Annotated in this window: 36 protein-coding genes and 4 pseudogenes (2 of these 40 cut by a window edge); 3 read left to right on the top strand and 37 right to left on the bottom strand. The window is 52.0% G+C overall.

Annotation, left to right across the window (positions count from 1 at the left end; all coding sequences use genetic code 11):
• The 3 genes from MJA45_RS08845 to MJA45_RS08835 form a co-directional block, all read right to left on the bottom strand.
• On the bottom strand, positions 1–376 hold the 5' portion of the coding sequence (locus tag MJA45_RS08845) for an ABC transporter permease (RefSeq protein ID WP_315606894.1). 581 nt of this gene lie to the left of the window's left edge; the window shows 376 of its 957 coding nt (coding positions 1–376); its start codon is at positions 374–376; the stop codon falls past the left edge of the window.
• Positions 377–695: 319 nt separating this feature from the next.
• A complete protein-coding gene (locus MJA45_RS08840; RefSeq protein ID WP_315606893.1) occupies positions 696–4649 on the bottom strand; it encodes a family 43 glycosylhydrolase in 3954 nt (1317 codons plus the stop codon).
• A 92-nt stretch (positions 4650–4741) separates the two neighbouring features.
• Positions 4742–8602, bottom strand: coding sequence for a CBM35 domain-containing protein (locus MJA45_RS08835; protein WP_315606892.1), 3861 nt, complete (start codon positions 8600–8602; stop codon positions 4742–4744).
• 562 nt (positions 8603–9164) lie between these two features.
• On the opposite strand from MJA45_RS08835, the gene MJA45_RS08830 reads away from it, so the two are divergent.
• Entirely contained in the window at positions 9165–10700 is a 1536-nt protein-coding gene (locus MJA45_RS08830) for a sulfatase family protein (RefSeq protein WP_315606891.1), read from the top strand.
• A gap of 128 nt (positions 10701–10828) precedes the next feature.
• Here MJA45_RS08830 and MJA45_RS08825 read toward each other — a convergent pair whose 3' ends face one another.
• The 12 genes and pseudogenes from MJA45_RS08825 to MJA45_RS08775 form a co-directional block, all read right to left on the bottom strand.
• Positions 10829–14686 carry a carbohydrate-binding protein gene (locus MJA45_RS08825; protein WP_315606890.1) on the bottom strand — a complete coding sequence of 1286 codons (3858 nt, stop codon included), beginning with the start codon at positions 14684–14686 and terminating at the stop codon, positions 10829–10831.
• A 19-nt stretch (positions 14687–14705) separates the two neighbouring features.
• Positions 14706–16469 (bottom strand): glycoside hydrolase family 2 protein, encoded by a 1764-nt coding sequence (locus MJA45_RS08820; RefSeq protein WP_315606889.1) that lies wholly within the window; start codon positions 16467–16469, stop codon positions 14706–14708.
• 25 nt (positions 16470–16494) lie between these two features.
• A complete protein-coding gene (locus MJA45_RS08815; protein WP_315606888.1) occupies positions 16495–18870 on the bottom strand; it encodes a glycoside hydrolase family 43 protein in 2376 nt (791 codons plus the stop codon).
• Positions 18871–18884: 14 nt separating this feature from the next.
• Positions 18885–20900 carry an alpha-L-arabinofuranosidase C-terminal domain-containing protein gene (locus MJA45_RS08810; RefSeq protein WP_315606887.1) on the bottom strand — a complete coding sequence of 672 codons (2016 nt, stop codon included), beginning with the start codon at positions 20898–20900 and terminating at the stop codon, positions 18885–18887.
• Positions 20901–20920: 20 nt separating this feature from the next.
• The gene (locus MJA45_RS08805) at positions 20921–21814 is read right to left on the bottom strand and encodes a carbohydrate ABC transporter permease (RefSeq protein WP_315606886.1); all 894 of its coding nucleotides are present in this window, start codon (positions 21812–21814) and stop codon (positions 20921–20923) included.
• Between the two features lie 14 nt (positions 21815–21828).
• On the bottom strand, positions 21829–22779 hold the full coding sequence (locus MJA45_RS08800) for an ABC transporter permease (RefSeq protein WP_315606885.1): 951 nt from the start codon (positions 22777–22779) through the stop codon (positions 21829–21831).
• Positions 22780–22806: 27 nt separating this feature from the next.
• Entirely contained in the window at positions 22807–24384 is a 1578-nt protein-coding gene (locus tag MJA45_RS08795) for an extracellular solute-binding protein (RefSeq protein ID WP_315606884.1), read from the bottom strand.
• Positions 24385–24498: 114 nt separating this feature from the next.
• Entirely contained in the window at positions 24499–26103 is a 1605-nt protein-coding gene (locus MJA45_RS08790; protein WP_315606883.1) for a response regulator, read from the bottom strand.
• A gap of 3 nt (positions 26104–26106) precedes the next feature.
• Entirely contained in the window at positions 26107–27867 is a 1761-nt protein-coding gene (locus MJA45_RS08785) for a sensor histidine kinase (protein ID WP_315606882.1), read from the bottom strand.
• 176 nt (positions 27868–28043) lie between these two features.
• Positions 28044–28159, bottom strand: a pseudogene (locus tag MJA45_RS28710) (sigma factor-like helix-turn-helix DNA-binding protein); the annotation flags it as partial.
• A 32-nt stretch (positions 28160–28191) separates the two neighbouring features.
• A complete protein-coding gene (locus tag MJA45_RS28705) occupies positions 28192–28404 on the bottom strand; it encodes a hypothetical protein (protein ID WP_455430390.1) in 213 nt (70 codons plus the stop codon).
• Between the two features lie 30 nt (positions 28405–28434).
• Positions 28435–29523 carry a Gfo/Idh/MocA family protein gene (locus MJA45_RS08775; protein WP_315606881.1) on the bottom strand — a complete coding sequence of 363 codons (1089 nt, stop codon included), beginning with the start codon at positions 29521–29523 and terminating at the stop codon, positions 28435–28437.
• 136 nt (positions 29524–29659) lie between these two features.
• Between MJA45_RS08775 and MJA45_RS08770 the strand changes: the two genes are divergently transcribed.
• Positions 29660–30487: an AraC family transcriptional regulator gene (locus tag MJA45_RS08770; RefSeq protein ID WP_315606880.1), complete on the top strand. Its 828-nt coding sequence runs from the start codon at positions 29660–29662 to the stop codon at positions 30485–30487.
• Between the two features lie 196 nt (positions 30488–30683).
• On the opposite strand, the gene MJA45_RS08765 is transcribed toward MJA45_RS08770, so the two are convergent.
• The 11 genes from MJA45_RS08765 to MJA45_RS08715 form a co-directional block, all read right to left on the bottom strand.
• Positions 30684–31886 carry a multidrug effflux MFS transporter gene (locus tag MJA45_RS08765; RefSeq protein WP_315606879.1) on the bottom strand — a complete coding sequence of 401 codons (1203 nt, stop codon included), beginning with the start codon at positions 31884–31886 and terminating at the stop codon, positions 30684–30686.
• Positions 31887–32066: 180 nt separating this feature from the next.
• Positions 32067–33521 (bottom strand): MFS transporter, encoded by a 1455-nt coding sequence (locus MJA45_RS08760; RefSeq protein WP_315606878.1) that lies wholly within the window; start codon positions 33519–33521, stop codon positions 32067–32069.
• Positions 33522–33637: 116 nt separating this feature from the next.
• Positions 33638–34273, bottom strand: coding sequence for a cysteine hydrolase family protein (locus tag MJA45_RS08755; RefSeq protein WP_315606877.1), 636 nt, complete (start codon positions 34271–34273; stop codon positions 33638–33640).
• Between the two features lie 27 nt (positions 34274–34300).
• Positions 34301–35371, bottom strand: coding sequence for an ABC transporter substrate-binding protein (locus tag MJA45_RS08750; protein ID WP_315606876.1), 1071 nt, complete (start codon positions 35369–35371; stop codon positions 34301–34303).
• A 78-nt stretch (positions 35372–35449) separates the two neighbouring features.
• Positions 35450–36319 carry an ABC transporter permease gene (locus tag MJA45_RS08745; protein ID WP_315607970.1) on the bottom strand — a complete coding sequence of 290 codons (870 nt, stop codon included), beginning with the start codon at positions 36317–36319 and terminating at the stop codon, positions 35450–35452.
• Positions 36320–36355: 36 nt separating this feature from the next.
• On the bottom strand, positions 36356–37147 hold the full coding sequence (locus tag MJA45_RS08740; protein WP_315606875.1) for an ABC transporter ATP-binding protein: 792 nt from the start codon (positions 37145–37147) through the stop codon (positions 36356–36358).
• A gap of 126 nt (positions 37148–37273) precedes the next feature.
• Positions 37274–37642, bottom strand: coding sequence for a Na-translocating system protein MpsC family protein (locus tag MJA45_RS08735; protein ID WP_315606874.1), 369 nt, complete (start codon positions 37640–37642; stop codon positions 37274–37276).
• A gap of 229 nt (positions 37643–37871) precedes the next feature.
• Entirely contained in the window at positions 37872–38372 is a 501-nt protein-coding gene (locus MJA45_RS08730; protein WP_315606873.1) for a hypothetical protein, read from the bottom strand.
• Positions 38373–38411: 39 nt separating this feature from the next.
• Positions 38412–39809 carry a DJ-1/PfpI family protein gene (locus MJA45_RS08725; protein ID WP_315606872.1) on the bottom strand — a complete coding sequence of 466 codons (1398 nt, stop codon included), beginning with the start codon at positions 39807–39809 and terminating at the stop codon, positions 38412–38414.
• A gap of 364 nt (positions 39810–40173) precedes the next feature.
• On the bottom strand, positions 40174–40821 hold the full coding sequence (locus tag MJA45_RS08720) for a response regulator transcription factor (protein ID WP_315606871.1): 648 nt from the start codon (positions 40819–40821) through the stop codon (positions 40174–40176).
• Positions 40818–43022: a sensor histidine kinase gene (locus MJA45_RS08715; RefSeq protein ID WP_315606870.1), complete on the bottom strand. Its 2205-nt coding sequence runs from the start codon at positions 43020–43022 to the stop codon at positions 40818–40820. Before MJA45_RS08715 ends, MJA45_RS08720 begins: the two co-directional genes overlap by 4 nt.
• Positions 43023–43152: 130 nt before the next feature.
• Between MJA45_RS08715 and MJA45_RS08710 the strand changes: the two are divergent.
• Positions 43153–43381 (top strand): annotated as a pseudogene (locus tag MJA45_RS08710) (hypothetical protein); the annotation flags it as partial.
• Between the two features lie 117 nt (positions 43382–43498).
• Here the strand turns inward: MJA45_RS08710 and MJA45_RS08705 are convergent.
• The 11 genes and pseudogenes from MJA45_RS08705 to MJA45_RS08655 all read right to left on the bottom strand — a co-directional run.
• Positions 43499–43791: pseudogene (locus MJA45_RS08705) on the bottom strand (sigma factor); the annotation flags it as partial.
• 213 nt (positions 43792–44004) lie between these two features.
• Positions 44005–45462, bottom strand: coding sequence for a glycoside hydrolase domain-containing protein (locus MJA45_RS08700; protein ID WP_315606869.1), 1458 nt, complete (start codon positions 45460–45462; stop codon positions 44005–44007).
• Between the two features lie 33 nt (positions 45463–45495).
• The gene (locus tag MJA45_RS08695) at positions 45496–47607 is read right to left on the bottom strand and encodes an alpha-galactosidase (RefSeq protein ID WP_315606868.1); all 2112 of its coding nucleotides are present in this window, start codon (positions 47605–47607) and stop codon (positions 45496–45498) included.
• A gap of 72 nt (positions 47608–47679) precedes the next feature.
• The gene (locus tag MJA45_RS08690; protein ID WP_315606867.1) at positions 47680–49869 is read right to left on the bottom strand and encodes an alpha-L-rhamnosidase-related protein; all 2190 of its coding nucleotides are present in this window, start codon (positions 49867–49869) and stop codon (positions 47680–47682) included.
• Between the two features lie 122 nt (positions 49870–49991).
• On the bottom strand, positions 49992–51488 hold the full coding sequence (locus tag MJA45_RS08685; RefSeq protein WP_315606866.1) for an ABC transporter substrate-binding protein: 1497 nt from the start codon (positions 51486–51488) through the stop codon (positions 49992–49994).
• Positions 51489–51517: 29 nt separating this feature from the next.
• Positions 51518–52390 carry a carbohydrate ABC transporter permease gene (locus tag MJA45_RS08680; protein WP_315606865.1) on the bottom strand — a complete coding sequence of 291 codons (873 nt, stop codon included), beginning with the start codon at positions 52388–52390 and terminating at the stop codon, positions 51518–51520.
• A gap of 27 nt (positions 52391–52417) precedes the next feature.
• Positions 52418–53356 carry an ABC transporter permease gene (locus tag MJA45_RS08675; protein ID WP_315606864.1) on the bottom strand — a complete coding sequence of 313 codons (939 nt, stop codon included), beginning with the start codon at positions 53354–53356 and terminating at the stop codon, positions 52418–52420.
• A 116-nt stretch (positions 53357–53472) separates the two neighbouring features.
• Entirely contained in the window at positions 53473–54261 is a 789-nt protein-coding gene (locus tag MJA45_RS08670) for a sugar phosphate isomerase/epimerase family protein (protein ID WP_315606863.1), read from the bottom strand.
• Positions 54262–54340: 79 nt separating this feature from the next.
• Complete coding sequence (locus MJA45_RS08665) at positions 54341–55354, bottom strand: LacI family DNA-binding transcriptional regulator (RefSeq protein WP_315606862.1); 1014 nt, start codon at positions 55352–55354, stop codon at positions 54341–54343.
• A 386-nt stretch (positions 55355–55740) separates the two neighbouring features.
• The gene (locus MJA45_RS08660; protein WP_315606861.1) at positions 55741–57300 is read right to left on the bottom strand and encodes a tetratricopeptide repeat protein; all 1560 of its coding nucleotides are present in this window, start codon (positions 57298–57300) and stop codon (positions 55741–55743) included.
• A gap of 160 nt (positions 57301–57460) precedes the next feature.
• Positions 57461–57671 (bottom strand): annotated as a pseudogene (locus tag MJA45_RS08655) (sigma-70 family RNA polymerase sigma factor) (its annotated part continues 94 nt past the right edge of the window); the annotation flags it as partial.

Here is a 57671-nt window from a genome sequence, read left to right as displayed (position 1 = left end):
GCTTCAGCCAGCTCTTCCGGACCTCATTCAAGGCAATGGCAATAATAATCGGCGCAGGGAACCCGAAGATCAGGCTCAGTACGCTCAGGTTAAGGGTATTCCAGATAATTTGCAGCGTGACGTTGGACTGGAATAGAATCTCGAAATACTTCAAGCCGACCCACGGACTTGACCATATGCCATCGCGAAAATTGTAGTTCTTGAAAGCAATCACAAGACCGCCCATAGGCAAGTAGCGGAATATCAGATAATAAAGCACTCCCGGTATAAGCATGACAAATAGCGGAATATTCTGCCGAAACCGCTTTGTCTGGTAAAAAGCCTCTTTCGCTGCCGGTGCTCTATCCGTTCCTACGGCGGCAGGCGTTGTTTTCATGGTTTCCCTTCTTTCCTACTGAAAGTTTTTGTTGGATGTGATGCTTATAATGTACCGCGGTTCGTCCATTCCGGGCCTTAAAAATCTTTAGGTCTTTCTGTGCGATTTTTGTTTCTCCTTCCAATCAGCAGGAGTTTCCCGGATTCATCGGACCATTAAAGCCGGGAGCGTAAAGCAAAAAACAAGGAGCCGGGCGGATGTTCCCGCTTGGCTCCTTGTTTTGCCTGCGTCCGCAAAGCTCCTGCCACTGCTGCTTGCAGCAGTCTGTCCGGCGTAACGGTGCAGAACAGTAATCAGTTGTTCCCGGGTAATGGAAGCTTCAGGGTGTAGTTGGGATAGTGAGATTACTGCCGCCAATTTGGATATCTACGCCGCTTTTACCGCTGTCCTTTAGATATACACCCACACTAACAACACAAGGAGCTGTGTAGCCGCCGTCATTAGTCGTTACAGTAATAACTGCTGTACCTGCGGCATGAACGGTTACATGCCCATGTCCATCCACGGTAGCTACAGCCGGATTGGAACTGCTCCAGGACACCGTCTTGTTGGCTGCGTTAGCGGGTGCCACATTGGCGTTAAGCTGGACTGTCGAAGCCCCATGGTTGGTATATCGTTGGGCGGTGGTCTGCTTAAGGCTTACACCCGTCACATGGACTGGCTGAGTCCCCGGATTTTCCGAATCAGTGTACAAGCTTACGGTTACTGTACATGTATCGCTGTAACCGCTGTCTTCCGTGGTTACCGTAATAACAGCTGTACCTGCGGCATGCACCGTCACAAGCCCATTTCCATCCACGGTAGCTACTGCCGGATTGGAGCTGCTCCAGAACACAGCTTTGTTGGCTGCGTCAGCGGGTTCCACCTTTGCGATAAGCTGGATAGTCGAGTCCCCATGGTTGGTATACCGTTGGGCAGTGGTCTGATTCAGGCTCACCCCGATGACATGCTGAGTATAGACTGCAATGGTCAAACCCACAGGGGGACTAGCTTTATGGGTATCCGTCTCAGAGTAACGAACCCAATAAGTCCCGGGAGAAAGATTGGCGATCGTATCCCCTTCTACCCTCAACCAAGTGCTGCCATTGTCGGAGGACCACTCCATGGAGGGGTTGACCCCGGTGATACGTCCATCGTTGGCCCCAACCGCTGTTTCATCGGTGTGATTGAGCCCCTCGGGCGCAGCCTTCGGTCCTCCGATAACCATCGCTTTGAAATCGTCAAAGTCGATGGAGGCGTTGGCATAGCCATCGATGCCGAACCGCTGGGCTGTCAGCTTGTCGCCGCCTGTGTGTCGGAAGTTGTAGTCCGTGGCCACCTCAACATCGTCTATATAGACGGTATAAGTCTTGGCGTCCCAGTTTGCCACCATTTTGATTTTGTACCATTTATTTAACTGAGAGTCTTTGACCTTGACCTTGGTGGATGGTCCATTCTGGACTATAATTTTCCCCGTATCAAAGGCTGTAACCATGGAATAATTGCCTGTGCCGCTGTCATTTCGCACCATGGCGCTATTGGCGTATTGGAAGCTAGTGTTTAGTCTGGCGCGGTATTCGATGACGATACGCTGATCTGCCTCAGCCTTTACCTCGCCTGCATACGGCAGGAATAGGTTTGCCTTGCCCGATGTAGCGGTTGTGGTCAGCCGTAGGAATTTATTCCCGGCCTCTTCCTGTACCGTGGCGGTAGCGCCATTGGTCAGATCCTCGGTGGTAATGCCATAAGGGTACTTGCCAACCGTATCGCCGGAGAAATCCCGGTAAGCGTTATAGATTACGCCGTTCTGAATGCTGTTCAGCGAACCTAATAAAGCTTCTTCCGCTTGAGCAAGCTTATCCAGCTCCTCGTCAAACTGCTCTTTGCTCAGATCGGCGTTTACAGCCATCTCTTCCGCCTTGTTCACTTCGGCCACGAACGCATCATACTTGGATTGGCTATAGTTGCCAAGCCCGTCGCCCAAAGGATAGGAGAAATTCGCCAGCTTGCTGCGGAGTTGATTCACAATCTCATCGAGGCCCCATCCCGGAATAACATTTACGGCAACGGTGGAAGGAAAATCGTGGCCATCTAGCTTTAGTGTGACAGGCACCTGAACAGTGCCCAGGGAGCTGAAGTCAAGTCCCTCCGGCTCCCAGCTGACAATCTCTGCCTTCTTCGACTGACTGTTGTAGACAACATCAACAACGCCGGGCTGCCTAGGAGCCACTCCGGAAGGAATCTTCTCTACGGAAGCAACCTGAACCGCATCGGAAGCTGCAATAACGGTCAAGCTGAACGCAGCTTTCTTTCCGTTGTATTCGGCTGTAATAAGAGCTGTGCCCGGTTTAATCGCATACACCGATTGGGTCACAGAATCCGATTCCACCCTGGCCACCCCAGGATCGCTGCTGGTATACTGGGCAGCCGCTGTCACATTCTGCATCTCATAATTGTTATAACGTGCGGTTACCTGCAATGGTCCGCTTTTCTGCCCGATAGTCAGGATGCTTGGCAAGCCGCCGATGGCAACGGCCTGCACCGCTTTAAGCTCCGCTGCAACGGTAACCGTGGCTGTAGCCGTTTTCCCGTTATATGTCCCGGTGATTGTGGTACTGCCCGCACTTACAGCCTTAACCCTAACCCCACCGTCAATAACGGCAACCTTCGTATCGGAAGAACTGAAGATGGCTCCTGTGTCAACAGCGGTATAGGTAGTGCCTGTTACGTTATACAGGGGCAAGCTGCGACTTTCACCGAGCCCCAACGTGTACCCCGGGGCATCGAATAACATTTCCGATGCATCCAGCTTAAATAGATCCAGGCTGTCAATTTCGGCAAGGTTGTTCCCCTTTGAGAAGCGGAGAATATTGTTACCTTCCCTTAGATAGACTTTCGCCGTGGAGAGCCCCCAACGATTCGTACCGGAATAGACAATGTTCAAATTGGCGCCGGAGCTCCCGTTGACCGACAAGATATGGGAGGCATCGGCCGCATTGGGTGATCCGTTGGCATTGCGCACGGACAGCATATAAAATCCCGTCTCCGGCACGTTTACGGTAAACTGGGCATAATCTTTGGCGTTCTTGATGTTGGCGATCTTCATTCCGCCGGAAGCGGTGCTTTCCATCCGGACAGCGGGAGAAGTTTCACCGCTCGGATCCTTCACCAGCAGCCCGTTTTCCGCTTCATAGCGCTTCCGCAGCGGCTCGCCCGAAGGCCTTTCAATCGGTGTGTTCGGATCGGCCGGCTCCCCCAGATTCGGCGTATTGTCTGCGTTCCACGTGAACTTCTGCGTGTGGACTTTACGGGTCCATCCCGATCCCGGCCAGCGGGCGGCATGGTAGATGATCCAGTCCTCTGAACCGTCAGGGGACGTGACGATGCTGTGGTGGCCCGGGCCGTAAACGCCATTGGCGCTGGAGAAGATCGGCCTGTCTTTTTTCACCCAGGAGCCGGGATTCATCAAATCGTCGCCGATCTTGGCCGTAATGACCCCAAGACAGTAACTGTCTGTCCAGCTTCCGTTTGCGGAATAGATCAGATTGATCGTGTCGCCCTTGATCGTAACCTCGGGGCCTTCGTTGATTCTGGCCGGGGACGATTCCCAATCATATTCAGACGTCGAGAGCAATACCCGTTCCGAGCTGATGGTTCGCGGATCACTCATCTGCGCAATATATAGATTCTGGAAGCTCCCGTCCGTTTCTTCCCAACCGGACCAGATGAAATAGTGCTTCTCATTTACAGTCAGCACCGTGCCATCGATCGCCCAACGGTCGGTAGAATCGGCAATCTTCCCTTTGAACACCCAGGTGCCGGTCAGCGGATTTTCACTGGCGTTCTCCAGCACGTACATGCGGTGATTTGCGTTGGTTCCGTTGTCAGCCGCAAAGTAAATAAACCATTTGGATTTGCCGTCGGTATCCTTGAGATAATGCATTTCCGGCGCCCACACATTGGAGCTGTACATGGTGCCCTTAACCGGTGTCCAGGCCAGGCTCCTCTCCCCCGCCTCAATGCCGGTGATGGTCTTCGCTCTTCGGATCATGATGCCGCTGGAGTTGGCAAATGCGTTGTAGTAATAGCCGTCCGTGTGCTTGTAAACCCAGGGATCGGCTCCTGTCTGCATGATGACATTGTAGAAATCCGACACATTCTTTCCCTCCTGCTCAGACGCCGAATCCGGCTTAGCTGACATCGGCTCTGCCGCCGCAGCCACTCCGCTCCATTGCGGCAGCATCAGCAGTACTGCGAGACAAAGCAGATAATGTCTGAATTTTTTTTTGACCATGTGCAATCCTCCTTGGAATCATATCATCCTGTTGTCTATGGCGTTCCTGTTCACCTGGAGAAGCCAAAGGATTCCCCCGCGAAACGAACTGTCTAAGCACCGCCATTCAGCCCTGATGAGTTGCCAAATTCGCCCTTCTTATCTGCTGGAACGGCAATCGCCGTATCCTTGACCGCCGATGATACATCGGCGATAGCAGTGCCGTGTCCCTCTGTTGCCGCTGTGATGCTATGGCTGGTCAAAGCAACGCTGTCCACCACATTGACACTGAGCACAGCCGGATTCCCAAGATTAAATAGGATAGAGAAGTCCGCCTTATCACCGCTCTTCACCCCCAGTGCGGCCATAGTTTCGCGCTTGATGGTCAACTTATCTCCGCTGACCGTATAACCATCCGTTCCCAATGTGCCATTGTAAACGACACCTTTTACTGTTGCTGCGTATACCACCCCGGTCACAGACTTGGCTTCATTCCATATGATGCTGGCGCTTACACCCCCGGGAACATAGAGATCATAGGTGGCCTTTTCAGGATTAACATCCGCGTCCTTCTTGGAGACAGTAATTGTGAAGTCCTTGGAGTAGTTCACGCCGTTCTCGCTTCCTTCTTCAATCGTAGCGGTGACAACGACTGTTCCCGCTCTTGTCGCGGACAGCACATTCCCATCTAGGGTGGCTCTTGTTTGCCCGGCATCCTTGATGCTCCAGGTGATGCTCTTGCGCGTAGCCCAATCCGGTGAGACTGTTCCGAAGAGGGTCAGCTTCTGTCCTGCCTGCACTGCCGCCGGGACAGCAGTAATGTCCGACACCGCGTGGAATGTAGTGTCATAAAGGTTGCGCAGCTCAATCTTAAACCGCTGGTTGTCTTTCCCCTCGTCATCAGCCAACCGCAGAACAGCGTTGTTTCCTTTGGATGCTTCATTGACCGTAATCACCTTTCCGTTGCTTTTGTTGATCACTTTGTAATAATCGCCATCCTTTTCCAGACGCCACTGTTCCGTATCGGAGGGAGTGGGGGCAGCTTCAATGGTCTGATTTAGAATAAGTTCTTGACTATCTGAATCAGGCTTGATATCGAGGAAGCGTGCGCCACGCATAACTAGGATCCGGTAATAACCTGTCCCCAGATCCAGGAATCGCACCAATTGACTATTGGTATCGCCATTGGAATATTGGATAACGGCTGCTCCTTGATTGAACTTCTCACCGGCCACACTCAGCGCCTTGCCGCTATGCTTCGGCTGGATTTTCACCATCTTCTCGGGGGTAAGTTCCCTAGCCTTCGTGCTGATGAAGCCTCCGCTGAATTTATCCAGGATCAGGCTGTCTATATTGAGCTGTCCGGTATCCCCTTCCTCACGGCGGAATTCAATACTATTCTTCCCCGCTTCCAAATTGACCGTCTCGGTCGCGTCCGTCCAGGTATCCCAATTCTCTGTCGGCGGCAAGGAAACTTGTTTGATCCGTTTGCCGTTCACATACATGCTCATGGTTCGATTCGACGATTGTACACCCGAATAGCGCAAGGTTGACGTGTAGGCCGCTGTATAGGGGACATTCACCTCAAACCCGATAGAATCCCCTTTTTTCTGGAATAATCCGACATAACCGTTGCCTTCAAACCATAGACGGTCTCTTCCGATGCCCACCGTGCCTGAGAGGGTTGCTGCTTCTGCCTGATATTTCCAGGGTGTGCGCTTATTCAGATGAATATGATCGATATGGATAACACCTGAATCTCCGTCCGCATTCTTATAAGTGATGCTGTTTTTCCCTTTGTTCAGGGGAACGGTTACAATCTGTTCCTTCCACACCTTGACACCTCCGGAGTAGGGAAAGACCATGTCCTGCACAGGCGTGCCATTCACCTCCAGCGACAATGTTTTGCCGCCCTGTTCTGTGGCGTACCGCAGCTTGAGATCGTAGGAAGCCGCATACTCGATATCCACAGAGAATTCCACGGACGAGTTCAATTGGGAAAGACCACTCACATAACCGATTCCCGTATTTCCATGCTGAGCCTGAACGACCCTGGCATCCGCTCCACCTGTCGTTTTGGCGGATTCCGCCTCATACGTCCAGGTCGCCGCTTCGGTAACGGAGATATAGTCCAGATTGACATTCGCCGGATCGCCTCCGTCACGCTTATAGGTGATGACATTGCTTCCTTCCTTCAGGAATACATTGTCATATCTATCGGCCCACTTGTCCCATTTCTTCAGACCGAAGAAATTGACTTGTTTGATCTTGGTGCCATTCACATACATGGACAAAGTTCGATCTTCCCCGGTCCCAGCTCCATAAGCCAGCTTGACCGAATAGCTGCCCGCGTGAGGAGCGTTTACTGTAAAGCTGATCGCCGCGTTCGGCTTCGTGAACCCTCTGACAAAGCCTGAACCGCTATATCCCGTATGATCTTGAGCAATTCCCGTGCCGCCGGACAACTCTGCGCTCTCCGCTTCATACAAGACACTTTTCTTGGCAATGATTGCATCCAGCCCCAAAGCGCTTTTGCCGGAAAGACGTACGATGTTGCTGCCGTCATTCAGCCGGATGTTGTGAACGGTTTTTAAGTCGAAGTTCAGCTTGTTCTCCGGTCCAGCATTAGACGGAAATACAAGCGCCGTGGGAGCCTCCTGGTTCACGCCCAATGTCATGTTGACCGGTTCTGTCGTATTGTTGTTGTAACGGAAGTCCAGCGAGTAAATCCCCCCTGCATTAGTGTTGACTGTAAACTCTACATAGTCGCTGTCATTGCTATTGCTGTACCGGACATATCGGCCGGACGAGGCATAGATGCTGTTCATGGTTGCTCTTACAGCCCCTGATAATTGCGCGTATTCCGCTTCATAGATTTCGCTCTTCTCCTCCCCGGAGGGGCGGCTAAGCACGGTGCCGGGGTTGGAAGGGATGCCCAGATTGATGAAGTCATTGTCGTCCCAATTGATCCGCTGGGCGCGAACCTCTCTGTTCTTGCCGCCTTGACTATGTGTGGGTATGCCATGGTATGTAATCCAGTCCTCTGTCCCGTCTTCGGATTTCAGGAATAACGGCGAGCCTGTCGAATAAGAACTGTTTTCATCCGAACGTTTCATGATCGGTTCGGGATGTTTATTCCATGCCGCTTCATTCTCCACACTTTGGTCCAGATCGGCCCAAGACAGGCCGATAGCATAGTTATCACTCGTGTAGCTGCTGGCGGAATAGGCAAAATACGCTTTTCCGTTTCGCTCCACCACGGCTGCGCCTTCATTAACATTATCAACATACTTCTCCCAGTCGTATGTCGGCCTGGCTAACGTAATCTCTTCGCCTTCCAATGTCCACGGGTTTTTCATTTTGACAATCGTGGGACATTCATCAAATCTCTCTTTTCCCGTTTTTGGATCTATAAAATAGAAATATTTGGTGTAGGTAAGGTATCTCTGCCCATGGATGGTGACAAAGCCGGTAGGCAGTCCATAGCTTTGCGTATTCAGCAACCCCTGTTGGGGTGTAAGTCCGTCTCCATTATCATATGTTCCCTTCAGTTCCCAGGTCCCTTCAAATGGATCTGGCGAGCTGTTCTCCAGAACATAGGAGCTGGGATGGCCATAAGCAAAGCGCCCCGCTTTATCACTAATCTTCGGACCGGAAGCGAAGTAGATGTACCATTTGCCATCGATCCTGTGCGCATCGGGCCCCCATATAAATTCCAGGTTTTCAGGTAACTTCCATACCTCTTTACTCTTCGCGGTGGAAACACCAAGAATGGTTTCATGCTGTTTCAATACAACATTGCCATCGCCTGCCGCCGAATAATAGTACCCATCGTCTTGCCGTTCAATGGTGGGGTCGGCTCCTTTCATCAGCGGGTTAAGATAATGGGATGATACATCCGCATAGGCGATATGGGTCAGCATCATGACGAGCAGTACCGCTAGGGACACGGAAACCAAACCAATTCTCCTCATTGCACCAATTTCCTCCTTAGGGAATTTTATTTGGAGCTTTTCGACAGGCAGGAAATGATCACCAACAATAAACCGCTTTCCTTTCCACTAAAAGCTTCGCTCCATGGATGCTTACACTGTACTGTGATCCCTCCATTCCAGGCCTTAAGAATCTTTAGGTCTTTCTGTACGATTTTTGTTTTTACCTTAAATCCGCTTACTTAGTACAATCACAAACGGGTAAAGGCAAGACTAAAAGGCATGAGTCCAGTATCTCCGTGACTCCGAGAGGCCAAATCCTGCGGACAATAACGCGCTTACAAAATCTGCAATACCATGGCTTTCGCTATATTCCGGCCCGCGCGGACCGGCCATAATTGACTTTCCTTATCTATATCCCCCGGCATGTAATAGATAAACTCTGCGTATTCATGGTCCTATTCCTGAAGCATAGCCGTTCCCCCTTGACCGTCTTCTCTTCAAAGATCACCCAAAACAACAAAATGTATAATTTAAAATAACAAAATGCCATATGATAATCTCGCTAGTTTCATTATTCTCATAGTAGGAGGCGGTATACTTGATGAAAAAACCTAACATTTTGCTAATAACGAGCGATCAGCAGCATTGGAATACCATCGGGTCCTTTAACAAGGAAGTCCACACCCCTAATTTGGACCGCTTGGTGCAGGAAGGGACTACCTTCACCCGGGCGTATTGCCCGAATCCGACCTGTACCCCCAGCAGGGCTTCCATCATTACGGGAATGTATCCGAGCCAGCACGGGGCTTGGACCTTAGGCACCAAGCTGCTGGAAGACAGACACACCGTAGGAGAAGACTTACAAGCTGCCGGATACCGCACGGCTCTGGTCGGAAAAGCCCATTTTCAGCCGTTGAAATCGACAGACGAATACCCGTCTATCGAAGCCTATCCGATTATGCAGGACTTGGACTACTGGAAAACGTTTAACGGACCGTTTTATGGATTCGACCACGTGGAGCTTGCACGGAACCATACCAATGAAGCCCATGCCGGGCAGCATTATGCGCTGTGGCTGGAAGAGAAAGGGTGTACGAATTGGCGGGACTACTTCCTGCCGCCTACCGGGACGATGGATCGTTCGATCACGTACAAGTGGCCGATTCCGGAGGAGTATCACTATAACACCTGGATTGCGGAACGTACGAATGCTCTCTTGACGGATTACAAGGAATCGGGAGATCCCTTTTTCATGTGGGCCAGCTTCTTTGATCCCCATCCCGAGTATTTAGTGCCTGAACCATGGGACACCATGTACGATCCGGAAGCCCTCACGATTCCCCAAATGGTTCCCGGAGAGCATGATCAGAACCCCCCGCATTTCCGTAAAACCCAGGAAGACCATCCGGATTTCAGCGACCTGGCCGAGACGGGGTTCGGTATTCATGGCTATCGTTCCCATCACTATTATGAGTACGGGACCAAGTTCAGATTGACGGACTATGACAAAAAGAAGCTGGTAGCCGTTTACTACGGCATGATCAGCCTGATGGACAAATACATCGGAAAAATCCTCGACAAGCTGGACGAGCTCGGGCTTTCGGAAAACACGATCGTCGTCTTTACCACCGACCACGGCCACTTCTTTGGACAGCATGGATTGCAGGCCAAGGGAGGTTTTCACTATGAGGATTTAATCAAGCTCCCCTTTATTGTGAAATACCCGGGGCAGGTACCGGCCGGCCATGTGTCGGAGGCCATGCAATCGCTGGTTGATCTGGCCCCCACGTTCTTATCCTTTTGCGGCATCCCCATTCCTCACGCCATGACAGGCATCGACCAACGGGATGTGTGGCTCGGCCGTAAGGAAAAAGCTAGGGATCATGCCATCTGCGAGTTCCGTCACGAGCCCACCACCATCCACCAGAAAACCTACGTCGACGAGAGGTACAAAATTACCGTTTATTACAATCAGAGCTATGGAGAAATCTTTGATCTTCAGGAGGATCCAGGAGAGCTTCACAATCTATGGTACGACCCGGAATCCGCCTCCCTTAAGTCCGAACTGCTGCTCAAATACGTATGGGCGGAGCTTGGCAAAGAACCGCTGCCCATGCCGCGAATTCATCACGCGTAGGGTAATGGACAAGTACGGACCCCTTTATCCTTTCGGCGACCAAACGCACGAATAATCTCAGGCGGACCTAAACAAAAAAATCACCTTCTTCTGTGCCGGAAAGGCCCCAAAAAGAAGGTGATTTTTCGTTATTCTGCCGGAATCGGCTTCACGGTGAAATGATCGATTGAGCTCTCACTATTGAAGCTCCTTACGCCGACGCTGCCATGAGTAAATGCCGTCCCGCTCTGATCCGTGTACTCTATAAGCGGGGAATCCATGTCCCCCACATAGACCTGGATAAGAGTGCCTCTCGCCACTACCTTCATATGCTGCCACTCCCCGGCCGTTCCGGTTAACGGCGTTCCGGTCAAGTACTGGAAGTTATAATTGTATTTGCCGAGATGCACACCGTCCGAAGTCAGATAGGCAGCGTAACCTTGTAGAAAGTCGTCTCTGTTCTGCCCCCATTCCGTTCCGTCGGCCGGATTGTTGACCCGGAGAAGGATGCCCGCATTGCCCCCTCCCTGCGTAAGGGAGCCTAATTGGATATCCGCCTCCACGATGTAGTCCGACCACCTGCTGTCGCCGATAATCGATTTCGGATACCCTTTGGCCCCGGATTTATAGACGCCCTGTTTGGGCAGGTCGGGGTCGTTGTGAAAACGGAAGCTGTAAAAATCGAACTCGCCGGTTACGATTTCCGCCTTAATGGTGTGGCGGCCTGCCGGAAGGGCGATCCCGTCCTTCGTTATCGTCCTCCACTCCTGAAAACCGCCGGTATTCGGAATATCGACAATCCCGGCAAGGTCGGTTACCTCATCAAGCCAAAATCTGACCTTGCCGCCGTCCATGCCCGTTGCCACTCGCAAATCCAGCTTATAGGTACCGGCATCGGCGATGTTGACATCGTACTTCAGCCATTCGCCGGTCTGGTTCCACCCTGTCGTAAATCCTTCCGGCAGCAAACGGATATCGACGTCATCGGAGCGGTACAGACCCCGAATGTTATCCGGTGTATTGTCATGGTACGCAACTCCTTCTCCTCCATTCCTGTAATCCACGGCATGTACGGTGCCGGGCAGCTGGATCGGTTCATCGGACGGCCGGAAGGAGAGACCGGCGAAATCGTATTCCCCGTTAACGATTTCCACCTTGACGGTATGGTCGCCTTCCGGCAGCGTTATGTCACCAAGATCAACGTTTCTCCAGTTATTCCACCCTCCGGTATTGGGAATGTCAACGACACCGGTCAAGTCTGTCGTATCATCCAGCCATAACCGAATTTTCCCTCCGCTAAGGGCCGTTGCGATCCTGACGCTCACGTTGTATGCAGCGGACTTGTCCACGTTTACGTTATACTTCAGCCACTCGCCGGTCTGGTTCCAGCCGACATTCCAGCCGCCCTTCGGATTAACGCGTATGTCCACCCCATCATTCCGGTATTGGCCGCCGATATTTGAGGCCGTAATGTCATGGTAACCGACTCCTTCGCCTCCTGGGTTATAGTGAACGGCTTCGACCATTCCGGGAACGGGTTTAGGTGCATCGAACGAGACGAACTTCAATCTTGCGAAGTCATATTCTCCCTTCGCTGTTTCAAAGGTAATCGTATGCCGGCCTTCCGGCAGTTGGAAGCTGGGGGACAGCGTGGTTTGCCAATTGTTCCATCCTCCGGTAGCCGGAATAGGGATCACACCGGTCAAATCCGTTTGGCCGTCCAGCCAGATCCGTGCCCCATTGCCGCTGAACGTTGTCGCCGCCGTAACTTCGACCCGGTACGTTCCTGCACGCTTCACGTCAATGTTGTAGTTGAGCCATTCGCCGGCCTGATTCCAACCGACGTTAAGCCCGTTGAAATTGGTGTTCGTCCGAATATCGACGGAATCGCTCCGGTATGCGCCCCCTATGTTTTCCGCCGTGTTATCATGGTAGCCGATCCCTTCACCGCCCGTATTATAGAAAGGCGCTTCAATGATCCCCGGAACCGGTTTCGGAAGATCAAACGGAGGTGTTTCCCCCGTATCGACCCGCCAGCCCTGTTCGAATTTCTTCCAGCCCGCGTCGTCGCCGTCATCGAAATCATCGGAAAGGGCAGCCGTTGCGACGGAAAGGCTGAACTTAAGAGTTGCCAAATCCAAAGATCCTTGGCCGGAAATCACTTTAAGCTTATGCAGCCCTTGCGGAAGCTGAATATCCTTCAGCACCAGGTTGTTCCATTGGTCCGTTCCGCCTGTCGAAGGGAGCCGCACCATGTCCGTCAGCCCGGTCGATTCATCCAGCTCCAGCTTCAGACCGGCATCGGCCGCCGCAGCGTACCGGATCACAACATCATAGGTCCCCGCTTCGGACACATTGACGTTGTATGCCAAGTTACCCGTATCGAGCGATGCGACATCATACCCGCCTTCCGGATCCTTAACCTTGCGGATCCATCCGGCATCGCGCTCGGACTTGCCTTTTCCCTTCGAGTTGAAGTGAACGGCCTGAATCTCACCGGGGATCGGCTTGTAGGCGTCTTTAGCGCTGCTGCCGCCCACTTTGTTGCTGAAAGCGGTATAACCGAATTCCGCCTGTACATCGGTTGTGGAATAGCCGATCCCGCCTTTGCCGAGCCGTTCAACGGAACGGGTCTGCTTCAGCATGCCATCCACATAGATGCGATAATCGGAGCCTTCCTTCTCCACGCGGATTTGATGCCATTTCGTATAATCATACCCTTCCGGAAGAGGAGTCGTTTCCCGGACGGTATCTTTGCCATCGACACGGAATACCGACTCCAGGCGATTTTGATTGCGGTTCAGAACAGCAGTCCCGTAATTGTTCTCATCCCTATAGGAGAATACCGCTCCCATCAGCGGATCGCCGCTTGTTCCCTGCTCCACCTGCTTCAGGTTGAACTCCGCTGTGAAGCTGTCGTCCGTCTGCTTCCCGGAAAGAAGGACATGAGACGGAGAGCCCGGTTCCCCCCATGCGTTCTGGTACAGCGAATGACCATCCCCGATTCCCCAGCTGCCTCCGCTCACTACTTTCCAATCCTTACCTAATTCCTTTCTCTGGAACCGGTCGCTGAAATCAGGCATGGCCGGATCGGGCTGTTCGGATGTTGTAGGGCCGAGCAAGGCCATCTTGTCCCCGTTCCATACGATCCGGTCCAGGTTCAAATTCCGTCCCGGATCGGCATGGCTGTGATAGACGATATAATCGGAATCCAGATCGGGACCGCGAACGATGGAATTGTGCCCCAGACCGACATGATCCCCTTCCGTATCGAGCAATATCGGATTCTGGGAGGCCGCCGGCACGAACCCGGAAACCGGATTCGTGCTGCTCGCATAATCCACCCGGTAGGCATCGCTCCATACGTGATTCCCGGTATACGTCATATAGTACTTTCCATTGCGTTTGATGACCGTCGGCCCTTCCGTCCAGCCCTTCATGGCCGCTCCCGTATTGGATTTCGCCCCGAATGTATAGGGGTCGGACATCGGGCGGGCATCGATATTGCCATTGCCCGTACTGTAGAAGTACCACTGGCCGTCATCGTCGATGAACACATGTCCGTCAATGCCGGTAACCTTACTGCCGGTCTGGGCCGTGAAGGGCCCTGTAGGACTGGAGCTCTTCAGCACCCGATGGCCCCTCGGCGTTGAGCCGTCATCTTGAAGAAGAGCCGTGTACATGTAGAAATCCCCGTTCCAGTAAACCACCTCCGGAGCATAAGCTCCTTTTGTAACGGGCTCGGTTGCACACAGACCGCGATACTCCCAGTGCACCAAATCCTCCGACGACCATACCTTCACACCGGGCTTATCGTCCACGGTACTGGTATATAAATAGTAGACTCCGTTAAATTTCAAGATAAACGGGTCGCCTTCCCCATAAAAGGTACCGTTATTCCAGTACCAAGAGTCCGTGACGACTTGCGGATTGCTGTAAGAGAATCCTGTTGCAGGAAAAGTTGTGATCAAGACAGCAGCGAGCAGCCCCATCATCCACTTTCTCAAATCGAATTCAGCTCCTTTCTCAGGATAGATTGATTTCCCTGATCTTCTCCAGCGGCACCTTTGGCTTCCGCTCCTCGGTCAACAGCCCGTTCACCTCTTGCTGAACGTCGGTAATCTGGGTGTAGCAGTATCCTACGATATACCCCGTCTGCTTAATCGCTTCGTGAATGCCGCGGAATCTTTCCAGGAACGCTTCCTCTGAAGCGACCTGACCGCCGTATCCCCAGCCTTTGTCGGACTGGAAAGCGATGCCGCCGAATTCGCTCACGATAATCGGCTGTCCCTTGTAGCCGTAGCCGTCGGCGAAGGCATATTTCCATTGGTTGAACGTCTTCTCGTTGTTCACGATTTCGTCCTTATTGGCATAGCGCTTAAGGAATTGTTCCTTCGTTTCCACATAATCATGCAGCGTCAAGATATCGGACACGGTATGCTCCCAACCGTCATTCGTTATCACCGGCCGGTTCGGATCAAACGCCTTGGTGAGGTGATAGATCGCTTCGGTGAATTTCTGCTGCCGGCGGTCTTTGAAAATATTCGCGATGCCCCAGGATTCATTGAAAGGAACCCAAGTGATAATGGACGGATGGTTATACTGCTGGCGAACGATTTCCATCCATTCTTCGGTGAATTGCTGCACCGCCTTGTCGTTAAATTCGTAGGTGGCCGCCATCTCGGACCAGACAAGCACTCCCTTCACATCGCACCAATACAAGAACCGGGCATCCTCAATCTTCATGTGCTTGCGCACCCCGTTATACCCCATCTGCAGAAGCAGATCGATATCCTCGATCAACGCTTCCTCGGAAGGCGGCGTTAAATGGCTTTCCGGCCAGTAGCCTTGATCCAGGAGCATTCGTTGATAGACCGGTACATTGTTCAGGAGCACTTTGCCCTTCTCGATCGATATTTTTCTCATGCCGAAATAAGAGTAGACATGATCAATCGCAACGTCGTCCCGGTACAGGATAAATTCCACATCGTACAAATTCGGACGGCCCGGGGCCCAGTAGCAGCGCTTCCAAGGCCCGTTCATCTCGTGAACGAGGTCGACCTCGAGCATAAGCCAGGGGCGGTCGATCGTCAGGCTTGCCTGTTTGACCTGCCGTCCCTTCATCGTAATAATCGCTTCCAGTCGAAGCTTGCTGTCCGCGTGCACATCGCCATTCACCTGGTACTCGAATCGAACGGAGGAGGCGTCTACATCCGGCGTGATTTTTACCGAATCCACGTATTCCTGGTCTACGTATTCCAGCCAAACCGACTGCCAAATGCCCGTCGTCTGCACATAGAAGCATTCGAAGTTATCGTCCACCCAGCGCTGTTTGCCACGCGGCTGGGTAGCATCCTTGCTGTCTTCAACCTTAACCGTCAGCTCATTCGCGGACCCCGCCGTCACGTAAGGGGCAATGTCGAATGAAAATGCCGCGTACCCGCCTTGATGCCTTCCGACGTATTCGCCGTTGACCCATACGGTCGCGATATAATCCACCGCTTGAAAATGCAGGAGAATTCGTTTGCCGGCAGCTTCCGCCGGAAGGTCCAGCGTTCGGTTGTACCAAACGCAAGGATGGTGAGCCTCCTCCCCAATGCCGCTCGCCTTCGTTTCATAAGTAAAAGGAACAAGGATTTGGCGGTCTCCTCCGAAGCTCCGGTGCCACCCATTGGCCTCCCCTGCGTCTTCATCGTCAAAGCCGAAGCGCCACTCGCCGTTCAAATCGACCCAGTTTTCTCTCACGAACTGGGGTCTCGGATAATTTTTAATATATTTCTTCGTCGTCATAGCGTCCTTCGCTCCTAGATTCCCGTTATTTTTGATTGCCCGTTACCGTCAATGGTGAGACGATCCAAGCCGTCGATACCCCTCTAAGGCCTACACGGCCGAGCAGAAATGCGTTCGGGTCCGTCCATCTCAAGAGGGGCTCGCCACTGCCATCTGCGTAAACCGCAATCGTCGTACCCCTTAGTTTTACTGTAATCCGCCGGGTCTGCCCGGACGCGAAGGCAAGGGGTGCGGATGCCTTTTCGGCAACATTCTCATAGCTCACTCGCGACAGAACGGCCTTCCCGTCTTGAAACACCAGCGAGTAGCCCATGTAGGCTTCTTTGACCTGATCCTTGAATTCCGACTCGTTGGAGGTCCGCAGCAGAACCCCGATCTCGTCCGTCGTCGCTTCTTTCCGTGTCAGATCGAAGCTGACGGTATAATCCGCCCAGCCGGAATCGCCGCCGAACCGATTGACCAAGCCGACTGCTGACGGCTTAATGACCGACTGCTCCGGCACCGGCACCGTCAGACCCGCTTCCACGTACCGAAGGGAAATGTCTCCCTTCCCCCGGCGCAGCGACAGCCACTGGGTCCCTTTCTTCAGCTCAACCTCGCCCAGCGGTATTTTCGTCCAGTCGGCATCGTCTGCGAATAAGGAGGGATCCAGCTTGATTTCCTTCTCCCTTCCGTTCGCTTCTAATACGAGCGTCGAGCCCTTCGAGGCTTTGGAAACGTTGACGGACACCAGATAAGGGCCCTCTTGGCGAACGTTCACTGGAAAAGAGAGACCGTCCCCCTTGCTCGAGAGAACGACGGCATCGCTGCCGTCTGGTGTAAGGCCCGAGCGGACGCTTGGATGGCCCTCCTGAACGCCGTGTAAGGCTTCCATTGACCCGGGCAGCGGTTTGAGCGCTTTCTGATCGCTGCTGCCCCCCGCTTCATTGGAAAAGGCCGTGTAATGCAAATCCGGCTTCGCCCCTTGAGGCCAGCGATAGCCCATGCGGCCGGGTTTCGCGGCCATGGATGCTTGCTCGAGCTGAAGCAGCCCGTCCCAGAACAGCTTCGTGCCGGTACCGTCCGACTCGATCCGGATCGTATGGAGCTTCGTCAGGTCGGTGTCCTCCGGCAGCGTCTTCTTGGCCGCCACCGTCTCCCTGCCGCTCGTGTAATCGATCAGCGTCAGCTCGTTCTTTTCCTCGTCCACACGGGCCGCCCGGTAATTCCCTGAATCCCCGTAGGCGAATATGGCTTCCAGGGAAGACGTCGCGGCATCCTCCTTCCGATCTTCGAATCGAAAGTTATATTCGCCGGTATACCGGCTGCCCACATCCATTCGGGTCAACAAAGCCTCGCTTCCCCCGGCTTGAACCAGGCGCTCCCACTTGTCTTCGGATGGGGCTGTACCCGGCACATCCCGGAAATCCGGCAGCCGGGGCGCTTCCTGCGGCGCACCGTGCGTCGGCCCGAGAACGGACATCTTATCGCCGTTGAAGACAAGCCGGTCCAGGTTCAGCCTTCGAACGGGAGGCCCTTCTGCGGAACGGCCGATAAGGTTATGGTAAACGATATAATAAGAATCCAAATCCGGTCCCATAACGGTCGCACTGTGGCCAAGCCCGTTAAAATCTTTTGCAGTGGAAAGAAGGATCGGGTTGTTCTCCGGTATGGCATACGTACCAATCGGAGATTCGCGGTTTACCCCATAGTTGACACGGTACCCCGCGCTAAAGACGTGATTGCCCGTATAGGTGATGAAATAACGTCCGTTCCGCTTGATGATCATGGAGCCTTCCGTCCAGTGCCCAAGGGAGGCGTTCAACGGCTTGTCCGGTCCGATGGTAAACGGGTCGGCCATCGGGCTCGCCATAATGCCTCCGAACTTGGCATGGGTGAAATACCATTTCCCGTCGTCGTCGATAAAGACGGAGCCGTCGATGGTAAGGCCAAGGTTGTCCGTCTTCTTCACGAACGGTCCCGCCGGTTTGTCGCTCTGCAGGACATAATGCCCTTTGCCTGCAGGGGAAGTGTACATATAGAACAGCCCGTTCCAATAGACGACCTCCGGTGCATAAGCACCTGTACTGACGGGGTCCTCGGTCACCAAGCCTTCATAGCGCCAGTTCACAAGATCATCGGAGCTCCACGCTTTCACCCCGACTCTCCCGTCCTTCGTGCTGCAGTAAAGATAATAGCGGCCGTCATAGCGAAGAAGGTAAGGATCCCCAACGCCGTAATCCTCCCATTCCTGGTCCAGCACGAACGGATTTTGATACGTTTGACTCAGGGTGATCGCCATTCGGTTCGCCGTCCCCTTCCCTTCTGTCGGATGCAGGGAGCCAAGCACAATCGCCGGGACCAAAAGACAAGCAGCCGCGACAGAGATCCAAATTTTCTTGATTTGCCTTATCCTCTCCATCATGTAGGTATCCTTTATCGGGTGATTTCCAAGACATATACGGAATGGGCCTTAACCTCACAGGTCACTTGACCATCGGCAAAAGATAGTTCCCGGGCTGCTGGGACAACGGAATTCGGAGTATGCACGCTGTTTACGGCTTCGTAATCGTCCGCTGTTAATTCAAACAGCTGAGCTGCACCCTCCGCTGCGAACCCTCCCAGCTGCACATCTGCCACCGTATTTTCGAGGCTTCGGTTCACCAGGAAGATCGTCAGCTTATCCCCATTCGCATTCTGGCATGCCACGACATCCAGATTCGGCAGGTCATCCAGCTTTGGGGCAGCGGACACCGGGCTGTTCACCTGGAAGCTGCCGCATTCGGTATGACTTTCTACCACATAAGCTATGTCCCGGTTGGCATACATTTGCATCACATAATAGGTCGGTGTCCCATACACCGTTAACGATTTCCCGCTCCATCCCCGGGATTTGCCCCGGAACTGATCTGCAAAATAGTCCCCTACCCGGATACACCCGCCGAGCCAGCCGTTGACAAGGTCGGAGAAGCTGCCGATCTCGATCAAATCGCGGTTCCGGATAAATTCATTCAAATTAGCGGCATTAGCCACCGCCGCTTCCAGGGTGTGCTCGTTGGGAAGCCCTTTGCGCATCGTATTCGGATAGTACATCGTGTTGTATTCCGTGACGGCCACTTTCATATGGGCGTACCGTTCATCCGAACCGAACATTTCCCTCAGATGATGCAGCGTTTCCCGCGTCCATTCCGGATAAGAGACCATGGCTTTATACCGCTCATCCTTCGGCGTCTGCTCGTTCATTCCAAAACGATTGTATCCGTGATACAGATGCAGCGTTAAGTAATCCATCTGCTCAGCGGCCCGGTCCAATAAGGTCTTGTTCCATTCCATTGCAGTGTGCCCGCAGGCGAGCAGCACGATCTCCGGATCGGCAGCCTTCATGGCTTGGGCAAAGCGAAGGTAGCGTTCGGCAAATTCCTCCGCGCTGCAATGGCCGACCTGCCAAGGTCCCCAGACTTCATTGCCGATCTCCCAATATTTCACGCCGTACGGCTCGGCATGCCCGTGAGCGGCTCTCAGCTTGCCCATCGGCGTATCGGCATCGCCGTTGCAGTATTCCACCCACTCGGCCGCTTCCTGTGGTGTTCCCGAACCATCGTTTACACAGATAAGAGGCTCTACCTTCAACTCACGGCAAAAGGTAAGGAACTCATCCGTACCGAAATATTTATTCGTCCATCCGCCCCATGCCTCATTCACCACACAGGGCCGCTCGTAGACCGGTCCAATCGCCTGCCGCCAGTGATAGGCGCTGATATAATTCCCTGCTAGCCGCATCATCCCGGCGTTTAAGTCCATCGTCTTATCCATGACTTCTTTGCGAACGATACCCTGGCTATCGGAGGGCAGCAGGGAAACATGATCCAGCCAAAGCATCCCGGTGGATACATGGTCCAGCCATGGCTCATGCTCCGAAGGGACATATACCCGGAACTCCGCCAGCTCGCAGTCCCGCTCAACCGTAAGACGCGATTCATAATGCTTCCAATTATGGCTGTCCAGATCGATCCGGGTCGAACCCAGCACTTCTCCGCTGTTCTTATCCGCGATCTCTGCCACAACGTATTTAATTTCAATCGAGGCTCTAGCGTATAGAGCCATACGATAGCCTTCCCGGTCTTGTTCTACCGCGATGGCTTGCCTTACGCCTGCATAGCCCCCGTCAGAGCTAAAGACCCGAATCATCTGGCTGTGGCCGGAATGATGCGCAGCTGCAGGTTCTAGGGCATACCTCGTGCTTTTCCCATTCGTATAGGGACGCCAGCTTCCGGACAGTCCTCTGTATGTATTGTCTATGCTTTCAAAATCCATATCCGAAAGCGGATAGGCCAGCATGGCATCCATATGATCGCGAATGTCTTCCACAAAATGTCCGAACAGATAAGGATTTATTTTGTTTTTACCGATTGGATCGGGATTTATCTTTATGCTTGCTCTGGATTGCCTCATATGCACAAACCTTCCTTCCGTTATCCTTTTAACGAGCCGATCATGACGCCCTTCACGAAATGCCTTTGCACAAACGGATACATCACCAGCACCGGCAAGCTGGAAATAATGATGACGACATATTTAATGCTTTCGGCCAGCAGAATCTTGGATTCCATCCCGACACTGCTGTCAACCGCATCCGCCTGACTGACGAGGAGTACTTCGCGCAGCACGAGCTGCAGCGGGTAAAGCTCCTTGGTGCGAATATAGATCAGCGCATTGAAGTAGGAATTCCAGTGACCTACAGCATAGAACAGGACCATCACCGCCAAGATCGGCTTGGACAAGGGCAGGATCACATGGGTAAGCAGTTTCCAGTTCGAGCACCCGTCGATATGAGCCGCTTCTTGAATCTCCCAAGGGATGCTGGATTGAAAATAGGTTCTCATGACGATCAGATTGTAGGTGGCAATGGCGCCCGGAATGATAAGCGCCCACATCGTATTGACCATACCCAAGCTTTTCACGAGGAGATACGAGGGAATAAGACCCCCGCTGAAAAACATCGTCAGCGTAATAAAGAACATAATGACTCCCCGCCCGGGCAGGTCACGTCTGGAAAGCGGGTAGGCCGCTAAAGTCGTCATCAACACATTGATCGCTGTGCCGACGGTCGTATAAATAATGGTGTTGCCATAGCCATTCCATATTTTTTCGTTCTGAAAAACGTTCTTATAAGCTTCGAAAGTAATGTGTTTAGGCAGAAGATACACTTCGCCGTTCAAGACGAGTGCCGGATCACTGAAGGATGCACTGACAATGAAGATCAGCGGGTACAGCACCACGATTAAAATAACTACGGCCAACACGTTGACGACCGTATCGAATAGTTGTTCATCCGACTTCCTTTTCTTGACCGTTTGTTCGCCCATCGCATGGCCCCTCCTCACCATAAGCTTGTCTCGGCCTTTTTACGGGCAAAGCGGTTTACCAGTACCAGCAGCGCCAAGTTAATGACGGAGTTAAATAAACCGATGGCCGCTGTATAGCTGTATTCTCCTTTAAGAATACCGGTCGTATAGACAAAAGTAGAGATGACGTCGCTTGATTGTATGTTGAGATTGTTTTGCATTAAGAGAATTTTCTCAAAGCCGACATTCATGAAGTGTCCTACATCCAGAATGAGCAGAATGACGATGACCGGCAGAATGCCGGGAACGGACACATGCCAAATGCGCTTGAGCCGGCCGGCTCCATCCATTTTGGCCGCTTCATACAGCTGCGGATTCACTCCGCTAAGAGCCGCAATGTAAATGATCGATTGCCAGCCCATGTTCTGCCATATGTTAGAACCGATGAAGATGGTTTTAAACCATGCCGCCGAATCCAGAAAACGAACCGGCGCTGCGCCGAAGGCCTGAAGGATCGAATTCACCGGCCCTCCCCTCGGAGATAGGAACAGCATCAGCATGCCCACCATGACGACGACGGAAATAAAGTGCGGGATATAGGTCACGTTTTGTACGATCTTGCTGAACGTTTTGCTCCGAATCTCGTTGATAAGCAAAGCCAGAAGGATCGGAATCGGAAAGGCAAACAACAAGGAAAACAAATTGATCGATACGGTGTTCCAGAGCAGTCTCCAGAAGTAATAGGATTCTACGAACCGCTGAAAATGCTCCAATCCCACCCATGGGCTGGCCAGGATGCCCTTGGCCGGACTGAAATTTTTGAAGGCGATTTGCAAACCGTACAGGGGTCCATAATGGAACACCAGGTACCATACGATGGGGAGAAGCAGCATAAGGTAGAGATCGTAACGACTGACAATGGATTTAAAGAGACGCCTCGATTTGGATCGAGGCGCAGCGTCCACCGGAATTGCTGTACTTTTCATCTATAAACCTCCAACCATCATGGGGTCTTATTTTTGCTTTTTGAGGTTGTCGTAAGCGTCCTGGTACAGCTTTTGCAGCTCGTCAATTTTCATTTTCTTTAGCGTCGACTGGAACTCATCCCACTTATCGAAGGAGAGGGCGCCGGCAATGAACTTGGTGCTCTGCTCCTCGTAATATTTGTCGATATCGTTGCGCAGCACGTTGATTTTTTGAGCCGTCTGCTCGTCGAACATAGGGGCCGCGTAGCGGATCTTCGGCATGTACGGATCGAGTTTCTTTTGAGCCTCCTGAACCTGCGGCGGATTGATGTAGGAAGCCACCTTCTCGCTGATCAGATGCGGCGCTCCGCCTCCGGCGTACGGGGTGATTTTGGACTGATTGCCCGTGGCGAGGAAGGCGTCCGTATAATAAGGAATTCCATCGCGAAGCTCATAGTTCTCTCCTTGACGGCCGAACCGCAATAAGGTGGAGCCTTCGTCTCCGAAGAAATAATCGATCCAACGTATCGTGGCCTCCGGATGCTTATTTACCGAGGTGATGGCAAAGGCTCCAAAATCCCTTGGTACTGGGGCAGCCAGCTGCAATCTGTCGCCGTGCGGTCCCTTGAGCGGGGCTATCCCGATATATTGATCATTGACTTTCGTGTCCAGCATCGGATTGTTCGTCTGATCAAAGAAAAAGCCGGTGCTGCCCGTCCCTTGCTTGGCCAAATATTGAGCTTCCTTCTGGGAGAACAGCTCTTGATCGAGCAGCTTTTCCGAATACAGCTTATTCAAGTACATCAACAATTCTTTATTCCGGTCATTTCCCATCCAAATATTAACCTTGTCATTCTCCAGGTTGATGTTATAACCCAACTGGAAATCAAGTCCGAACGATCCGCCCATGATCGGGACGATACTCAAGCCGTTGCGGGCCGTCATAGGGATTTCATCCTGCTTGCCGTTGCCATTCGGATCTTTGTCCCGGAAAGCCTTCAGCACTTCGTACAGGTCGTCCGTCGTCTCCGGCTCCTTCAGGTTCAGTTTCTTCAGCCATGCTTGATTCATCCATTTTTTATCGGTTCGGGCCGAGCCCACGGTCACGATTCCCGGGATGGCATAAATATGGCCTTCGGGCGTTGTAATCGCCGAACGAATCTCGGGATAGGTATCCATCAGCTTTTTCAGGTTGGGAGCGTAGGTTTCAATAAGCTTCTCCAGCGGAATCAATTGACCGGCCGAACCATAGCGAATTGCTTCTAAAGGAGTAAGACCGGAGCGGTACAAGGCATCGGGAAGCTCGTTCGAGGCAAACAACAGATTCTTCTTCTCATTGAAACCGTCCGTGGGCGCTTCCAAAAATTCAACCTGAATATTGCTCTTTTTTTCGTATTCCTGGAACACCGGCATATCCTTAAACGGCCCATTGGTTGGGGCAATTCTGGTGAACATCTTTAACTTGATCGGTTCTTTGACAATCGGAAATCCATCCGCAGACACCCCATTCGCAGCAGCATCCGCCGTAGATTTGGGCTCGTCTCCCTTGTTCGTACTGCACGCGGTAAGCGACATGCCGGAAACAACCAAGGTGGAAAGCAGTACCGTCCCCCATTTTTTTTTCATTTACCTGTTCCTCCGTTCGATTGGACCCCACCAGAAAGTAAGCGTTTTCTGTCGGTTGCCTTCATTATAAAAAAGGTTCGTCTTTCGGTGATTCCAAATATTTGACTTTCCATTCTACTTATTTGACTGTTTCCGGCTATCCATGTAAGCCTGCGGTGTCATACCGGTTATCAGCTTAAAAACTTTAAAAAAGTAAGTATAGTTAAAAAAACCGACCTGGCTGCTGATTTCTTTCAAAGCATAGGAGCCGGATTCCATGAGCAGACAGCTGGATTTAATGCGAACGTGGTTTAAATACTCGGTGAACGTCATTTGGGTTTCCTCTTTGAACAACCGGCTTAGGTAGGAAGGGTTAAGATTCAATTCACCCGCTACGAGTTCCAAAGATATGTTGGAAGCATAGTGGTCTGCAATAAATTGAGTGGCTTTCGAAATATGGCGCGAATAAGGTCCTCCGGCATGCTGTTTCTTAAGCTCCTCCATCAGACATGCGCAGTAGTGCAGCAGCCATTGCTCCAGTTCGGCCAAGCTTCCTATTCGGCCAAGGTCATTTCGGGAAGGAAATAGCTTATTGTCCTCCTTGGAAGCGTGAGGGAAATGTCGTTTCCAGAGCATTTCCACCATATGCAGCATCTCACTTACGATGATTTGCACCGTCATGGAGTAGACGGGATAACCCTGCAGCGAAGCAAATAGGGTGGAAAGGATGCGGTTCATTCTTTCTTCATTTAGTTGCTCCAAAGAAAGCAGCAGCTGCTTCTGCTCTTCCATAGCCAAAGACTCTCTCCTCACGGGTGTATTTGACCCTTGATGGAGCCTGTCATTCATGGCCTGGTTGGCCTTGCGGTAGCTGTCTCCAAGCTGCTTCAAGCTTCCGCATAGCGGCCCTGCCGCGTGGACGCATTTTAAGTTAAGGAACTTCTCAAGGGAATGGGAAAGGCTGCTCATCGCTTGATTCATTTGGGAGGCTGCCGTGTGCTCACTTCGATCCGCCGAAGAAAAAAGGACAATATAGCGTCCCTCTCCCACATAGGCTACGGTTCGCCTCTGAATGTCGCCAATCGCCATCTGCATGACATCGGCCGCCTGCTGCACCAGCCGGTTCTTCTGTACGTCGGTAAGCGTTTCCGTCAATAGCAAAAAAGGAACGAGCTGTACGGCGGCGGCTCCATAATTCTCGGAATCCGGATAAAGCTTATTCTCCCGCGCGTAAGCATGCAGCTCTTCCCCGGCTGCTTGCGGATCTCTGGCTAAGTTCGCTACGTACTCGCGATGAATAACGGGACTGAGCTGCTCTATCATTTGGGTATGGACTCTGCGCGCCTCCTGCTCCTGGTCCTCGTCCCGCAAATCTTGTACCGCTTTATTCAGAAGCGCGAGTAGGGAATCCGGGTTCAGCCGATGCTTGAGCAAATAATCCATAGCCCCGTTCATCAGGCAAGTCCGGACATAATCATAATCGTCATAGCTGCTGAGCATGATCATCTTCACCCGGGGAAATTGATCCCGGATCAGGCGGCTCAATTCCACCCCGTTCATGACCGGCATGCTCACATCCAGAATGACAATATGCGGGGTCAGCCGCTCCATCATGGAAAGAGCCATCGACCCGCTGTTCGCTTCCCCGCATATGGTGAACCCGTGGCTTTCGAAGTCCAGCATGCTTTTAACGTCATTACGGGCCAAGGCTTCATCGTCAACCAACAATACTTGAAACATTTATCATTCCTCCTTCTCCGGCAGCAAAGGGAACCGGATCAGCACGTTGGTAAACGTCCCCGGCTCGCTGTAAACCGACACACCGTAAGGCTCTCCATACACTCGGACGATGCGTTCATGCACATTGCGTACCCCCATTCCGCTGAAGCGGCTGCCGCTCTGGCTGTTACTCCCTGCAAAAAGAGCCTCGATCTGCTCCTCGGACATGCCCTTGCCATAATCCTTGACTTCGATTCTGAGTTCATGGAGCTGCTTATAGATACGAATCTGCACCACTCCCCCATGCTCCGAGGAAGCGATTCCATGAATAATGGCGTTTTCCACAATGGGCTGCAGCATGAGCTTTAACACACGGCACCGCAGCAGCTCTTCCCTTTCTATTTCAATGTTCAACTGAATGGGTTCCACGTATTTATACTTTTCAATCGTTACGTAGCTGCTGACATACTGCAGTTCGTCCTGCAGTGAAAGATATTCATTTGAATTGCCCAATACGCCGCGCATAAGTTCAATTAAGGATTCGGATACCTCCACAATATTCGGTACCCCGTTCAGCTTGGCCAGATACTTGACGGTGTTCAGCGTGTTGTACAGAAAATGGGGACGGATTTGAGCCTGCAGGACCGCGAGCTCCGCTTCCCGTTTCTCCCTCTCGGTTGTCCGGATCCCTTCAAGCAGACGATTTACCTCCTCTACCATCCTTTTGAAGGCTAGGTAGAGCTGCCCGATTTCATCCTTGGAATGAATGATGGTCGCCGGGGGCGTCAAATTGCCGTCCATCACCCGCATCATCATGGACCTCAGCATTCGTATATTTTTGGTTATTCTTGAAGAAACCTGCAAGGTGCCGATGACGATAAGGACAAACACGATAATGGACACTTCAGCCAATAGATTGCGGATCCGCACCGTTTCAGTTAACAGCGATTTCATGGGGATTAGTGCCAGCGTAGACCATCCGGTATAATCCGATTTCCGGCTTACCGCCAGGTAGCTTTTTCCCTTAATCACCCTTTCAACCGAAGCACTTGATCCGGCCAGCTCCTGGTTTAATTTCAAGACCGTTTCCTTATCCACAAGGCTGGCTCGGGGCTCATAAATGAATTCGTTCTTCTCGTCTGCCACGTACAGCATACTGTCGGGCGTTGGTTTAACATCGTAGATCTTCTTAATAAAATCGTCATTGAGGTCGAACATCACCATGCCGATTGTCTCCCGGTTATACCTGATCTCACGGCCGGTTACGATGGAACTGCTCCCCGGTTGATGAAAATAGGCATGTCCCGAGCCATTCTGCAGAAAATACTGCATCATCGGAGCCTGGATTATTCTCTTATCGAGCCAAGGGGAGCCAACGAAAAAAACCTTTCCGTTCATTCCAATGACGGAAATCCTTGAAATATAAGGCTTGTAAGCGATTACGGCAGATAGAAACTCTTCGATCCGCTTTTGCTCTTGGAACCACTCGTAGCTGGGCTCCTCGGTATGGCTTTGCAAGGTAGCCAAAACGGTGCTATTGGTAACGACAACCGTGTTCAATCGGCTGATTTCCTCCAGCCGGAGATTCAAGGATTCGTCCGCCTGCCGTATGCTGTCCGTAACGGAAGTAAAGGCATTGTGTTTCACGGTTTCCCTCATATACAAATAAACGATGCTTGTCACGGCCACGATTCCGAGCAGGGTAACCAAAGTAAAGGCAACAAAGATTTTTCCTTGAATGCTTACACTTGGCGAAATCAGCTTTTTGATGGAGAAAAAATTCATGCGTCAAGCAACTCCCTATCTATAGTCAAAAGGCTCTTCAGAAAAACATCTGATTCTTATCATACCTTGTGGCACCCAAACATTGAATACAAATTATGTGCTGGAAAAGTGAGGAATCCAGACATCTTCAACACCCAAACGGAGCCTGCCAACAAAAAAAAGAAGGGATCCATTCCCTTCTTCGCCTTATATAACTCATGGTACAGCTTCGTCAGTGCCCGCTTCTCGTTCCGTGATACATACGAGCGGCTGATGCCGAGCCCTTCGCAATCTCCCGCTGCGTGCACTCATCCCATTTATAAAACAAAAAGAAGACGTCGGACCCTAAGCGAACTTCGTCCCTATGTAAGGGGAGTAGGATTCAATCGCTTTGATCAGCCCGATCGTCCCGATCGAAATCAGGTCCTCCAGTTCTTCGTATCGAATTTCTTGACGATGGGAACACAAAGCGATGTAATCTTTAAGCGTTGACAGATGCCAATGAAGAAGCCGCCCTTCCCCCTCCTCATGGGAGGATCTGAGGCAGCTTCCGATCACCGCTTCACCTTATTTAGTAAGATTTCAGCGTTACAGCACGGCTCTCTCTTCCACGAGACGCACTTCCCGTCCGCTCGCGGCGGATTCGTAAATGGCGGTGAGGATCTTGATCATGTCGACTCCGTGCTCCGGACGAATCGTCGGCTCGGCGCCGTTCCGCACGCAATCGACAAAGTGAAAGATATTCTCGGTATGCTGCGGCTTGGCTTTTGCTTCGTTCAGCACCGGATGGATGTCCGCCAGCTGCCCGGCTGTCTCGGAGAAAATCTTGAGGCTGCCGTTCTTCAGAGAAGCGCCCGACTGCGTACCTCGGAGCTCGACGAAGTTCATTTCCTCCCCGATGTTGGAAGCCCAACTGAACTCAATCTGCAGAGTAGCCCCATTGTCGAACCGGATAAATCCCGTCGCCAGATCCTCTACGTCGAATATCCCCTCCGCGTTTCGGTCGCCGAACTGGCTGTGCGCGGAATCAGACACGTTACTGGCGGCGAACTTGGTATAGGTCGCCCCGCTGACCGCGATTGGCTTCGGGTTGCCCATCAGCCATAACGCCAAATCGATGAAATGAACGCCCAAATCGATCAGCGGGCCGCCTCCGGACAAAGATTTGGTAGTAAACCAGCCTCCCTTGCCCGGGATTCCCCTCCGGCGAACCCACCCGCACCGGCCCGTATAGATCTCCCCCATTAAGCCTTGATCAATGTATCGCTTCAGGTAGCGGGAGCCCGGGGAGAAACGGTTGTTGCGCATGACCATCAGCAGCTTGCCGCTCCTCTTCGCCGCGTCGGCCATTCGCTGCGCTTCCTCGGGACTGACGGCGTCCGGTTTCTCGCAAAAAACGTGCAAGCCCTTGTTCAATGCTGCAACGGCAATCTCCGAATGGTATAGGTTCGGCGTGCAGATGTCGATCGCGTCCAAGTCCTCCCGCTCCAGCAGTTCCCGGTAATCTTCGTAGGACGGCACGCCGCCCAGTTCCTCCGCTACCGCCCGCACCCGTTCTCCGTTTATGTCGCATACCGCGACGATCTCCGCTTCCGGGTGCCCCAGCCATGCAGGTTTATGAGCCGCCTGAAAAATCCCCCCGGTTCCCACGATGCCTACTCGAAGTGCTTCACTCATTTGTCATTCCTCCTTTTAAGGTTTCCTTCCAGATACCAGTATAAGATTTTACCGGCGAAAACAAATGACCAATTAAGGAAATGGTTGACTTATCTTGCAAGAATTCTTTAAAGTGAGAGACAAAGGAGTGACGATCATGAGTCATACGGAAGCGGTCGTTTACAGCGTCGGATGCTCAAGGCATACCCGATTATTCGTCAGCGGCCGGACACCGGCGCCTACCTCCACTTACTTGATTCGGCTGCAGGTAAACGGCAGCTGCCAAGCGTCCGTGAACGGAGAAGTCTATACGATCCGCCCGGGCGACCTCCTGCTTTTAAAGCCCGGCGACGATTATCTGCTTCGAATCGACGCCGAAACCAACGAGAGCCGGGACGGGATTCAGATCGAAAGCACGGATTATTACCTCAGCTGCGGAGGACCGTGGTTGGAAGCCTGGTGGAGCCGCGCCCGGTTTCGGCCCTGCACTCGAATCGCGCAGGATGAAGGCATACTCTCGCAATGGCGCAGGATCATCTTTGAGAAACGCAATATCTACGAACGGAACGAAGAGCTGACGGACTACCTCCTGCGCGCACTCCTGCTGTCGCTTGAACGACTGGTACGCCGGGCCGCGGAGGGCAACGAGGCGAGAGGCGGATCCTACGTCCCGTATCGGATCAAGGAATATATCGAACACCATGCCATCGAGACGCTCACCCTGGAGCAGATCGCCAGAGCTGCTGGCGTCAGCGTGTCGTCGGCCGCCCACTTGTTTAAAGCCGCGTTCGGCCAATCGATCATGCGGTACGTCGTAGACATCCGTCTCTCCCTCGCGGCCGAGCGCATGCTTCAGAGCGGGCTAAAGCTGGAGGAAATCGCCGAAGCCTCGGGCTTCGTCAGCTATCCTTATTTCTGCCGGTCCTTCCGCACCCGGTTCGGCGCATCGCCCGGCGAATACCGCTTGCGGAATCAGCTGCAGTAAGCATGGGGCGTCATGCCTCCAACCCGTACGTTTATCTCCGACCTTATCTTGGAAACAGAGCACCTTAAGCTTGTACCCGGATGAAACAGAAAAACTGCCATCCCCTAGTGCTTCACGGGTTATGGCAGTTTTCTTATTATCGATCACTTTTTAAATGCTGCGAGTTTGCCTGACGCCTATTATTTATGAAACTAACCTAAGCTGCTCGACCGGTGCATCTTCTGACCAGCAGGAAGTAAGCTAGCATCGCTGCGGCGCTGGTTAATAAAATAATTACACCCAGCGGAACGGCAGTGTCTTCACCCGCGATGCCAACTAGCGGAGACACGACGGCTCCGAGCAAAAAGGGAATGACACCAAGCAGCGCAGCAGCGCTGCCCGCCATATGACCCTGGCTCTCCATGGCGAGCGGGAATGCTGCCGTTGAGGTAATGCCGATTGCCGCTACGAAGAAAAACAGCGGAATCACCAATGCGAAAAGCGGTCCATGGACGATGGCCACCACTAAGACCGTGACGCTTGCCAAACAGGCAAGCCATAGGCCGAACAACAGAAAGGTGTGTTCGGTTACGCGATGCGCCATCCGGCCGACCAGTTGGGAGCCGAGGATCAGGCTGATGCCGTTCGATCCGAATAATAGCGCGAATACGGTTGGCGAGGCCCCGTAAATATTTTGATAGATAAAGGGCGTTCCCGAAACATACGCGAAGACCCCCGCGATCATAATACCCTGTGCCAGCATGTAGCCGATAAACTGGCGATCTCGCAAGAGCGATCCGTAATTCCGCAGTTGTTGTGCAAAATTGCTGGGCCTGCGGCGATCCGATGGCAACGTCTCCTGCAGCCCCCATTTTGTCATCGTCCATAGGTAGATTCCCAGAAGTGCCAGCGCTATAAATACACCTATCCAAGTAGTGAAAGACAGAATTCCACTACCGGTAACCGGTGCGACGAGCGGACCCAAATTACCGACAAGCAAGAGCAGCGAGAAAAATTTTGTGAGCTCGTGACCGCTGTATAGATCACGTGCGATAGCGCGCGAAATAACAATGCCCGCCGAAGCGGCAAAACCCTGCACGAACCGGAAGGCAATCAACAGCCCGATATTTGGCGCAAATGCGCAAGCTAACGAGGCGAAGACATAAACGGCCATGGAGAGAAGCAGCGGATTGCGTCTACCGTAGACGTCGCTTAGCGAACCCATGACGAGTTGGCCGATACCGAGTCCAAGTAAACAAGCGGTCAGACTCAGCTGCACCAGCGAAGCCGTCGTATCGAATTGCTTCACAATCTGCGGGAACGCCGGTAAATACATATCGATAGTAAAAGGCCCGAGTGTCGAAAATAAACCGAGCAGCAAAGCCAGTCTAACCACATGCTGATTGTTCTTGTTGGTCATAATAAAGAGAATCTCCTATTCTTCCTTCCCTATCCAAGTCTCTCAAAGCAGAAAGTCTGTTTTTCATCCTATCACAACCGTACGGATTCCGACAACAAATTAAAGTGTGCAGGCTGAATCCTGCTATACGTTTATCCGCAGCATTCCCCGGGTTAGTGCCTATGTGTCAGCCACCAACTGCTAGACCATGGTTTCCCGTTGATTACCTCGGCCGTGCATGGCGGCCGCCTTCTTATCGCTATACCGGGTTACCCACAGGAACACAAGGAGTGCGGCGACGATGAGCATCGCCATGGCCATATACCAGTCGCGAATGCTGTGCGAGAAGCCGCTCAGTGCCGCAGCGGTGGCCGTACCCGCACCCGGCTCCGTGCTGAGCAGCAGGCCCCCTACCGCAGCGCCAAGCATCATGCCGAGATTTCGGCAAAGCGCGATCATGCTGCTCATTAAGCCGAGATTCTGCTTCGGCGTCCGGCTCATGACGATGCTGTTGTTCGGCGACGTGATCAGTCCCATAGACCATCCAAGCAGCACGACCACCGCGATGACGTAAAGCGTGTGGGAATCCGCCGACAGAAAACTGAAGGCGGCCAGCGAAACCGCCATGCTTCCCAGCCCTGCGATAATCAGCGGCGCCGAGCCGAACCGGTCGGAACCCGTCCCGCTCAGCGGCGCGGAGAAAATCAGGGATGCCGGATAGGCCATGACGATCAGCCCGGCACCGGCCGGCGGTATGCCCATCACGTTACGAAGAATAACCGGCAGAACGAGCTGGGTGCCGAAGGCCGCGGCATAGGTCAGAATAGTCAGAAGCACGCCGAAACCAATGTAGGGATGGTTGAACAGGGTGAGCCGGATAAACGGACCGCTCCCTTCCGCCGCCCGCTCCCAGCGCGGAGACAGGCTCCGGCGTGCGAACCATGCGCCGAACAGAACGGCCAAGCCCAGAAGCAGCCATACGGAGCCGGAAGCCCACCCTTGGGAGGTTCCCAGATTGAGTGCTGTAACCATGCTGGTGAGCGCGACGGCAAACAGGGCGGCGCCCGGATAATCGGGCGCACCGCTTCCGGCGGTTCGGTCGGCCGGTATGAACCGCTGGGCCAGCAGCCATGTACCCAAGGCCACGGCTGCCAGCAGCCAAAAATTGGCCCGCCAGGAGAGCCACTGGATGATCATGCCTCCGAGGCTTGGCCCTATAAGGGCTCCAGCGGCCACGAAGGTGCTAACGGTCCCGAGTGCGCGCCCTCTCCGCTCAGGCGGAAAAAGGGATACGACCAGTGCCATATTGTTTGCCTGGTACATGGAAGCGCCTATTCCCTGCACTATGCGAAATAAGATCAGGGCAGGCAGACTATTTGACAGAGCACAGAGCAGGCCGCCCGCCGCAAAAATAAGCAAACCCAGGTTGTGCACGGTCCGCTTTCCTTTTCCGTCTCCCAATGAACCCATAAGAGGGAGACAAACGGAGATGGTAAGCAGATAGATGGCGACCACCCATTGGGTGGAGGTCATTGTACTTTGAAAGTCGCGCGAGATATCTAGAAGAGCGATATTGAACATGCCCGCTGACAGGTTGGAGAGGAAGGCCCCCAGGCAGATCACATATTGAATTCTGGCAACCGATGTTGTTTTCAATTTCAGCTTCCTCCGTTCTTGGATCCAGGCCGCCGCTCGTCATGATCCCATATGGAAAAGGCAGCCCCGGCGATGAAAAGCCATCTCCGAAGCCGCCTCCTTGTGCCAAGCGGGGTTCAGCCCGCGGTTGTCACGTCTACGGCAAGTGCAGCCCATGTCTCGATGAGCTCCTCAGTGGTAACCACGGAGCCAAAGAAGCCGTCAATATTCTCAAGCGTCATGTTATGCGCATCCCGGGAGAAGGCAGCGCAGGCGTCACCCACAAAGGCGATGTTGTAATCCAGCATGTACCCGTGACGAGCGGTCGATTCTACGCACACATTGGTGCTGACGCCCGTCATCACCAGAGTCTCGACCTTCAGCGTGCGGAGTACCGAGTCCAGCCGGGTGTTGATAAAAGCACTGTAGCGGTGCTTGTTGACGATAATATCATCCGGAAGCGGCGTCACCTCGAAAAAGTCGGCCCCCCATGTGCCCGTCCGGCACACATCCCCGGAACGCCCGTCGGAACGGACCGTCCATGCGGCGGAGTCGGTTGCCCGTTCATGGAAGGTCTGGATGAAGATAACGGGCACATCCTGGCTGCGGGCCGCACGGAGCAGTTCGTGAAGATTCGGCATCATCGCCTTCACGCCGCTGACATCATTTCCCCGGCGCGCGCAAGCCCCTTCCGGATGGCAATAATCATTCTGTACGTCCACCACAATTACGGCGGTTTTCTCTGGCTTCAAGTTTTCTTTAACCATTCGCATCCTCGTCACCTCATATAAATGGATTTGTTATTTCCCGCTTTTTACAAACTGCATGTCCACCAAACCGTCATAGGTATAAGGTTCGGTGAAGATACCCGTCTTTTGCATGACATCCATGTCGTTCTTGAGTGCCGTCTCCGATATTTGCCCGTCCAGGCTCCACAGATTGTCCGCATAGGCCCGATCAACCGAAGCTTTAAGTGCCTCGGGTGTCATGGTCGGGAACTCCAATTTGGCTTGTTCCGTCAAATACGCTTGGTCATCCTTGATTTTTTGCAGCACCTCTACAATCGCATTCACAAACCCCTGCACCGTTGCCGGATCTTTGTCGATCGCGGATTTTTTAACGCTGAGCACGGAGTAGGCGTAATCGCCAAGCGAATGGAATTTATAAAAGGGCTCGTCCCATACGCCTTTCGCCATGCCGTCGCTGACTTGCGGCTCGGCGCCGTTCGCCACTTCCGCTGCACCCTGCTGCATCATGGCGACGACGGCGGAGCTGTCCGCCGGTTCCAGAAGCCGCGAATCCTTGTCCGGATCCAGACCGAGCTGGATCAGCAGATAGCGGCTCAGCAAATTCGGCGTACCGCCGTGACGGCCAACGATCAGCTTCTTGTCCTTGAGGAACGCCTTGAGGTCCTCCGGCGAATTGCTTTTCGGCCCGGTGCCTTTCTTGGCCATCAAATACACGTTCGCCCGGTTGACAACGTTCACGACGGAGATGATCGGATCGTCGTTCTTCCGGTTTGCCATCGCATTCGACTCCGGTCCGCCTATCACGCCCCAGGCGTCTCCGCTGACGACTGCCGTCACATGGGTGCCGCCCGCAGCGGTAATCACCTTGACGTCTAGACCGTACTTTTTGAAATAACCGTCTCGCTGGGCGATATAGAGGGGCAGATAACCGATGGAGTGAAGCGGTTCCGCGATGACCAGCTTCTTCAGGGAAGCGGGAGCGGCGGTCGTCCCGCCGGCGCCTGCGGTACTGCCCGCGGCCGATAGGTTCGCCCCCGCTTCACTCTTGCCGCATGCCGCAGCCACCACGGCGAGAATGCAGATACAGATCAGGACAACCAGCTTCTTATGGGTACGCAACATGGTTTCAACCTCTCCCTTGGCCGTTAGCGGCCTCTCTTTTTTGTCCAACAAATTCCCTCTCACCGGCAGCTTGTGCCCTTACTGCTTGATAAAGCCTTTGGACAGCCATTTCTCCAGCGCCACGACTCCCCAATACATCACGATGGACAGGATGGACAGCGCCACGACGCCTACCCAGACAAGATCGATATCAAGAATCGTGCCGGCGTAGACAATCATCCGCCCGATCCCTTGGTCGGAAGCGATAAATTCGCCGACGATTGCACCGGCAAGCGCAAGCGCTATGTTGATGCGCAGGCTGCTGATGATCCATGGCATCGACCAGGGCACCACAACCTTCGTGAACACCTGATACCGGTTCGCACCAAGCGAATACATCAGCTTTTCCATGTCGGGATCGACGCTTCTTACGCCGCTGTAGGCGGATAGCGCCGCTACGATGACCGTCAGCGCGAAAGCCAGAACCACCTTGGAGAAGAAACCGATGCCAAGCAGGATAACGATGATCGGAGCAAGCGCCAGTTTCGGCATGGCATTCAGAATGATCAGAAACGGCTCGCTGATGAGAGCATAGCGTCTCGACCACCAGAAGGATAACCCGAGCAGCGCACCGAGGAAAGTCCCGGCGGCGAACCCGATAATCGTGGAGCCTGAGGTGTACAGCAGATCAGACAGCATATGGTGCTTCACAATCTGCTCCCAGGAGGTTTGGGCTATGGTGACGGGGCTGCTCCAATAGTAGGAGTCAAGCCAGCCCATTCGGGTAAAGCCCTCCCAGACCGCTGCGATCAGAATCGTAATCAGCAGCCGGCCCAGCGCGATGATGCGCTTATTCCGGCGCTCCTTCTGCTCCTCGTCCTGGATGAGCGGCACCTCGCTCCGCTGCTCTTCCTTCTTGTTTATGTTCCAGATAACGGCGGACTTAAGCACTGTCGCTTCGCTTTCCATTTTCACGGGTATCCCTCCATACTTAGAAGCTTAGATTCAGGAAATCATTTCGGCCGACTGGGCAGCCTGCTGCTCCTCGGAAAGCAGGCCCATCAGGTAGTGCTTCAGCTCCATGAACGCTTCCGACGTAAGATCCTCCTGCTTTCGGGGGCGTTCCATGTTCACGCTGACTTTGGTCTTGATGCGGCCGGGCCGTGCGGTAAAGACATAGATGTCGTCCGACAGATAAATGGCTTCGTCGATGTCATGCGTGACGAACAGCACGGTTTTACCGAAATCACTCCACAACTGCAGCAGCCAGTTCTGCATCGTAATCCGCGTCTGGGCATCCAATGCGCCGAACGGTTCATCCAATAAAATAATGTCCCGGTCATACATCAGCGTCCGCAGCAGCGCCGCCCGCTGCTTCATGCCGCCGGACAGCTCGGCCGGATAATGCTTATCGAAGCCCTTCAGCCCATATTTCTCCATAAGCGGCAGCGCACGTTCCACCGCCTGCTTACGCGGAACGCCTCGAATTTCCATGCCGAGGATGATATTATCCAGAATGGTGCGCCACGGGAGCAGCATGTCCTTCTGAAGCATATAGCCGACATGTCCGGTCTTGCCGATAATGTTCTCCCCATCCGCAAGCACTCGCCCCGTTGAGGGAGGAATCAGGCCGGCGATGATGTTAAAGAGTGTGGACTTCCCGCAGCCGCTTGGCCCGATAATACTGACGAAGCGGCCCTCTTCGATCGCAAGATTCGTCTCCTGCATGGCGGTAATGTCCTTACCTCCTTTTCGAAACATTTTACTCACGCCGCTGATCTCAATCTTGATACTCATAGCGCATCCCTCCTGATCGTGATTGACAAGCAATAATAAAAAAAGCCGCCGGTTCTGGGGACGGTCACAAGGGGGTTGTGTCCGTTATCCCCGGAACTGACGACAGGCCGTCTCTCCAATGAGGAGCTACAACATATCATTCAGATAGCTTTCCACGTCCCGATCGAGAATCACGATCGTACCCGAATATTCGGTCTCAATATCGTAATCCTTCAAAATCGCGACGATATTCAATTGGAACATGTCTTCAAACGTCTTCTTGATTTCCGCCTTGAAATGCTCACCCAGCAAATTATCCATCTTACGGGTGGTATCACGGTCTCTCCCGTCAAGCAGACTGAGCACGGGCACCCTGTGGTTAATGGAAAGAATAATAATTTTGTTGCCGATAAAGTCGACTTTCGTCCGGTTGACGCCCGCACTGAACATTCCCCTGTTGATTTCGTTGTACAATTTAAGAATATCTTGTTTCAAGCTTCCGGCTGTTGCTTTCAACTCAACCACCCCCTTTAATGTTATGTTTCCTTACATAAATGTGGGTGTTTGCTTTGATATTTTTTATTATAGCTTGAAAAAGAAAGCTGTCAACACTTTTATGTTATGATTCATAACATGATAGAAGGACATGAAGTCCGCATGTTAGCCCAGCAGCTTAAATAAAGTTTACATGTAATAAGTGTGATTTCCTTAGCTCGATCATAAAAAAAAGCTGACCCGCACTGAGTCAGCCTTGATTTAGAATCCTTTGCGTTCGAGCCTTTGAATGGTATCGCCAAACGATAAACACGCCGACTAATACGAACGTGGATAAGAACACGAGCAGCATCGCGGGAAGAAGGTTTCCAGCTATCATGATCCATGCAAACAGTAACGATACCGGACTTGTTCCTTTCAACATTTTGTAAAAAACACTCATCCGTCCCACTCGGAACAACGCGGTCGATTCAAGTAGTAGAATGAGAGGGTTGCCCATCATGCCGAAAATCATGGGGGTTATGATCCATAAGGGCAAGGTGAAACCTGCGGCATAAGCCAATAGATAGACCAAGCCCGCACCAAAAGCTTGCATGAAGAAATCGAGATGCGCTGACTTTAATTTACGTGGATTTGAAAATATTTTGGTCCAAGGTGGGGATTGATCGTAGTATACAGCTGCAAGCGGCAGAGATAAAACGACCCCGATCATAAACGATACAAGCCCCCATTGTAACAACAGATCATTCATATAGATCGCAGCTCCTTTTCGTTAACGACAAACCTACCGTCACACGGCTGACGGATGATACAAGCGTGCCAACATTTTCTTCTTCATGATGAAGCGTCTATCGATCCAGAACGCGATAAACAAAGCCGCTAACACCGTAATCAACAGATTCTTGTAGGTTGCAAGCGGAAGCAGATCCCCTTCCAATTTGATTCCGGTGGAGCGGTATTCGAACCGTTTTACAGCATGCCTGGCAGTCAGAATATCCTCTTGCTTAGCTAAGTCCTCCAACGGCGCTTCGAATGCATATCGATTAGGCGCATCGCTATGGATAAGGAGTGTCTCCTTCGAGTTCCCTTCCTCATTCCAACGCTTAATCTCCGCTGCTGCTTGTGTTTGGGCGTCGCTGCCCGGAATGATCATTTGGTCCAAACGAGGCACTTTCGATATCGAATTTCTGGCCAGCAGCTGTAGATGATGTTTTGTCGTAATGAGTGCATTGGAATTGGAAACGGTCAAGAGCTGTGTCGTTCCGGTATCACCATAAGAATCAAAGATCGAAGATAAGGCGATCTCGTCCATCCCGTTATAAAGCATTACAGCGACCTTCTTCTTATCCCAATGGAAACCAATATTGAGCCAATAGGTTGCAAATTTAATATCACTGTGAAAAGGGTGGTCTACCTCCGGATGCTGCACGAATGGATAGGAAGGATAGTGGATATCGTTGGAAATCCGTGCAGCCATAGGTTCACCCAACTGCCGCTCAATAAGGTGAAGCACGGCATCGATACCGGCACTCTGGCCCGCCGAGGAGATCGTATGGCCATCATCCACATAGCGGACATTATCTTCCCATTGCGTATCCGGATATTGCTTCTTTAGGATGGGAATGAATTGCCAATGTGAGGTACCCGCTTTCCCTTTCAACATTCCAGCATCAGCTAAATTAAGTGCCCCTCCACAAATGCTTATGAATGTCGTCGTTGGGCTGCCAGCTTGTTTTTGGATCCAAGCTCGGGTCGGTTCATATTTTGGTGAGTTAATTTTGGGCATGTAAGGAACCACAATAATATCAGGACTTTTATTTAGCAGACGATCCAGGCCCTCATAAGAATAATGGGGAATTACATCCAGCCCGCCTGAGAGGGACTTTACGCTGGTGTCCGGCGCCACGGCGTATACATTATAAGCATCTGTCATGGATAACAAGGTGTAGGGAATAAGAAAGTCGAAGTCCTCCGTCGTTATGGAAGAATCCGATAACACGACAGCGACGGTCGGTTTATGAGGATTGTAAGGAGGTTTATCCACGACCTGCAGGGAAGGAACCACCTCATGGCGGACATTGTAGTAGAAATCTTTCTTGTGACGATTAAATCCATAGAAACCAACACCTCCAACAAAGATAATCACCAGCAATAAATACACGGTTAAACGCAGCAAAACCCTCTTCATAGGAACGCCTCCGACATCTCATTTTGATTTTGTTTGGTAAAGCTCCTTATAACACCCTTTCGATTGAAGCAGCTCTTCATGGGCCCCACTTTCGACAATCGCACCTGGGCGGACGGCGAATATCCGAGTTGTATGGACTACCGTCGTAAAGAATTCAAGGGCAGCCTCCTCTCTAAGACTGGATTCATCTTATCGCGGGAATGGGCGATCCAACGCGCAATGGTTGCGTGCTGCCGCGAATTTGTCAGGTACCTTACCCGCAAATCCTTGCGCGTTCCACGCAAAAAACGCCCCACCCTAGTCAGGGTGAAGCGGTCAACAAAAAAATACGCGGAGGCATCCCTTCCGCGTTTGAATAGTTAGATTAGCATAAGTCCTCAACAGGTAATATACCGAGGCTCTTCGCCTTACGAATCGCATCAACACGCGAGTTGACATGCAGCTTCTGAAACAGCTCCGTCAAGCCATATTCGAGCGAGCGCTGACTGATCAAGAGTGTTTGAGAGATTTCTTTATTGCTCTTGCCTTTGGCCAGCTCTCGCAGCAAGCGATCCTCCTCCCGAGTAATGGTCGTCAGCTCATGCTCTTGATCGCCCTGTACCTGAATTTCCTGCCTCCTCAATTGCCGTAGAAGCTGCATCGGGATAATCGCCTGCTTCCTTGCGGCACATCGAATGGCGAGAATGAGCTCTTCTCGAGTGGATGTCTTTGGTATAAACCCGGACACACCGGATTCCATTAGCAGATTGAAATGCGGTGCAATTTCAAAGCCTGAGTAGATGAGGATAACCGTATCCGGCATGTACTCGAGCAGCTTGCGCGTCAAGTCAGCGCCGTTGATATTCGGCATATATAGATCCAGTAGGATGACATCAAATTTAGTTAACCGAACCAAATCGGTAACAAGGAAGACATCCGTCTCGATCGTGACGTTAATGTCGGGTTCTGATTCTAAGAGCATTTTGGTGCCCTCCACCACTGATCGGTGGTCGTCGACTAGCAGAATATTCATGACTCTCCCCTTTCCGTTGTGTGCTTGGGAAACCGTAACGCAGCGTGGAATCCCTTACCAGGCGCTGACTGGAAATCCACCTTTCCTTCCATACTGAGCACCCGCTTCTCTATACCTGCGATCCCCATATGCTGGAATGAGCCTTCAAGTCGCGATAAATGTACACCTACGCCGTCATCCGAATAGTTGAATGCGATTTGCTTGCCAGTATCGATCAGTGACATCGTCACCTTCGAGGATTTTGCATGCTTCGTGGCGTTATTCAGCAGCTCCTGGACGATCCGGTAGACGCCGAGAATCTGATCCTCGTTCAGTGGATCGTTCATGTTCTCTGCATGAAATTCAATTTCGTAGTTGGCAAACATACGCGAATAGTTGAACAGGCTCTTAAGCGATTCCACCAGCCCCATTTTCACCAGAAAAGGAGGTCTTAGCTCGTTGCACGTGATTCGGATTTGGTGGATCGCATCCAGCAGGCCCTCCTCAATGCCTGAGAGCTGTGCGCCAAGTTCAGCTTCGAAGACGTTGGACGACCGCAAGGATTCCAGCTTCCGGTACCAAATAATTAGATCCTGCAGCACCGAATCGTGCAGGTCACTGGACAACGATGCGCGCTCCTTCTCCGACAGTTTAAACAACAGCCGGAGCATCCATTTGGGTGTTTCACTCCCCGCAACCGTCTCTTCCATACGCTTCATCAGGTCTTCTGTGCGATATAGGTTATCGTAAAGAATGGTCACGTAGCGAACGGCCGTCTGCAGCCACTTCTTCTCTAGTTCAGGAAGCGGGCGGTTCAGTCCGATCGACAGCCATACAGGCTGCGGCTTTTCCCCAATTCGGATCTGAATTGTATGTTCATCCGCCGAACCTTGTTCTAGCAAGGCAATGTCCGATGCTTCCTCAATCCTAACCTCTTGTACTTTAAGCACGATCCGCACCTCATCGATGAGTCTGGCTTCCAGCTCCGCCACCTTCATGACGCCTGCAAGATCCGAAGACAGCTGATTCAAGCTCGACTGCAGGAAGTTGGAACGTTCCTCACTCCGAGTCAACTCCCTTTCCTCCTGCTTTCGCTTCGTAATATCTTTAATGATGCCGTGGATTCCATTCAGTTTGCCTGACAAAAGAATCGGCACGAACGTGATGCTCACGATCCGCTCCCCTTTCGACATATCGGCCAACCGGCATTCGATATCCCGAGGCGCTCCTTCTCGCAGAACCTCAAACAGCGTTTCATATACCATGCCGTGATCCTCATCGAATATCATCCCGATGAAGCATTGATTCTCCAGCGTCTCCCGCCGGATCCCCGTAATTCGCTCAAAGGCTGCGTTCGCATGTGCAAAATAGAGCCCATCCAGCACGATCGAGAATACACCGTCCAAATTATACTCAAACAGTGACTTATACCGCTGCTCGCTCTCTTCCAGTGCAAGCTCGGCACGTTTCTTATCCGTGATGTCGAGCATAATGCCGTCAAGCCGCTCTACTTCTCCATCGTTGTTCAGGTGTGGATGTACAATCGATTGCCCCCACCGCTGCTCTCCGGGATGATGGGTCCAGCGAAACTCTTGGCGGACCGGTATTCCTCGGCCAAGCTTCCCCTTCACTTCGTTTACCAAGAGCTCATTATCGTCCGGATGTATATGATCATGCATCCTCATCGGATTCTGAATGACTTCCTCTCTTGGCAGGCCGGTGATCTTCTCGCCGCTCTCGGAGAAAAACATAAATCGCGAGAAATCCTTATCCGTCGACCATACCGCGGCATTGACGTTGTCGAGGATTTTCTCGAGCAGCCTCTCCGCCTGCTTACGCGCCGTCACGTCTCTAACCACCGCTACGACGTAGTTGACGGTGCCGTCTGCAAGAAGGACAGGCATAACTTTTGTCTCTGCTTCCAGTATGCGGCCGTCCGCGTGCTGGACTCTGTAGCCGACATCGATCGGGGTTCGGGCTTGTACCGCTTGAGCGAGCGACAGTCTAACCAGCTCCCGGTCCTCCGGTACAATGATGGTGAAGGCATCGGTGCCCTCATACTCCTCTGCGGTATAGCCGCTCTGCGTATAAATGGACGGTGATACATATCGAACGATGGCTTCGCTGTCGACCACCACAATTGTATCTGACGTATGCTCGGCGATGATGCGAAACATTTCTTCCCTGCCGCCTGCGATTGTACCCGCCTGCTTACCGGTCATAGACAAACACCTCTTGTCGCATTTCATTCTCTTGTTCCATTATAGCGGCAAATCCTACTTTCTCGTCACGCAAAATTGAGGGCATTCCCCGCAAAAGTTGACTTATTGCCGACTGAGGTAAGCTAACCCTTACCCTTTGGTGGAACGAATGGCACCTTTCGCGGGAATTGCCAAGCCTTGGCCCCATCGTTCTGGTCAGCATGAAAGCTTCGCTGATGGCTGCGGTCGGCTTCGATTCAAGTAAGGGATTTGACTCCTTGGAAGATTTTATGGCCGGAGTCTGGGAAGATAGCTTTATGAAAATGGATCCGCATAATGTCCTAGCCATGTTATGGACTGGCCAACTTGCAGAAGTGACCCCTAAGAGGGTCACTTCTTACAAAGTGTCCTTCTTATGAGTCACAGTTTTGCACCCAAGCAATTTTAACGTTCACTTCTTCACCTTATAAAACTCATGATACAGCTTCATCAGAACCCGCTTCTCGACCCAGGATGTCAATCAGCGTGAGCTCGTTGCCTTCTTTATCCGTTCCTCGACTGCAATTGTGAATTTAAGCTGCTCTTCACAATTGTAGTGTGGATCATGCAAGAACCGAATGTGCATCATGATCTCATTCTCAATGCAGCGCGCCGCGAATGTTGCGAGCTTCGTCCCTTTGTCCGGGGAGTAGGATTCTAAGGCCTTGATTAAGCCTATGGTCCCTATACTTATAAAATCTTCCAAGTCTTCCCCGGTATTATCGAATTTTTTGAGGTTGTGAACACAGAGCGAGCGATGTAATTCGTCATGAAAAAAGCCAACACAACTACTCAAGAGCTGTGTTGGCCTGCTTATAGGATCCTGGTTTTGATTGATTAGGACTAATGCCCTCCGGCCGAATGTTGATCCACGATCACGGTGTCCGGCTGTCGTCGAATACACGGTATGCGCCGTATGTGGCAAGATCGTCCTCGCCCAGATTTTCCGGAGGATCGGACGGATTCATGTTCCGGTCTTGAACCTGTTTCCAAAGCTCCGAACGTACGTAGCGCTGGTGCACCTTCTCAAACCGGGTATCGGACAGCCATTGACTAGATACGGATCGATCTCCCTGAGTGACTTCTGCGAATACCAATGGTTGTATCCCCAATGCAAAAATCCCTGAATATCGTATTTATACATTTGAACGCCGATCATGCGGGTTCGTGAAGAAGGCATATTGAAAAAGCGGTTGGACAGATGGTCTCTGTATTCGTTGCAGCAATAATACGCCCACAGATTCGGCGTCTTGTTGTCAATAAATCGTCCGATATGCCCGGTGGCCACAACCGGGTGCGACAACAGGCCCGTAGAATAGAAATCATATTCCGAGAGGGCGTCGATAATGGGGAAATTGCCCAACAAAGAACGCACCAGCTTGCTCGCCTGAGTATAGGAAGGAAGATCATTCAAACCCGGTTCATCCGATAAATGAAAAAAACTGCAATTTTCCAACTCATGTGTTCGAATCCGCTGAATCAATTCCGGAATAAACTGGGTGAGGAAACAGCGATAATCTTCTCCGGCCGCATCGGTTTCCCAACCAAAGACTCGCTTCTCCTCCCCGTTCACCGTCGCTATGATTTTCGGAGCGTGTTTTGCGCCCCATTGCGTGAACAAATGGGAGAATTCGAAATACCGGAGGCCCTTTCGACGGCACAATTCGATCCATCGGTCCAATCGTGAAAAATCAAACGCATACCGGCTTCCATCCTGCTGCACACCGATGAGCTGCACCGTCGGCCGTTCGTTTCCCGGCAGCATTTCTAGCGGCGGAGTGAATAAAGGCGTAAGAATCATATTCATTCCATATTCCACATAGTTCGACAAATAAGATTCAATGATCGTCCAATGAGCCTCCGAAAACACTTCCACGTTGTACAGAGTAGCAAGACAGTCCAGATAGAACCATTCCGTGTGGATCAGCTTCTGCTCCGGCAGCTTGACCCCGATCGCTTCGAGCCGGAACGCTTCCGCACCGAGTTGGCTGCCTGATTCGTCCTTGAATCGGACATGAATGTCGTGCATTCCGGGAGTTACTTTCTCGGTGAGATGAACGGTAATCCACAGGGATCTCCATTGATTGGCAGGAAGTTTAACCGATTCATTTTCCAAGGGATAGAGCGGATCGGGATACAATCCCGGTGTCGTTCGTAACAAAAAATCATCATGATCGCTATAATTGGGCAATTCAGATGGCGCCAATCCCACCCTTCTGATCGAGATATTGCCGGCAAGCTCGGAATCTACGGAGATGCTCATTTTCAAATGCGCTGACAAACGATAGGCAACTTGAAACGAAAAGTACTCACCGATCAAAGCGGAACCTTGACGGTACGCTTCTTCCCTTAACTCTTCATCGGAAAAAACTTTTGCGAGGGAAGGGATGCATCTGCTTTCAAACTTCGGTTCCGAATCCATAATATATTCTCCTCTTTCAGGATTGCCGATCCGTCATCCTCCTCTACAACGTCCTGCATTCTCTTCTTTCAAATGCCTTCTGAACCTCCGAAGCCGGAGCAGAGCCGAATCTTCCTCCAGAAGATCGTGGAACCGCAAACCATCGTTCATTAATTCGTGACCTGTTTTCTTGACCGTATGGTCCTTCGACAGCCAGGCGACCTCATATGGCTGTTCCTTCACCAGGTTGTGGAAGTAGATAGTCCTTTCCGCCTCGGCACCATGCAGACGGAAGACGAATACCAAATGTTCGTCTCCTTCCGGCAGGCTGTACTGGAATGCCGGCCAGCGGTCTCCCCGGCCCTCCCGTTTGGGCTGCGCGGTCAACCGGTACACGTCGGCTTTCCGCACAAACTTTTTCACGACATTCTTGTAGAAGAGCGTGTGTTCTTCCCATCGATCCGCAACCCATGCGGGAAGATCGGGAAGCTTTTGTGAGAAGCCGTATTGCCCAAGCATGGAAATGCGGGTGTAAAAGTCCAACTGATGCGGTTTTAATTCGGGACTTCGCGGGTCAAAAGTTTGCTTCGGATGGTTCCCCATCCATTCGGACCAGCTCCAATGCAGACATACGTCGGGCGCCAGCATGGTTGACGCGCCCCAGACTGTCTGCAGGCTGTGTTCCGGCCAATCGGCATCGCTGAGGAAGGTCGTATGCGTCTGCCGCAGGATGCCCAGGTCGATCCGAAGTCCGCCTGACGCACAGTTTTCCAGCACCACGTTAGGATGCTTGTCTCTTACTCTCTGAAGAGTCCGGTAGTAGCCTTGATAATGCTCGAACAAACCGTCTCCGGCGCCGTGTCCATGGTCGGTCCGGCTGCAGCCCGCACCGGGATCGAGGTTGAAGTCAAGCTTGATCCAGTCGCAGCTGTAATCGGTGATCAGGCGGTCCAGGGTTTGATAAGCCCACTCTTGGACTTCGGGATTGCCGAAGCAAACATAACCAAGCCTTTCGCTGCCGCGGGTGGCGACAAATTCTGGATGCGTCTCCGCGAGCCGGGCGCTCTGGCCCAAGGCTTCCATTTCGCACCAGAGGCCGAACTTCATGCCCTTTTCATGAACATGATCCGCCAATACTCGAATGCCCCGCGGAAAGCGAACGGTGTTCACAAGATCCCAGTCTCCCCGGTAGTCAAACCAGTGAGTGCCGTCGTCCGTCGGCCCGAACCAACCCGCATCCAGCGTACACAGTTCCAGGCCCAACCGGGCTGCGGCATCCGTATTGGCCAGAAACCGCTCTTCGTTAATATGGATGTCTTCATAGCTCCACCAATGGTTCCACTCGGCCGGGAGAGATTCAGACAATTCGTTGCGCGGATACCAATGGTTTCTTCCTGCGCGGGCAAACGAAATCGAGGTGGTATTCAGATCGTTGCCGGAACCGAGGGCAACCGCCACATGGACGCTTTCCATCGAATCTCCCGGCGAAAGCTCTTTGCTGAACTCCCAATCATGGAGTCCTCCGCTGATTTCATAGCCTCCGGCCGCCGACGGCTCGAAGCGGAACACCCAGTTCCCCGACCACATCGCGCTGGCGGTCAACAGTTCTCCGTTGTCCCGGAATAGCGTAAACCAGGGATGCTGCCCATTCGAGGAACGTCCCTTTGTGGTTTCGAGCCGCTGGGCGCCCGACAACGTTTCCCGGACACTTTCAAATTCCGCTCCCCAGCCGCTGGTGTAATACATCAACTCGTATTCTGCCTTGGGAACCGACAGAAGAAAGGAATCCACCCGCTCGACGTTCACCGTTTTGGAACCGTTGTTCCGAATCTCAAGCCAGATCTCCGTGAGAGCGGTACCCTTATACAGGATGGAATGGTAAGCGATTTCAAGCCCGTCCGGTTCATATTGCATACGGGCAACAAAATGAACGGAACCGTCATGCAAGTTTCGATTCCCGGTTTCTAGGACGGTCAGGTTCTCCGTTTGGCCATCGATCCGCTTCCCGTCCGCATACAAGGCAAAAACCGCATGGCAAACGTTCGGATTTAACCAAGAAACCCCCTCGGAAAGAGAAAACCGGCTTAGTTTCAGACCCTGATCCGTGGCGAATTCCACGATCTTTCGTTCATTGGAAAAGTTGAAGGTCCCGCCTTCGACGTCCATTGGCTCCCCCACCTTATAAGGGCCGGATACCCGAAAGGGTATCCGGCCAATTTTTGATTAGGATGCATGAAATCAGAGCTGTACCGTTATGCTCGACTCGCGGCTCGTGGCGGTTTTCCCGTTCCAGGAGACGGTCACTTCCAGACCCGATTCGTTTCGAATTTCCGCAAACAGCCGTCCATTGTCCGATTTCACGGAAACATCGACATTCGCACTCCCGACCCGGACGTTTTTCAAACGAATCCATTTCCCCTCCCAAGAGGAAGGAAGGTTCGGTCGAATCACGAGCTGGTTCTTGTAGGCTTCCGGCTGCAGGCCGATAAAATGGGAGACGACAGGGACCACCATAGCGTAAACGGTCCAGGCCTGCACGACGCAGCCATAATCGGGAGACATCTCGCTCATGGACCCCGGCAGCACCTTCGAGAACGAGCGGTTCATGCGCTTAAGCAAATCCAGCGACGCTTCCGCATGGCCGTACCGGGCTTCCGCAACCGCATGCACCCCTGTGCTGATCGTCATCATGTGATGGGTGAAGTTGCCGGACAAATAGGAGCCGTACTCCCCGATGAAATCCTCGTTCCTCATATTGGCAATGGCCCGCTCGCCTTTTTCCCTGTCGGCAATCCCGGCCTCCATCGGCGTCGAGATGACCCAGTTTTTATTAATGATCCACCCGCGGTCCTCGTTTTCATCCTCTACTTCATCCAGTATCTTCTCGAGGTAGGCCCGGTAATCGTCCGCTCCCCGCCTCTCGGCCAGAGAAACCATGAAATCCACCTTGGGCACGATATCTTTCTTGGGGGCGACCGCGTCGGCATACAAGCCTTCCCGTTCGTTCCAGTACATTTCGTTCACGTTTCTTACGATGCGCTCGGCCAGTTCGCTGTAATGCGCCGCTTTCGCTTTGTCGCCGAGCTCCCGGTTCATGGAAGCGAGCGCCTGCACCGCTTTCGCCGTATACACGGCTGAATCGATCAGCTCCATGTTCAATCCGGCGATCTCGATAATGCCGTAGCCGGAAGGCAGCAGATCGCCGTCGGGGTCCATTTCACCCAGCAGCCAGTCCATACCCTTCTCGCAGTACGTGATATTTTGTTCCAAAATGCTCTTCTCGCCGATCCAACGGTACATCTCCCACACCAATGCGATATAGTGCGCGGTTTCCTGGGTATTTCCCGTATTGCTCACGGCGCCCATCGTCGTCACTTCGTGAATGATCCGGCCGTTGCCGTTCGCTTTGACGGAGGCATCATGGATAAGCCGGGCCGTATCCTTGGCAAGCTGGTGATCCCCAAGCGCAAGCACACCCTGGAGGGAATACGAATTGTCGCAGCCAAACCACCAGGGGTAGGTCGGAGAGCCGGCTGTCAATCCACGGCCGTAACCATCCACCTGCTGCACCAGCCACTGGTTGTTCCATTTGACCCAGGCGAAAATTTCGTTGAATTCCGGCTCGCCTTCCACTTCAAGCTCCGCCCGTTCCCGAACCGCCTCGCAGGCGCGCATTTTCGCTTCCAGCAGCTCATCGTAATTTCCGGCAAGGGCGGAATAGGTCTTCTCGCATTCCTCTTTGGATACATACGATCCAGCCACATACAGGTGGAACGTCATCCTCTCTTGGGGCTGCAGCGTAACGGTCGCTTCGAATTTCACGCCGCGCCCGTTGCCGCTTGTAAATTCCGGGCCGAACAATTGCCCGCTGTCGAACCGGTCACCCGGCAGGTCCGTGCCGATCAGGACAAACCAATCGTTCTCGCTGTCCTTCGCCAAAGCAAGCCGGTCCGACTTTTTCTCCATGACGTCTTCTTTGCCGTCGCGAATCCCTAATGTCTCCGAAAACCAGACCGGGCGAAGATCGGTGCGCGCCAGAAGCTCCAAATTCAGCCTCGTCTCCGTTTTCGAGTAGTTGAACAGTTCATACCTCGCGATAAAGCCCTTTTCCAGCTCGGGCGCAAACTGCGTGCGCTCCACCGCAACGGGGATATGCCCGAGGTTGTGATCGTAGCGGAACTGGTTTCCCCAGGGATGGGAGATGAACTCATCCGCTTTGGACCAGACGGAGATTTCACGATCCAAGTCTGTAATTCTCAGCCAAAAGCCGTCCAGCAGCTTGATCGGATGGAGCCAAGCCCCGCCCATCTCATTGGCGATGTGATGGCCGAAATCCGGAAAATGGCCATCCTGCGTACCGATGACCTTTATGTATTCGCCCGCTGTCAGATACACGTTGAACGGGTGCTTGCTTTGCTTCTCGATCATATCTTGTTGTCCTCCTTGGCGTCGTATTCTTACTCCCCGCTTCGTTCCGGGCATCCTAAAACGAGTGCGGGCATCCGCGAAAGATGCCCACACGTCTTTTTAAAGGGACTTATCCATTACGATTACTTCTTATTTTGACTCACATAAGCATTGATTTGACTCTGCACTTCTTTCATAACATCCTGCAACCCGGCTGCGTTCAGCTTTTTCATCATTTGGTCTTTAACGCTGTTGTAATCCGTTACGCCCATGCCCAGGTTCGGAATATATTCGCCCATAATGGCTTGAATGTTACTGATCTGGGATTTAATTTTGCTTTGGTCCAACGTGAAGCCGACGAAGGGAGTGACTTCCGATTTGCTGTCCCATTTCTTCAAAGCTTCGATATCTTCCTTCGGATAGTTCGTAGAGAAACGGGCAAGACGCAGATCGTTCCACATCCATACGTTTGTATTGTACTTGTTTGCATCGGGAATACCCGAAGTATCAACCGCATTGCCGGCCAGCTTGTAGTTAACGCCTTCTACTCCGTACGACCAAAGATCGTAGTTCGCCTGGTCTTTTTTAATCCAGTTAATTAAAGCCACTGCTTCGTCCGCATGCTTGCTGGTGCTCGGAACGGCCAGCATATTGTCCCCGGCCGAGAAAATGTAGCGCTTCTGGGGCTCCAAGTAAACGGTTTCGACTTTTGCCCCCTTCACGTTGCCCGTGAGCGCGTCAACCCGTTCGGACGCTCTGAAAATATTGGCGGCGATGGCGGCCACCTTGCCGTTATCAAATCCGCCTTCTCCGTCAAAATTAGGATCGTTAAACAGCAAGCCTTTATCCTTCCATTCTTTCTTCTTCGCAACGACTTGGGCAAAGGCCGGGGAATCCAGGAACGATTTCACGGTGTGCGTGCTGTCGGCCGGGTCGATATAAAGCGGATACTGGCCGCCGTCACCGATCGGGAAGTAGTAATTGGCGTAGACCGGGAACAACTCCTGAATGTTGTCGCCGACGATCGGGTGCATGTTGGGTTCATTTTTTTTGATAGCCGCAAAATATTGTTCCAGGCCTTCTTCGGTAGTGATTTTCGGAATCCCGTATTTTTCGCGCAAGTCGCCGCGGATATTATACACGTTATTGAATCCGGTCATCGGAATCGCTCTCGGTACGGCGTACTGTTTGCCTTGAATTTGACCGCCCTTGAGCACGTAGTCAGGCCCATTTTTGATCAGGTCCGCCCCGTTTTTTTGCAGGTCGATAGGCTGATAGACCTTTTTCGCTACCAAATCGGACAAGGTGGAACTGTGGGCCCAGGCCAAATCGTAAACGGTTCCTCCGGCAACGTTGAGGGCCAGTTTATTGAAGTAATCGTCGAGGTATTTAAAGTCGACTTCCACGTTCAGTCCATCCGCTTGCAGTTTTTTGTTGATCGCCTGCAAGGCAGCCTTTTGCCCTGGAGATTCTTGGCCCGGGAAAGCGGCGGTCAGTTTGACCATTTCTTTGCTTTTGCCGGCACCGGGGCTTTCACTGCCGCTTGCCTGTTTGTCTCCCGAGCTGGTGCAGCCGGTAAACAAAGCTACGGACAACGGAACGGCAAGCAAGGCGACGGCTGTTTTTCGAATATTCTTCATTTTTATTTCCTCCCTTTAATGGAATAAAATCACCCTTTGACTGCGCCGATCATGATCCCTTTGACGAAATACCGTTGGATAAACGGATACAAAAGAATGATGGGACCAATTGTGATAAACATCGTGGCGATCTGGAACGTTTCCGGAGGAACTTTCATATCCCCCATCGCTCCGGTCTGCCGGACAAGGTTAATGATGGCTTGAATCCGGTACAGCATATATTGAAGCGGATACAAATTGGGGTTATCGATGAACCACAGCGCACTCGCCCAATCGTTCCAATAAGCCAAACCAATGAACAACGTGATCGTGGCGATAATGGGCTTGGACAACGGAATGATGATGCCGAAAAAGGTTCTCATGACTCCGGCGCCGTCCATCTCCGCCGATTCGATCAGTTCGGACGGAACGGTCGCAAAATAATTCCTCATCAAAAATACATTAAAGGGAGAGACCAACCCCGGCAAAATTAACGCCCAAATCGTATTCTGCAAATGCAAAATTTGGGTGATAACCAAGTACCAAGGCAGCAAACCCGCGCCGAAAACCATGGGAATGTAAAAAAACATCGACACGGCGTTTCGGTATTTGACCCGCTTGATCGACATGGCGTAACCGGCCATCCCGCAAATGATAAGCGACAAAAGGGTCCCCACAACCGTCACCAAAATGGAAACGCCAAAACTTGTGTAAAGATACTTGCTTTTAAAAACCGCTTGATACGCCAGCATCGAAAACTCGCTCGGGATAAGCTGGTAGCCGTTGTCCAAAATACTTTTCTCACTGCTGATCGAAGCCATAAAGGCCAAGATAAACGGGTAAATGCAAGCGATTGCAAAGAACAACAGAAAAAGCTGCATCAAAAGCTGCGCGATATAACCGCTAAATGACAGTCTCCGCATCGGTCTTCTCCTTTCCCTCCCTGCTTGTTAGAACAACGCGCTGTCTTTGTCATATTTCCGTACAAGCCAGTTGGACCCGTAAACCAACAGGAATCCTACGATGGACTGATACAATCCGACTGCGGCGGTTGTCCCGAAATCAGCGGCCTGTTTAATCGCCCGGAAAACATACGTATCGATGACATCCGTATTTTGGAATAACAGTCCGTTATCCCCGATGATGGAATAGATAGTCGCGAAGTCACCGCGCAGCATGCCGCCAATGCTTAACAAAGTCATGATGATAATGGCAGGCATCAGCATGGGCAGCATGACGAGCCGGATTTGCTGCCAACGGTTCGCTCCGTCAAGCGCCGCCGCCTCGAACAAATGATCATCGATCCCCGTGATGCTGGCAAGATAGACTATCGTGGAATAACCGACCACCTGCCATAAGTGGGCACCGATAATAATCCAGGCCCACGGCGCCGGATTCTCCGACCAACTGATCGGATCGTGCCCGAAAAAACCGAGAATCTGGTTGGCGATGCCGTTTTGATCCGGAAATACGATCTGATTGACCAGCTTGCCGACCACGACCGCAGAGATGAAGTAAGGCAAGAACATCAGATTTTGATAAATCTTGCTTGCAAATTTTAGCCGAAGTTCATTTAATAGAATGGCGATAAGAACAGCGAAAAACGTTGTCCAAACCAAGTAGTTCAAATTGATAAAGATGGTGTTGAACGTGGTGCGGAACGCGTAGGGGCTCGTAAAGAAAAATTTGAAATTGTTCAACCCTACGAAGGGACTGCGGAATTTATCCACAAAATTAAAATCCTGAAAAGCGATAATGATTCCCGGCATCGGTAAATAGGAGAAGAGAAATAGAACGGCTGCGGCAGGCAGCATCATCAAATAATAAGGATAGTTTCGCTTCATCTCGTGAGCAAACCCGTTTTTCTTCTTGCCGATGGTTCTCTGCATTTTACCGGAAGCACCTCCCTCGGTTGAAACGTTTCCCCGCTCCATTTATGCAACTTTTCCCAAAACGTTTCGGAAAAGAATTGCAGAGCTTTCAGCTAACCCGCTTGCAACGGCCTCTAACGGAAAATCAATCGTTTCATATAATCAACGGTGAATTGAACTCCTTTATCCCCAAGCTCCCCTTTCCACACTTCGGAGTGAGGCTCGATGCTCAAGCCGCCGTTATAACCGACACCGTACAAGATGGCCATGAAGGTTCCCCAATCGGTTTGGTCCAGGCCCGCCGGAGGGTCGTCGAAGTGCTTACCGTCTATAATGACCGAGCCCTTGATATGTACATGGAGGAACCGGCTGCCCCATTCCTTCATTTCCTTCAAGTAGTCTCGTCCGCCATACCGTGCGTGAGAGGGATCGTATTTGATGCCGAGCTCCGGCAGTTGTCCGTGAATCAGCCGCCAGGCTTGATCGTTATAGACAAAATTGTTCCAATCGCAATTATAAGTAGCAATTCGTACGCCTTTGACTTTGCCGTATTCGATCAACATCGAGAAAAATTGGATAGCGGAGGACACGTTTTCTAAGTAAGACCGCTCCTCAACATAGTTGCAGCCGGCTATAAATATAGGACAGCCCAGCTCGCTAGCCGCGTCGATCAAGGTATAGGCCGCCTGGAGCTCCTCTTCGATTACGCTGCCGTCTTTCGCAATCAGGATCACGCCCCAGCGTCCGATTGATCCGACCGCCACCCCCGTGCGCTCGCTTGCTTCTTTCAATTCTTTTACGGTTCCTGCAAACGCATGGACGTCCTGCTCCACATTGATGCAAAATTCCACAAACTCCAGTCCTAACCTCTTGGCGTAGTCAAAGCCCTCCGGTTTCGGCGAAGTAACAACGCCGAGTTTCATCGTAATTTCCTCCCTTAGTCTGAGTTTTACCTGATTTTTCCGAAACGTTTTCGAAAACGGAAAAAAATAAATGTGCTTCTTAATCGGGAACCAGCATTTTCGTGCTATCCCGTATGATGAGTTTGGAAGCCATGACGCGGGTATAGCCGGGGGTGCCGTCCATCATCTCAAGTAACATATTGACCGCTGATGTTCCGATCTGAAACCGGTCCTGATCAATTGTCGTCAGCTGCGGCTTCATGATTTCGGTAATCTCGATTCCGTCGAAACCCACCACGGAAATATCATCGGGCACTTTATACCCCAACTCGGATGCTTTGCCGAGCATGCCGTACGCCATCAAATCGGAGGCGCAAAACACGGCCGTCGCATTCGGATTTTTCGCAATCAATGCCGCAAAAGCTTCCCCGCCCCCTTCGATTTCGAAGTTCGCGTGCGCGACCTTTCCTTCATCGTACGGCAAACCGTTCTTCTCAAGCGCTTTCTTGTAGCCCTCCAGCCGAAATTGGCTGACTGCAGCCTCCTGATGACCGTTGATGAAGAGAATGTGCCGGTGACCGTAGTCGATCAGATGCTGAATCGCCGACATCGAGCCACCGACATCGTCGCTGATCACGCTTCCGACACTGTCGGAAGGAGCCGGCACTCCGAGCAGCACCGTCGGCACTCCCGCTTGGACGGCCTGGTCGATGTAAGGGTCGTTGATTTTCAGCCCCGCCAGAATAACGCCGTCAAAGCTCCGCCTGCGGCACAGCTCCTTGTACTGCACTTCTTCTTGCTGCCGGGTGTTCGTGCCGATCAAAAACACGTCATAATGGCGCAAGCTGGCCTGCTCGTTCACGCCGCAAATGATATCGAACAAGAAATGATGCCCGCTTCTTGTCGTTAAATTGGAGACGACCAGACCGATTGTATTCGTTTTCTTCAACACCAGGCTTCGCGCCGACGAATTCGGTTGATACCCCAATTGTCTGGCAATTTTCGCAATCTTCTTGTAGGTATCCCTGTTGACGTCCGAATGGTTGTTTAGCGCCCGGGATACGGTTGTAATGGAAACACCAGCCAACTTAGCGATATCTTTAATGGTTGCCATATCTCACCTGCTATCCGAACGGATCCGTTGTCTATTTATGAAAACGTTTTCACAAAAATTATAGCACTCCCGTTTTTACGTGTCAATCATTACTGCAAACGTTTCGGATCACGTATGCAGGAAATTTCCGGTGCCACAAAGCAGATAGATATCGGAGGAAGCCCCGATGCTGCATAGGGGCTTTCTCCTTCCGTGTTATGAGTACGAATACCCCACCTGAGTCCTTCGCAATCTCCCGCTGCGTCCTTTCCTCACCGCCCTGGTCGGGGCCGAAACGGCCGCGGATGGCTTCCTGTTCCCGGAGATCGAGGATGTCCAGGTGGGCGTAGAAAGCGTACCAACCTCTACTTTTTTCTATTGCTCGCGCATTGTTCTTTAAGCTAACTCTATTCCTTTTCACATAAGCAATTTAACAGCACCATGGCCTCTTCGTACTCAGGTTCCAGAACCAGCGCCTCGCGTAGATATTCCATTGCAGCTTCTTCCAACCCAAGCTCGTAGCTGCAAATAGCCAGACAGTACAGGACAGTCGGTACAGGCTCACCTTCTACAACCTGTACGGATGTCTCCAGGAACCATTTCGCATCCTCGTACATGTCCATCTCGAACAACACAAGACCAGCGTCCAGCGCTTGATCATATCCTTGATCCATCGCATAGTAAGAGGACCACATGGTGTGTATGCCTAATTTGATATCCGACTTTTCTTCATCACTAGCCCCTGGCAGCAGGTTAACGATACGTTTCGCGCTCTGGATGAAAAACTCCGCATCGTACCCGCCCAAACGCCAAAAGGCCAAAATTTGCTGCAGTTCCATCGTCTCGATATTCGGGTCTACCCATTCCTTCATACTAAAGAAGTCATCCGGTCCAAAACGTTCGATAAACCTCCGGTAGGCCAATCGGGTGTGGGTATAACTCTTTGGCGTTTCCAGCATAAGGATACAACCGACATTTATATTTTTGTAATGATGCCGGGTGAAAAGGGACTGTGCACCTTTTTGCTCAAACACATGCCGAATGGCATGATAGTTTGCCGTTATCGAGAAGCTTCCGTGATGAATTAACTGGGGCGGCTCCGCAAACTTCCAGTTCTCAAGCAGGTGATCGCCTTTATCTGCGGTTAGCAGCAGGAACCCTGACTTTGACAGTTGATTCAGCCTCTCCAGACATGTCAATCCGGTAACCGGAAACAGAATATGGGAATCCTCAAGTTCCTGCCGATAAAGCTCGATCACATCATGATACGGGTATGAGTCTTCTTCATATCCAGGTGCTCGGCGATACTCGTACGTTAGTGTTATTTTTTGCAGGGCTTCTGACGGTTTACGCAGGTCGGAATCATCATGGCGATCCATTAAAACATCACATTCAAACGTCTTTCCATCCCCCACATAGATCAGCTCTTGCGGAATACTGTCAAAAAAATAATTAGCGATGATCAGCAAAGGCTGCCTTAGATCACCTGGCCGGATGGTTGTATGGGAGACGACCAAATCCAACTCCGTGTCATTTACGGCATCAAACCTTGCGAAATCCAGGAGTCCCTGCCGAATAAAAAGTTGAAGGGCAGGATGATTTTCCCAAGTGCGAATATTTTTTAACGCTAAATCCGTCATCACATAGCGAAAGGGGGGCAGCACAATACCTGCATAATCTCTCAGGGCGCATAGCTGTTGCAGGACATGAAAGGCGAGGCGCCCCACTCCCGCTCCCAGCTCCAGGATCGTAAGGGGTTCAGAACTATCGCCTCTCTCGGCCCGATCTTGAAGAAACCCGAAAATCATTTCCGCGTAGGCTGCAGCGATCATGGGGTTGCTCGTTATATATTGCGGAACTTGGTCATAATTCCATGCCTTCATTCCTTGCTGTTCATAATAAGCCCTCTGCAAATCCCAGATGGGTGCTTCGCTGAATCGGAATTTCTGTTTTGCATTTTCATTCATTTACAACAAACCTGCTCTCCTTGGTTATTAGGGACAATCTGTAGTATTTCCACTGCCAACAAAATGGAATAGCTCTTGAATCGTACCATATTGGCAGGCTTAAGGCATAACAGGAAGCCAAAAAAAACAGCCCGCCCCAAAGGCAAGCTGCTCGTTTCACTCACTTCTTCACCTTATAAAACTCATGGTACAGCTTTATCAGCGCCCGCTTCTCGATCCGCGACACATACGAGCGGCTGATGCCGAGCTCCTTTGCAATTTCCCACTGGGTCCGTTCATCCCCGCCTGTATCCAATCCAAACCGGCCGCGGATGACCTTCTGCTCCCGTTCATCCAATATATCCAGATGTCCATAGATTTTGGACTCCTCA

It is taken from the genome of Paenibacillus aurantius, from assembly GCF_032268605.1.
GTDB lineage: Bacteria > Bacillota > Bacilli > Paenibacillales > NBRC-103111 > Paenibacillus_AO > Paenibacillus_AO aurantius.
The sequence above is the reverse complement of the archived record's forward strand: the minus strand, read 5'-3'. Positions and strand labels throughout refer to the sequence as shown.

Excerpts from the sequence above, each read along its gene's own strand:
- MJA45_RS08840 (WP_315606893.1), bottom strand. The coding sequence starts at position 4,649 with ATGGTCAAAAAAAAATTCAGACATTATCTGCTTTGTCTCGCAGTACTG.
- MJA45_RS08835 (WP_315606892.1), bottom strand. The coding sequence starts at position 8,602 with ATGAGGAGAATTGGTTTGGTTTCCGTGTCCCTAGCGGTACTGCTCGTC.
- MJA45_RS08830 (WP_315606891.1), top strand. The coding sequence starts at position 9,165 with ATGAAAAAACCTAACATTTTGCTAATAACGAGCGATCAGCAGCATTGG.
- MJA45_RS08820 (WP_315606889.1), bottom strand. The coding sequence starts at position 16,469 with ATGACGACGAAGAAATATATTAAAAATTATCCGAGACCCCAGTTCGTG.
- MJA45_RS08815 (WP_315606888.1), bottom strand. The coding sequence starts at position 18,870 with ATGGAGAGGATAAGGCAAATCAAGAAAATTTGGATCTCTGTCGCGGCT.
- MJA45_RS08810 (WP_315606887.1), bottom strand. The coding sequence starts at position 20,900 with ATGAGGCAATCCAGAGCAAGCATAAAGATAAATCCCGATCCAATCGGT.
- MJA45_RS08805 (WP_315606886.1), bottom strand. The coding sequence starts at position 21,814 with ATGGGCGAACAAACGGTCAAGAAAAGGAAGTCGGATGAACAACTATTC.
- MJA45_RS08800 (WP_315606885.1), bottom strand. The coding sequence starts at position 22,779 with ATGAAAAGTACAGCAATTCCGGTGGACGCTGCGCCTCGATCCAAATCG.
- MJA45_RS08795 (WP_315606884.1), bottom strand. The coding sequence starts at position 24,384 with ATGAAAAAAAAATGGGGGACGGTACTGCTTTCCACCTTGGTTGTTTCC.
- MJA45_RS08790 (WP_315606883.1), bottom strand. The coding sequence starts at position 26,103 with ATGTTTCAAGTATTGTTGGTTGACGATGAAGCCTTGGCCCGTAATGAC.
- MJA45_RS08785 (WP_315606882.1), bottom strand. The coding sequence starts at position 27,867 with ATGAATTTTTTCTCCATCAAAAAGCTGATTTCGCCAAGTGTAAGCATT.
- MJA45_RS08775 (WP_315606881.1), bottom strand. The coding sequence starts at position 29,523 with ATGAGTGAAGCACTTCGAGTAGGCATCGTGGGAACCGGGGGGATTTTT.
- MJA45_RS08770 (WP_315606880.1), top strand. The coding sequence starts at position 29,660 with ATGAGTCATACGGAAGCGGTCGTTTACAGCGTCGGATGCTCAAGGCAT.
- MJA45_RS08765 (WP_315606879.1), bottom strand. The coding sequence starts at position 31,886 with ATGACCAACAAGAACAATCAGCATGTGGTTAGACTGGCTTTGCTGCTC.
- MJA45_RS08755 (WP_315606877.1), bottom strand. The coding sequence starts at position 34,273 with ATGCGAATGGTTAAAGAAAACTTGAAGCCAGAGAAAACCGCCGTAATT.
- MJA45_RS08750 (WP_315606876.1), bottom strand. The coding sequence starts at position 35,371 with ATGTTGCGTACCCATAAGAAGCTGGTTGTCCTGATCTGTATCTGCATT.
- MJA45_RS08745 (WP_315607970.1), bottom strand. The coding sequence starts at position 36,319 with ATGGAAAGCGAAGCGACAGTGCTTAAGTCCGCCGTTATCTGGAACATA.
- MJA45_RS08740 (WP_315606875.1), bottom strand. The coding sequence starts at position 37,147 with ATGAGTATCAAGATTGAGATCAGCGGCGTGAGTAAAATGTTTCGAAAA.
- MJA45_RS08730 (WP_315606873.1), bottom strand. The coding sequence starts at position 38,372 with ATGAATGATCTGTTGTTACAATGGGGGCTTGTATCGTTTATGATCGGG.
- MJA45_RS08725 (WP_315606872.1), bottom strand. The coding sequence starts at position 39,809 with ATGAAGAGGGTTTTGCTGCGTTTAACCGTGTATTTATTGCTGGTGATT.
- MJA45_RS08720 (WP_315606871.1), bottom strand. The coding sequence starts at position 40,821 with ATGAATATTCTGCTAGTCGACGACCACCGATCAGTGGTGGAGGGCACC.
- MJA45_RS08715 (WP_315606870.1), bottom strand. The coding sequence starts at position 43,022 with ATGACCGGTAAGCAGGCGGGTACAATCGCAGGCGGCAGGGAAGAAATG.
- MJA45_RS08700 (WP_315606869.1), bottom strand. The coding sequence starts at position 45,462 with ATGGATTCGGAACCGAAGTTTGAAAGCAGATGCATCCCTTCCCTCGCA.
- MJA45_RS08695 (WP_315606868.1), bottom strand. The coding sequence starts at position 47,607 with ATGGACGTCGAAGGCGGGACCTTCAACTTTTCCAATGAACGAAAGATC.
- MJA45_RS08690 (WP_315606867.1), bottom strand. The coding sequence starts at position 49,869 with ATGATCGAGAAGCAAAGCAAGCACCCGTTCAACGTGTATCTGACAGCG.
- MJA45_RS08685 (WP_315606866.1), bottom strand. The coding sequence starts at position 51,488 with ATGAAGAATATTCGAAAAACAGCCGTCGCCTTGCTTGCCGTTCCGTTG.
- MJA45_RS08680 (WP_315606865.1), bottom strand. The coding sequence starts at position 52,390 with ATGCGGAGACTGTCATTTAGCGGTTATATCGCGCAGCTTTTGATGCAG.
- MJA45_RS08675 (WP_315606864.1), bottom strand. The coding sequence starts at position 53,356 with ATGCAGAGAACCATCGGCAAGAAGAAAAACGGGTTTGCTCACGAGATG.
- MJA45_RS08670 (WP_315606863.1), bottom strand. The coding sequence starts at position 54,261 with ATGAAACTCGGCGTTGTTACTTCGCCGAAACCGGAGGGCTTTGACTAC.
- MJA45_RS08665 (WP_315606862.1), bottom strand. The coding sequence starts at position 55,354 with ATGGCAACCATTAAAGATATCGCTAAGTTGGCTGGTGTTTCCATTACA.
- MJA45_RS08660 (WP_315606861.1), bottom strand. The coding sequence starts at position 57,300 with ATGAATGAAAATGCAAAACAGAAATTCCGATTCAGCGAAGCACCCATC.